The organism is Streptomyces diversicolor (genome assembly GCF_057537855.1).
On the sequence record NZ_BAAJXA010000061.1, the window covers coordinates 1 to 47032 of the forward strand.

General features: G+C 73.1%; 36 protein-coding genes. 25 read left to right on the forward strand and 11 right to left on the reverse strand.

Annotated elements, in window-relative coordinates:
* Window positions 1–34: 34 nt before the first annotated feature.
* Window positions 35–1741 carry an MFS transporter gene (locus AC27LF_RS41535; RefSeq protein ID WP_479661738.1) on the forward strand — a complete coding sequence of 569 codons (1707 nt, stop codon included), beginning with the start codon at window positions 35–37 and terminating at the stop codon, window positions 1739–1741.
* A 250-nt stretch (window positions 1742–1991) separates the two neighbouring features.
* Here the strand turns inward: AC27LF_RS41535 and AC27LF_RS41540 are convergent, their stop codons facing one another.
* Complete coding sequence (locus AC27LF_RS41540) at window positions 1992–2411, reverse strand: DUF3151 domain-containing protein (RefSeq protein WP_479661734.1); 420 nt, start codon at window positions 2409–2411, stop codon at window positions 1992–1994.
* 293 nt (window positions 2412–2704) lie between these two features.
* Between AC27LF_RS41540 and AC27LF_RS41545 the strand changes: the two genes are divergently transcribed.
* The 10 genes from AC27LF_RS41545 (at window position 2705) to AC27LF_RS41590 (ending at window position 14537) form a co-directional block, all read left to right on the forward strand.
* Window positions 2705–3553, forward strand: coding sequence for a tryptophan 2,3-dioxygenase family protein (locus AC27LF_RS41545; protein WP_479661733.1), 849 nt, complete (start codon window positions 2705–2707; stop codon window positions 3551–3553).
* On the forward strand, window positions 3546–4766 hold the full coding sequence (gene kynU, locus AC27LF_RS41550) for a kynureninase (protein WP_479661732.1): 1221 nt from the start codon (window positions 3546–3548) through the stop codon (window positions 4764–4766). The genes AC27LF_RS41545 and kynU overlap by 8 nt, the downstream gene beginning before the upstream one ends.
* 281 nt (window positions 4767–5047) lie before the next feature.
* Window positions 5048–5959, forward strand: coding sequence for an alpha/beta hydrolase (locus AC27LF_RS41555; RefSeq protein WP_479661731.1), 912 nt, complete (start codon window positions 5048–5050; stop codon window positions 5957–5959).
* Window positions 5960–6517: 558 nt separating this feature from the next.
* Window positions 6518–7423, forward strand: coding sequence for an alpha/beta hydrolase (locus AC27LF_RS41560; protein ID WP_479661730.1), 906 nt, complete (start codon window positions 6518–6520; stop codon window positions 7421–7423).
* Complete coding sequence (locus AC27LF_RS41565) at window positions 7416–8630, forward strand: acyltransferase family protein (RefSeq protein ID WP_479661729.1); 1215 nt, start codon at window positions 7416–7418, stop codon at window positions 8628–8630. Before AC27LF_RS41560 ends, AC27LF_RS41565 begins: the two co-directional genes overlap by 8 nt.
* Before the next feature lie 175 nt (window positions 8631–8805).
* Window positions 8806–10221: a sensor histidine kinase gene (locus tag AC27LF_RS41570; RefSeq protein ID WP_479661737.1), complete on the forward strand. Its 1416-nt coding sequence runs from the start codon at window positions 8806–8808 to the stop codon at window positions 10219–10221.
* Complete coding sequence (locus AC27LF_RS41575) at window positions 10218–10898, forward strand: response regulator (RefSeq protein ID WP_479661728.1); 681 nt, start codon at window positions 10218–10220, stop codon at window positions 10896–10898. The genes AC27LF_RS41570 and AC27LF_RS41575 overlap by 4 nt, the downstream gene beginning before the upstream one ends.
* Before the next feature lie 262 nt (window positions 10899–11160).
* Window positions 11161–12507 (forward strand): sensor histidine kinase, encoded by a 1347-nt coding sequence (locus tag AC27LF_RS41580; RefSeq protein ID WP_479661727.1) that lies wholly within the window; start codon window positions 11161–11163, stop codon window positions 12505–12507.
* Window positions 12504–13169: a response regulator gene (locus tag AC27LF_RS41585; protein ID WP_404024924.1), complete on the forward strand. Its 666-nt coding sequence runs from the start codon at window positions 12504–12506 to the stop codon at window positions 13167–13169. The genes AC27LF_RS41580 and AC27LF_RS41585 overlap by 4 nt, the downstream gene beginning before the upstream one ends.
* Before the next feature lie 150 nt (window positions 13170–13319).
* Window positions 13320–14537 carry a cytochrome P450 gene (locus tag AC27LF_RS41590; RefSeq protein ID WP_479661726.1) on the forward strand — a complete coding sequence of 406 codons (1218 nt, stop codon included), beginning with the start codon at window positions 13320–13322 and terminating at the stop codon, window positions 14535–14537.
* Window positions 14538–15221: 684 nt separating this feature from the next.
* On the opposite strand, the gene AC27LF_RS41595 is transcribed toward AC27LF_RS41590, so the two are convergent.
* Together AC27LF_RS41595 and AC27LF_RS41600 are read right to left on the reverse strand one after the other, a co-directional pair.
* Window positions 15222–16727 carry an ABC transporter permease gene (locus AC27LF_RS41595; RefSeq protein ID WP_479661736.1) on the reverse strand — a complete coding sequence of 502 codons (1506 nt, stop codon included), beginning with the start codon at window positions 16725–16727 and terminating at the stop codon, window positions 15222–15224.
* Between the two features lie 107 nt (window positions 16728–16834).
* Complete coding sequence (locus tag AC27LF_RS41600) at window positions 16835–17800, reverse strand: ABC transporter ATP-binding protein (RefSeq protein WP_479661725.1); 966 nt, start codon at window positions 17798–17800, stop codon at window positions 16835–16837.
* 73 nt (window positions 17801–17873) lie between these two features.
* On the opposite strand from AC27LF_RS41600, the gene AC27LF_RS41605 reads away from it, so the two are divergent.
* Window positions 17874–18383, forward strand: coding sequence for a GbsR/MarR family transcriptional regulator (locus tag AC27LF_RS41605; RefSeq protein WP_479661724.1), 510 nt, complete (start codon window positions 17874–17876; stop codon window positions 18381–18383).
* 147 nt (window positions 18384–18530) lie between these two features.
* Here AC27LF_RS41605 and AC27LF_RS41610 read toward each other — a convergent pair whose 3' ends face one another.
* Complete coding sequence (locus AC27LF_RS41610; RefSeq protein WP_479661723.1) at window positions 18531–19382, reverse strand: diacylglycerol kinase catalytic domain-containing protein; 852 nt, start codon at window positions 19380–19382, stop codon at window positions 18531–18533.
* Window positions 19383–19579: 197 nt separating this feature from the next.
* Here AC27LF_RS41610 and AC27LF_RS41615 point away from each other — a divergent pair, with 197 nt between their 5' ends.
* The 3 genes from AC27LF_RS41615 (at window position 19580) to AC27LF_RS41625 (ending at window position 25981) form a co-directional block, all read left to right on the forward strand.
* On the forward strand, window positions 19580–20863 hold the full coding sequence (locus AC27LF_RS41615) for an adenylosuccinate synthase (protein WP_404024912.1): 1284 nt from the start codon (window positions 19580–19582) through the stop codon (window positions 20861–20863).
* A gap of 157 nt (window positions 20864–21020) precedes the next feature.
* The gene (locus tag AC27LF_RS41620) at window positions 21021–21437 is read left to right on the forward strand and encodes an effector-associated constant component EACC1 (RefSeq protein ID WP_479661722.1); all 417 of its coding nucleotides are present in this window, start codon (window positions 21021–21023) and stop codon (window positions 21435–21437) included.
* Window positions 21438–21439: 2 nt separating this feature from the next.
* Entirely contained in the window at window positions 21440–25981 is a 4542-nt protein-coding gene (locus AC27LF_RS41625; RefSeq protein WP_479661721.1) for a caspase, EACC1-associated type, read from the forward strand.
* Between the two features lie 82 nt (window positions 25982–26063).
* On the opposite strand, the gene AC27LF_RS41630 is transcribed toward AC27LF_RS41625, so the two are convergent.
* The 5 genes from AC27LF_RS41630 to AC27LF_RS41650 form a co-directional block, all read right to left on the reverse strand.
* A complete protein-coding gene (locus tag AC27LF_RS41630; protein WP_479661720.1) occupies window positions 26064–26912 on the reverse strand; it encodes a poly-gamma-glutamate hydrolase family protein in 849 nt (282 codons plus the stop codon).
* Between the two features lie 49 nt (window positions 26913–26961).
* Window positions 26962–27612, reverse strand: coding sequence for a phospholipase D-like domain-containing protein (locus tag AC27LF_RS41635; RefSeq protein WP_479661719.1), 651 nt, complete (start codon window positions 27610–27612; stop codon window positions 26962–26964).
* 80 nt (window positions 27613–27692) lie between these two features.
* A complete protein-coding gene (locus AC27LF_RS41640; RefSeq protein WP_479661718.1) occupies window positions 27693–30119 on the reverse strand; it encodes a dolichyl-phosphate beta-glucosyltransferase in 2427 nt (808 codons plus the stop codon).
* Window positions 30116–30808, reverse strand: coding sequence for a GntR family transcriptional regulator (locus AC27LF_RS41645; RefSeq protein ID WP_479661735.1), 693 nt, complete (start codon window positions 30806–30808; stop codon window positions 30116–30118). Before AC27LF_RS41645 ends, AC27LF_RS41640 begins: the two co-directional genes overlap by 4 nt.
* 110 nt (window positions 30809–30918) lie before the next feature.
* Entirely contained in the window at window positions 30919–32274 is a 1356-nt protein-coding gene (locus AC27LF_RS41650; RefSeq protein ID WP_479661717.1) for an aspartate aminotransferase family protein, read from the reverse strand.
* 243 nt (window positions 32275–32517) lie between these two features.
* Here AC27LF_RS41650 and AC27LF_RS41655 point away from each other — a divergent pair, with 243 nt between their 5' ends.
* Window positions 32518–34689, forward strand: coding sequence for a serine/threonine-protein kinase (locus tag AC27LF_RS41655; RefSeq protein WP_479661716.1), 2172 nt, complete (start codon window positions 32518–32520; stop codon window positions 34687–34689).
* Between the two features lie 176 nt (window positions 34690–34865).
* Window positions 34866–36395, forward strand: coding sequence for a substrate-binding domain-containing protein (locus AC27LF_RS41660; protein WP_479661715.1), 1530 nt, complete (start codon window positions 34866–34868; stop codon window positions 36393–36395).
* Window positions 36396–36495: 100 nt separating this feature from the next.
* Here AC27LF_RS41660 and AC27LF_RS41665 read toward each other — a convergent pair whose 3' ends face one another.
* Window positions 36496–37245 carry an SLATT domain-containing protein gene (locus AC27LF_RS41665; protein WP_479661714.1) on the reverse strand — a complete coding sequence of 250 codons (750 nt, stop codon included), beginning with the start codon at window positions 37243–37245 and terminating at the stop codon, window positions 36496–36498.
* 245 nt (window positions 37246–37490) lie between these two features.
* Here AC27LF_RS41665 and AC27LF_RS41670 point away from each other — a divergent pair, with 245 nt between their 5' ends.
* The 7 genes from AC27LF_RS41670 (at window position 37491) to AC27LF_RS41700 (ending at window position 44023) form a co-directional block, all read left to right on the forward strand.
* Window positions 37491–37835 carry a YbaB/EbfC family nucleoid-associated protein gene (locus AC27LF_RS41670; protein WP_479661713.1) on the forward strand — a complete coding sequence of 115 codons (345 nt, stop codon included), beginning with the start codon at window positions 37491–37493 and terminating at the stop codon, window positions 37833–37835.
* Window positions 37836–37930: 95 nt separating this feature from the next.
* On the forward strand, window positions 37931–38530 hold the full coding sequence (recR, locus tag AC27LF_RS41675; RefSeq protein ID WP_479661712.1) for a recombination mediator RecR: 600 nt from the start codon (window positions 37931–37933) through the stop codon (window positions 38528–38530).
* A complete protein-coding gene (locus tag AC27LF_RS41680; protein WP_479661711.1) occupies window positions 38523–39182 on the forward strand; it encodes a DUF5063 domain-containing protein in 660 nt (219 codons plus the stop codon). Before recR ends, AC27LF_RS41680 begins: the two co-directional genes overlap by 8 nt.
* 213 nt (window positions 39183–39395) lie before the next feature.
* The gene (locus AC27LF_RS41685; RefSeq protein WP_479661710.1) at window positions 39396–40673 is read left to right on the forward strand and encodes an aspartate kinase; all 1278 of its coding nucleotides are present in this window, start codon (window positions 39396–39398) and stop codon (window positions 40671–40673) included.
* On the forward strand, window positions 40670–41722 hold the full coding sequence (locus AC27LF_RS41690; protein ID WP_404024884.1) for an aspartate-semialdehyde dehydrogenase: 1053 nt from the start codon (window positions 40670–40672) through the stop codon (window positions 41720–41722). The genes AC27LF_RS41685 and AC27LF_RS41690 overlap by 4 nt, the downstream gene beginning before the upstream one ends.
* Window positions 41723–42146: 424 nt before the next feature.
* Window positions 42147–42824 (forward strand): SigE family RNA polymerase sigma factor, encoded by a 678-nt coding sequence (locus tag AC27LF_RS41695; protein WP_479661709.1) that lies wholly within the window; start codon window positions 42147–42149, stop codon window positions 42822–42824.
* 131 nt (window positions 42825–42955) lie between these two features.
* Entirely contained in the window at window positions 42956–44023 is a 1068-nt protein-coding gene (locus tag AC27LF_RS41700; RefSeq protein WP_479661708.1) for a hypothetical protein, read from the forward strand.
* Window positions 44024–44104: 81 nt separating this feature from the next.
* Here AC27LF_RS41700 and AC27LF_RS41705 read toward each other — a convergent pair whose 3' ends face one another.
* On the reverse strand, window positions 44105–44896 hold the full coding sequence (locus AC27LF_RS41705; RefSeq protein WP_479661707.1) for an SURF1 family protein: 792 nt from the start codon (window positions 44894–44896) through the stop codon (window positions 44105–44107).
* A gap of 151 nt (window positions 44897–45047) precedes the next feature.
* On the opposite strand from AC27LF_RS41705, the gene AC27LF_RS41710 reads away from it, so the two are divergent.
* Window positions 45048–46847 carry a S9 family peptidase gene (locus AC27LF_RS41710; RefSeq protein WP_479661706.1) on the forward strand — a complete coding sequence of 600 codons (1800 nt, stop codon included), beginning with the start codon at window positions 45048–45050 and terminating at the stop codon, window positions 46845–46847.
* Window positions 46848–47032 lie beyond the last annotated feature (185 nt).

The following is a 47032-nucleotide window of genomic DNA, read 5'->3' on the forward strand; positions in this document are numbered from 1 at the left end:
TCCGTGGGGGCCGGGCTCGCTGTATACCTGGGACATGCCCGACGTTCGGCTGTCCTCGCCCCAGGGCAAGTGGATCCTGCTCACCACGGTCCTCGGATCCAGCATGGCCATGCTGGACTCGACCGTCGTCAATGTGGCGCTGCCGCGCATCGGCCGCGACCTGAACGTGGGCCTTGCGGCCCTCCAGTGGACGGTCAACGCGTACATGGTGACGCTGGCCGGGCTGATCCTGCTCGGCGGGTCACTGGGCGACCGCTACGGCCGGCGCAGGATCTTCGTGATCGGGGTCGTCTGGTTCGCCACGGCCTCCCTGCTGTGCGGGCTCGCTCCGAGCGCCGGCGTCCTCGTCGGCGCCCGCGCCCTGCAGGGCATCGGCGGCGCCCTGCTGACCCCGGGCTCCCTCGCGCTGATCCAGGCGTCCTTCCATCCCGACGACCGGGCCAGGGCGGTCGGCCTGTGGTCCGGGTTCGGCGGCATCGGCGCGGCCGTCGGGCCCTTCCTCGGCGGCTGGCTGGTGGCCGGCCCCGGCTGGCGCTGGGTGTTCCTGCTCAACGTCCCGCTGGCGCTGCTGTGCGCCCCCATCGCCGTACGCCACGTCCCCGAGTCCGGGGGACGCGAGTTCCGACGGGCCGGCGCGGTGGCCGACGGCGCGGAGGCCGGTGGGGCGGGTGCGGGGGCCGCGGGGCGCGGCGCGGCGGGGGACGCCGTGGGCGTCGAGGCCGGCGGCTCCGGGAGTGGGCCGGGGGGCGGGCCGGGAGATGGTCCGGGAGGTGACTTCGGGAGCGCTCAGGGAAGTGCGCTCGGGAGTGGCCGGAGAGGTGACGTCGACGGTGCTCCCGGTCGTTTCGACGTGCTGGGCGCGGCCCTCGGCGCGCTCGCCCTGGCCCTGGTGACGTACGCCCTGATCGAGGCCCGCCAGGGCTCGCTCGTCGTCGCCCTCACGGCGGTGGCGGGGATCGCGGCCGGCGTCGCCTTCGTCTACGTCGAAAAACGCCACCCCGACCCGATGATGCCGCTGGACATCTTCGCGTCCCGGCAGTTCACGGTGGTCAACCTGGTCACCCTGTGCGTCTACGCGGCCTTCGGCGGCTTCTTCTTCCTGACCGCGCTGCAACTCCAGGTCGTGGCGGGCTATTCGCCGCTGCGGGCCGGTACGGCGCTGCTGCCGACCACCGTCCTGATGCTGCTGTTCTCGGCCCGCTCGGGCGCGCTGGCCGACCGCATCGGGCCGCGCATCCCGCTCACCGTCGGGCCGCTGCTCTGCGCGGTCGCGATGCTGCTGATGCTGCGGGTGGGCAAGGGCGCCGACTACCTCACGGACGTGCTGCCCGCGCTGCTGGTCATGGGCGCGGGCATGGTCACCCTGGTGGCGCCGCTCACCGCGACGGTGCTCGCCTCCGTCGACGCGACACGGGCGGGGCTGGCCAGCGGCATCAACAACGCGGCGGCCCGCGCGGCCGGGCTGATCGCGGTGGCCGCGCTGCCGCTGCTGGCCGGGATGGGGCCCGAGGCGTACCGCTCGGCGGACGCCTTCGACGCCTCGTTCCGGCGGGCGATGCCACTGTGCGCGGCGGTCCTGGTGGCCGGCGCGGCCCTCGCCTTCGCCGCGGTCCGCCGCCCACCCCCGGACTGCAACCGCCCGGAATGCCACACCCACGGCAACGTCACGACGCCACCCCTGGAAACGGGACGGATGCAGAGGGGCACGATTCGCTGGGGCAAGGGGCGGGGGAGGGGGTGAGATGGGCTTCTGGGGGTGCCGGTGAGATGGGGCTGTTGGGGGTGCCGGTGAGATGGGGCCGCTGGGGGTGCCGGTGAGGTTGAGGGCTTTGGGCGTTGTCGTGATGGCGGGGGCGATGGGACCGGCGGTGAGGCCGGGGCGCATCGGGCCTGTGGGGGCGGCGTTCCCAGGGTGTCGGTCGGGCGGGCTACCCCGGGGGCGTTGAGGGGGCGGGCCCGTCCGGGAGGGGCGGGCCCGGTTGGTGGTGCGGTCAGCCGAGGAGTTCCGCGTACGCCTCGGGGTCGCTGTCGCGCAGGAACTGGCGGCAGCGTTCGGCCTCGTCCTTCTCGTCGATCGCCTCGGCCGCCCGAGCGAGCACGGCCAGGCAGCGCAGGAAGCCCTGGTTGGCGCGGTGGCTCCAGGGGATCGGCCCGTGGCCCTTCCAGCCGTTGCGGCGCAGGGCGTCGAGTCCGCGGTGGTAACCGGTACGGGCGTAGGCGTACGACTCGATCACCCGGCCCGCCGAGAACGCCTCCTCGGCGAGCGCGGCCCACGCCGGCGAGAACGTCGGGTGCTGCGCGGCGACCTCGGCCGCCGGCACGGACTCCGCGTCCAGCAGCCGGAAGGCCGCCTCGTTCTCGGGGAGGTAGGTCGGGTCGGGTCCGCCGAGCAGGTTCGTGTGGGTCGTCATGGATGCAGTGTGCCACCGGCGCCCCGCCCCCGGCCGCCGAGGGCAACCCCACGGTTCGACAGCGCCCCGAAGGGGCGCGGGGAACTGCGCGACCAGCCACGACGGTGCCGCAGACAGCTCGGTACAGACAGGTCCGTACAGACAGCCCCGCGTACACGGTCCCGCGGGACGCCTCCGGGCCGGCCGGGCTTGCCGGGCGGTGGGGGATTGCGGAGGATGCGGGTGGGGACCGGGGCCCCCGTGCCGGCATCGGCAGGGGCGGACCGCTACCCGGAGTACAACAGGAGACAGCGATGTCCCAACCGGCTCACCCCCTTCCCGAGGCCGCTGAGCCCGAGACCCCGCATCTCGACTTCGCGGGCACGACGCCGTACGAGGACTACGTCAAGGCGGACGTGCTCACCCACCTCCAGCACACCCTCTCCGACGACCCCGGAGAGATGGTCTTCCTGGTCACCACCCAGGTGATGGAGCTGTGGTTCACGGTCGTCGTCCACGAGTGGGAGACGGCGGCCAAGGCGCTCCGCGAGGACCGCGTGCCGGTCGCGATCGACGCGCTGAAGCGTTCCGTACGCGAGCTGGCGGCGCTGAACGCCTCCTGGAAGCCCCTTGCAGCGCTGACCCCGGCCCAGTTCAACGCGTACCGCTCCGCCCTGGGCGAGGGCTCCGGCTTCCAGTCGGCGATGTACCGGCGCATGGAGTTCCTGCTCGGCGAGAAGTCCGCGTCGATGCTCGTCCCGCACCGGGGCGCGCCCCGCGTCCACGCCGAGCTGGAGAAGGCCCTGCACGAGCCGAGCCTGTACGACGAGGTGGTACGGCTCCTCGCGCGCCGCGGCCACGCCATCCCGCGGGAGGTGCTGCACCGGGACGTGTCCCTGCGCCACGAGCCGTCTCAGGCCGTCGAGGCGGCCTGGACGGCGGTCTACTCCGGCGACCAGGACGCCGAACTCGCCCGCCTGGGCGAGGCGTTGACGGACGTGGCCGAACTGGTCTGGCGCTGGCGCAACGACCACCTGGTCGCCACCCGCCGCGCGATGGGCGCCAAGCCGGGCACGGGCGGCTCCGCCGGGGTGGCCTGGCTGGAGAAGCGCGCGCAGAAGAACGTGTTCCCGGAGCTGTGGACGGCGAGGTCCCATGTCTGACACCACCGAACCGGCCGTCATCGCCAAGCGGTTGGACGCGGCGGACGAACTCGCCCCGCTGCGCTCGCGTTTCGTCCTCGACGACGTCGTGTACCTGGACGGCAACTCACTGGGCGCGCTGCCCGCGAACGTCCCCGACCGGGTCGCCGACGTGGTACGCAGGCAGTGGGGCGACCTGCGCATCCGTTCCTGGGAAGAGAGCGGCTGGTGGACGGCGCCCGAGCGGATCGGCGACCGGATCGCCCCGCTGGTCGGCGCGGCGCCCGGGCAGATCGTCGTGGGCGACTCGACAAGTGTCAACGTTTTCAAGGCACTTGTGGGTGCCGTCCGGCTGGCCGGTGAGGGGCGGGACGAGATCCTGGTCGACGCGACGACGTTCCCCACGGACGGCTATATCGCCGGGTCGGCGGCCCGGTTGACCGGCCGCACCCTGCGCCCGGTGACCCCGGCGGAGGTGCCGGCGGCGCTCGGCGACCGTACGGCCGCGGTGCTGCTCAACCACGTCGACTACCGCACCGGCCGGCTGCACGACCTGCCCTCGCTCACGGCGGCGGTGCACGCAGCGGGCGCGGTGGCAGTGTGGGACCTGTGCCACAGCGCGGGCGCGCTGCCGGTGGGCCTGGACGAGCACGGCGTCGACCTGGCGGTCGGCTGCACGTACAAGTATCTGAACGGCGGCCCGGGCGCACCGGCGTACCTGTATGTGCGCCGCTGTCTCCAGGACCGCTTCGACTCCCCGCTGCCGGGCTGGAACTCCCACGCCGAGCCGTTCGGCATGCGCCCGGACTACGTAGCCGCGCCGGGCGCGCCGCGCGGGCGGGTGGGCACCCCGGACATCCTGTCCATGCTGGCCCTGGAGGCCGCGCTGGACGTGTGGGAGGGGGTGTCGGTGGCGGCGGTACGGGCCAAGTCCCTGGCCCTGACCGACTTCTTCCTGGAGTGCGTGACGGCGCACGTGCCCGAGGGGCTGGTCGAGTCCCTGACGCCGGCGGCCCACGCGGAGCGGGGCAGCCAGGTGGCCCTGCGCTGCCCGGCCGCCGGTGACGTGATGAAACGGCTGATCGCGCGCGGGGTGGTGGGGGACTTCCGGCACCCTGATGTCCTCCGTTTCGGCTTCGCCCCGTTGTACGTGGGGTTCGCGGACGCGGAGCGGGCCGCCCGGGTGCTGGGGGACGTACTGCGGGAGACACCGGGGGAGGCGGCGTCCGGGTAGCGCCCGAGGGGTACGCCCATCGGCGTAGCGCCCGAGGGGTACGCCCATCGGCAGGGGCCCGCTCACCACGCGACCCGACCGGGCCTCGCCCACGGACGTTTCGGCTTTTCGGGCAACCGGTTCGCTCCGGTTGCCCGGTTCGCGCCGTACGGCACCGCTTTGCCCCTCACCGAGCGTGACATCCGCGTGTCCGCGCACGTCACTGGCCTGATACCGTCCCCGCCAACGGCTGCCAACTCCCCTGGTCCGCCAAATCCGTTACGTCGCTGAGAGGTTGGAGCATGCCGGACGACGCCGCCGCAGCCCGGGCCGCTGCCGAAGAGGAGTCGGCCTTCTCGCATCCGCCCGTCGATCCCGACGCCACGGCAGCGTACGGCGACCACCCCGACCAGGTGATCGACTTCTACGCCCCGCGCGGCACGGAGCCCTCGTCGCCGGGCGCCGGCGCCCCGCTGGTCGTCGTCCTGCACGGAGGGGCCTGGCGCGGGCCGTACGACCGGCGGCACGTCACGCCGTTCGCGGACTTCCTGGCCCGGCGCGGCTTCGCCGTCGCCAACGTGGAGTACCGGCGCGGCGGCCCCGCACTGGCCGGAGGGAGCGCCGCGCCGGCCGGGGGCGGCGCGGGCCCGGTCGCGGGTCGCTGGCCGGACACCTTCGACGACGTCGCCGCCGCGCTGGACGCCCTGCCCGAGCTGGCCCGCGGGGCGCTTCCGCAGGGCGACCTGCGCCGCACGGTGCTCACCGGCCACTCGGCGGGCGGCCACCTGGCCCTGTGGGCGGCGGCCCGCCATGTGCTGCCCGCGGATTCCCCCTGGCGCACGGACCGGCCCGCCGCGCTGCGCGGAGTGGTCGCCCTCGCCCCGATCGCGGACTTCGAGGTGGCGCGGAAGCTGGCCGTCTGCGACAACGCGGTGCTGCAACTGCTGGGCGGCCAGGACGAGTTCACGGTGCGCAGGCCGTACGCCGACCCGGCACTGCTGCTGCCCACGGGCATCGCGACGACGCTCGTCCAGGGCCGCGCGGACGTGGACGTGCCGCAGGCGGTGGCCGAGGCTTACGCGGAGGCGGCGGCCAAGGCGGGCGAGGTGGTGGGTCTGACGCTCCTGGAGGACGTGGGGCACTTCCCGCTGATCGACCCCTCGGCGGACGCGTGCGCGGTGGTGGCGGAGGAGATCGCGCAGCTGGCGTGGTGACATGGGCCCCGGTCCCTCAGGGGGTTCCCCGCCCCTACCCGTAATACCTGAGAGCTACGGCGGAGAAGAGCTCTCTGGCGGGACGCGAACGACGGGCCCCGATTTCTAACTTCCTTGTCAGAACGCCCGATGGCCGGGCGGACGGGGAGGAAGACGATGACGGGGCATGGGCCGGGACCGGCCGTGGACCAACGCGACCGAGCGGACCCGGCCGCCACCGTAACGGCCGCTGCGGTAGGGGCCCTTGCGGTGCCGGGCGCCGCTGTTCCTGACCTTGTCGTATCGGACGTCGCCGCGCAGGGTGCCGCGGCTTCGCGTGCCGCCCAGCCGGGCGCCGCGGGTGACGCCGGACCGTTTTCCGATGCGCCGGGCTCCCCTGGCGCGGGCTCCGCCGACCCTCGATCCGCGGGTTCCGTTGCCGTCGAGCGGAGCGTGGAGGCGTCGGGCGGTGCCGGGCAGGGCGCCGACAGGCCGGGCGCCGCCGGGTGGTGGAGAGCGCGGGGACATCGCGGGGCCAGGTGGGTACGCGCCCTGCTGGCGGCGCTGATCACCGCTGCCGTGGTGGTCCCGCTCTCCGCGGCCGCCCGACCGGAGGTCCCCGCGCCGGCCCCCGCCTCGCTCGCCCCGCCCACGGCGCGGACGCTGTCCGAGGCGTACGCGGCGAACCGGGCCAGCGCCGCGCAGGCCGCCCGCATGGCCGCCGCCCACGGCGACCACCGCCGTGCCGCCGCGGACCGCGCGATAGCCGCTCCCACCCGCCGGTTCCTCTTCTTCGACGGCCGCGGCTCCGGCCGGGCCACGGAGGTCTTCGGGGATCTCGCCCACGCCGACCGCGTGGCGGTCCTGGTCCCCGGCTCCGACACCTCGATAGACACCTACGACCGCTTCCACCGGGCCGCGGCGGCCCTGTACGGCGCGCTGACTCGCGGCGCACCTCCGGGCAGCCACCCGGCCGTGCTCGCCTGGCTGGGCTACGACACCCCGGGCACGGTCAGCACCACGGTCCTGACCACCGGCCGCGCGGAGAAGGCCGCACCCCGGCTGCGCGCGCTGGTCGAGGACGTGCGGCGGGTCACCGGAGGACGGGCGCACCTCACCGTGGTGTGCCACTCGTACGGCTCGGTGGTCTGCGGCCGGGCCGCCGCGGGCATGGACGTCGACGCGCTCGCGCTCGTCGGCAGCCCCGGCACGGGCGCCGACTCGGCCGCGGCGCTGCACACCCCCGCCCGGGTCTGGGCGGCACGCGGCTCCGGCGACTGGGTGGCCGACGTGCCGCACGTCAGGGCGGAACTGTTCGGCACCACCGTCGGCTTCGGCACCGATCCGGTCTCCCCGGGCTTCGGCGCCCGTGTCTTCGACGCCGCCGAAGCCGACCACAGCGGCTACTTCACACCGGGCTCGACCGCGCTGGCCAACCTGGCCCGGATCACCCTCGGCGAGACGCCGGAGGTGAGCCATGCGTGACGGCCGCCTGCCGACCGCGCTGAAGGGCCTGCGCGAGGGCGCCCTCCGCGTGGACGCGGCCACGCCCGCCACCCGGGACCGCGCGGTCGACGCCCTGCGGGCCTTCGCGATCCTCGGTGTCGTCCTCGGCCACTGGCTGGTCACGGCGCTGGTGTCGGACGGCGGCGCGCTGCACGCGGCGAGCCCGCTTCGGCACATGCCCTGGCTCGCCCCCATCTCCTGGGTCTTCCAGAGCCTCGCCGTCTTCTTCCTGGTGGGCGGCCATGTGGCGACCCGCAGCCACGCGCTGGCCCGGGCCCGCGGCACGACATACGGCCGGTGGCTGCGCGGCCGGCTGTCCCGGCTGTTCCGGCCGGTGATCGCCGTCGCGGTCCTCTGGGCGGTGGCGGCGACGGCCCTGCTCCTGCTGGACGCGCCGTTCGACACGGTCCGCACGCTGGTGAAGCTGGCCCTGTCCCCGCTGTGGTTCCTGCTGGTCTTCGCCGCCCTGACGGCGGCGACGCCGCTCGTGGCCCGGCTCAGCCCACTGTGGCCGCTGGCCGTCGTCCTCCATGTGGACCTGTTCCGCTTCGGCCCGGACGGCGCCCCGTCCTGGCTCGGCTGGGTGAACCTGGCGGCCGGCTGGCTGGTGCCCTACACCCTGGGCGCGGCCTGGACGCGCGGTGAGCTGGAGGGCCGCCGCCCGGGGCTGGTGCTGTTCGCCGGCGGCGCGGCGGCCACGGCCGCACTGGTCGCGTGGGCCGGATACCCGGCGTCGATGGTGGGCGTCCCCGGCGAGCCGGTCTCCAACCTGAACCCGCCGACCCTGGCGGCGGTCACCTTCGGCCTCGCCCAGTGCGGGCTCGCCCTGCTGCTGCGCGACCCGTTGCGCCGTGCGCTGCGCCGCCCCGTCGCCTGGGCGGCCGTGGCCCTGGTCAACCTCTCCGCGATGACGATCTTCCTCTGGCACCAGACGGCGCTCATGGCGACGACGGCCGTGCTGCTGTCGGCAGGCCGGCTGCCCGGTCTGCACACCGCCCCCGACGGCCTGGCCTGGGTCGCGGCCCGCCTCGGCTGGCTCCCGGTCTTCGCCCTGGCCCTCGCCGTGTGCTGGACGGCCTTCCGGTCCCGCGAACAGGGGAGTCGCCGATCCCCGCCGCGCCCCTCCCGGGTGATCCGCGGGCACCGCCCCCGCCGCTCCGAATCCGAGGCGGCGCGCGGTGCCTAGGGTGGGTCGGGTGAATCCCGCGGACGCCGACGGCGACAACGCCCCGCAGGGGCCACCCGCGGCCGGCGACAAGGACGGCGCCGGGACCGCGGGCGGTACCCCGTACCCGGAGGCGGGCCGTGTACCGCCCGCCGCCCCCGGACCCGGCACCCCGCCGCACGGGCCGCGGGCGCGGCTGCGCCGCCTCGGCGCCTGGCTGGGCGATGCCCCGTCGCCCCAGTCGCCGCCCTTCTCCCGGTACCGCTGGGGCCGACTGCTGACCTATCTGATCGCCGGCTATCTCGCCCTCGGCATCGCGCTGGGCGGCGGCCAGGAGATCGCCGACGACTACCGCCTCTCCACGGCGCAGGGGCTGCTCGCGGGATTCGTCCAGGGGGCCGCCGTGGTCCTTGCCCTGTGGCGTCCCGTACCCGCCTGGGGCCTCGCCCTGACCGGCATGGTGGCGACGGCGATGGCGGCGCGCCCCGGCCTTGTGACGGGCCCGCTCCCGGGCCCCAACTGGCCCTGGGGGCCGCCGGCGCTGCTGGCGCAGATGGCAGTGCTCCTGTTGTTGGCGCTGCGCGTGCGGGTCAGCGGCGCGCTCATGGCACTGGCGGGCACCGCCCTGACGACCTATCTCGTGCAGGGCGCGCTGGGGGCCCAGCGGTACACCTCCACGGGCTTCATGGCTGTGGCCCTGTTCGCCGTGGCGGTCCTGGTCGGCGCCGCCCTGCGCGGCCGGAGCGAGGCCCGCACCCAGCTCGTCCGGCAGACCACGATCACCGCAGAGGAACGCGCCCGCCGTACGCTCCTCGAAGAACGCAGCCGTATCGCGCGCGAACTGCACGACGTGGTCGCCCACCACATGTCAGTGATCTCCATCCAGGCGCAGGTCGCCCCGCACCTCGTGGAGAACCCCTCCGAGGAGCTGAAGGAGAACCTGGCCGGCATCCGGCAGAACGCGCTGGAGGCGCTGACCGAACTGCGCCGTGTCCTCGGCGTGCTGCGCTCCGAGAGCCCGGAGGACCTGGACGACCCGTACGGCCTCGGCAACCCCGGCACGGGCCATGCCCCCGACGCGCCCCAGCCCACCCTGGACCGACTCGACGTACTGATCGAGAACACACGGGCGGCGGGTCTGGACGTGGTCACCGACATCAAGGGCGAGTTCCGCGGCTACCCGCCCGGCGTGGAGCTGTCCGCCTACCGGATCGTCCAGGAAGCGCTCAGCAACGCCCTGCGGCACGCTCCGGGCTCCACGGTCCGTGTCGAGGTCAGCCACTTCCCCGGCGGCCTGCACCTGGGGATCATCAACTCCGCTCCCCGCCACCCGGTGCTGCCCTCGCCGGGTTCCGGCCACGGTCTTCTGGGCATGCGGGAGCGCGCCGCCATGCTGGGCGGCAGCGTCACCGCGACGCCCACGCTGCACGGCGGCTTCGTCGTGACGGCGTTCCTCCCCCGGGACGGGTCCACGGCACCACGGGTGCCCGCCGTCACCCACATCCCCGAACTCACCACCGGACCCGATCCCGCATTCGATCCCGCACCAGATCCCGCACCAGATCCCGCACCAGATCCCGCATTCGATCCCGAAAGAGGAAACGGACCATGACCCCCGGCGCCGGCCCCATCCGCGTACTGATCGCCGACGACCAGCAGATGGTCCGTCAGGGCTTCTCCGTGCTGCTCAACACCCAGCCGGACATCGAGGTGGTCGCGCAGGCCGTGGACGGCCTGGACGCGGTCGCCAAGGTCGGGGACATCGCCCCCGACGTGGTGCTGATGGACATCCGCATGCCGGGGCTTGGCGGCATCGAGGCCACCCGTCGCATCACCATGGACAACCCGGACATAAAGGTCATGGTGTTGACGACGTTCGACCTGGACGAGTATGTGTACGAGGCGCTGCGGGCCGGTGCCTCCGGCTTTCTGCTGAAGGACGCCTCCGCGGACAAGCTCGCCGAGGCGGTCCGGGTGGTGGCCGCCGGGGACGCGCTGCTCGCGCCCGGGATCACCCGCCGGCTGATCGCCGAGTTCTCCCGGCTGCGCGGCACCCGTCGTGCCCCGCTGAAACAGCGCGTGGGTGCGCTGACGGAACGGGAGACGGAGGTGTTGGCCCTGATCGCCCAGGGCCTGTCGAACGCGGAGATCGCCGAGCATCTGGTGGTGGCCGAGCAGACCGTGAAGACCCATGTGAGCCGGATCCTCGTGAAGCTGGGCCTGCGCGACCGCACCCAGGCGGCGGTGTTCGCCTACGAGACGGGCCTGGTCCGCCCCGGAACCCACTGAAGCGCTCCCGCTTCCCTGGAGTCCGCGGAAGCGGCTCTCGCCTGCCCGGTGCCTGCGGAAGAGGCTCCCGCCTGCCCGGTGCCTGCCCGGGGCGCTGCGCCTGGCGCTCCTCGGTGGCCGCGGTCACACGCCGGGCCCGCGGGCGGTGGGGCCTGCTCAGGTCCGTCGGTCGCAGGGGTGCCCGTAGTACCTGAGACGGATCCCGAATGACCCCTCTCACAGGTGACGCCCCCGACCCCCGGCCCGGCCTACGGTCTTGTACGTGACCGAGACGACGCACACGCAGACCACACCGGCGGACGGCCGGTACGACGCGTACAAGCCCCGCAGCCCGGAGGCCCGGGCGGCGATGGACGCCCTGCGCGGGCTGCGGCAGGACCTGTTCCACGACGCCTTCGCCTACCGCCCGCTGGCCCCCATGAGCGTCGACGGCCCGATCACCCGACGGCTCTCCGGCCGCATACGGGAGTACGCGTCCTGGACCCCGCACGCGGCGGTGGCCGCGGTGGGCGGACTGGCGATGCTCATCTCCCTCGGGTACCGCGGTTCCGGCTTCTCGGGCCTGCTGTGCGCCCTGCTCACCCTGGGCCCGGTCCTGCTGACACTGGTCCGGCCCGTCGGAGCGTTCTGGCTGTCGTTCCCGGCGTCCGCCGTGGTGGCCGTCCTCGGCCCGAACTGGGGCGAATGGCCCTGGCTGCCGGGCAGCTTCCTCGCCCATCTGACGGTGCTCACGGTGGTGGCGATCCGCACCCGCCCCCGCACCGCGGCCTGGATGTGGCTGACGACGGGGGGCTACGGCTTCGTGGCCGGCACCGTCCTCAGCGGCGGCTACAGCCCGAACATCGGCCCGATGATGCTTCTGTCCGCGCTGCTCCTGCTCGCCGTCACCGTCTGGCACATACGCCGCGACGCCGAGCAGGAGGTGACCGCCCAGCAGACGGTGACCGCGCACGAGCGTTCCCGCCGCACCCTGCTGGAGGAGCGCACCACCATCGCCCGCGAACTGCACGACGTGGTCGCCCACCACATGTCGGTGGTCGCCATCCAGGCGGAGGCCGCCCCCTACCGGGTGGAGAACCCGCCGCCCGAGCTGGAGAAGGCATTCGCCACGATCCGGGAGAACGCGGTGGCGGCGCTGACCGAGCTGCGCCGGGTCCTCGGAGTGGTCCGCGCGGAGGACTACGAGGCGCCCGAGACCCCGCAGCCCACGCTCGCCGACCTGGACGCGCTGCTGGCGAACGTGCGGGAGGCGGGGCTGGAGGTCGAGAAGGCGGTGACCGGCGCGGTGCGTGAACTCCCGCAGGGCGTGGAGCTGTCGGCTTACCGGATCGTCCAGGAGGCGCTGAGCAACACCCTGCGGCACGCGCCGGGGGCGAGCGCACGGGTCGAGATCGGCTATGTCCTCGGCGGGCTCGGCCTGCGCATAGTCAACGGACCGCCGCCCGCGACGGCTCTGGTGAAGCCCTCGCCCGGCGCCGGGCACGGCATCACCGGCATGCGGGAGCGGGTCTCGATGCTGGACGGCGAGATGACGGCGGGCCCGGTCGACGGGGGGTACGAGGTGACGGTGTTCCTGCCGGTCGCGACGGTGAGCGAAGGTGAGGCATGACGATCCGCGTACTGATCGCGGACGACCAGATGATGGTGCGTGAGGGCTTCTCGGTCCTGCTCAACGCGATGCCGGACATCGAGGTCGTCGGCGAGGCCGTCCATGGCCGCGAGGCGGTGGAGCGGGTGCGGGAACTCGCCCCGGACGTGGTGCTGATGGACATCCGGATGCCCGAGATGAACGGCATCGAGGCGACGCGCGAGATCGTCGCCGCGGACGGCACGGCGAAGGTGCTGGTGCTGACCACGTTCGACCTGGACGAGTATGTCTACGAGGCGTTGCGCGCGGGAGCCTCGGGCTTCCTGCTCAAGGACGCCTCCGCCCGGCAACTGGCGGACGGCGTACGGGTGGTGGCGGCCGGCGAGGCGCTGCTGGCCCCCTCCGTCACCAAGCGGCTGATCACGGAGTTCTCCAAGCTGTCCGACGGCCCGCGCCTGACCCCGACCGCGCAGGCGGCGTACGGCGATCTGACCGAACGGGAGACGGAGGTGCTGGTCCTCATAGCCCAGGGCCTGTCCAACGCGGAGATAGCCGAGCGTCTGGTGGTGGCCGAGTCGACGATCAAGACGCACGTCAGCAGGATCCTGGTGAAACTGGGCCTGCGCGACCGAACCCAGGCAGCGGTGTTCGCCTACGAGGCCCGCCTGGTGACGCCGGGCTGACGCGGCCCACCCATGGCCCCGGCCGGCCGCCGGGCCGCGCTCGCCGTCACCGGTCTCGCGCCCGTCGACGGTGGGGCCCACGCCTCCGGTCACCGGCCCTGCCTCCGCCACCCCTGGTCAGGGTGGTGGTGGGCGGGCTAGCGTCCGTTCATGGCTGCTGCTTCGGACCTCGCTTTCGATCCCTGGGACCAGGCGTTCGTCGCCGACCCCTATCCGGCCTATGCCGAGCTGCGGGAAAAGGGCCGGGTGCACTACTTCGAGCCCACGAACCAGTGGCTGGTTCCGCATCACGCGGACGTCTCGGCGCTGCTGCGGGACCGGCGGCTCGGCAGGACGTATCAGCACCGGTTCACCCACGAGGAGTTCGGGCGTACGGCCCCGCCGCCGGAGCGGGAGCCGTTCCACACGCTGAACGACCACGGGATGCTGGACCTTGAGCCGCCGGACCACACCCGGATCCGGCGGCTGGTGTCGAAGGCGTTCACACCGCGGACGGTGGAGCGGCTGAAGCCGTACGTGCACGCTCTGGCCGATGAACTGGTCGGGGCGCTGGTGGCGGCGGGCGGCGGCGATCTGCTGGCGGACGTCGCGGAGCCGCTGCCGGTCGCGGTGATCGCCGAGATGCTGGGCATCCCGGAGTCGGACCGTGCGCGGCTGCGGCCCTGGTCGGCGGACATCTGCGGCATGTACGAGCTGAACCCGTCCGAGGAGACGGCGGCGAGGGCGGTGCGGGCGTCGGTCGAGTTCTCGGAGTACCTGCGGGAGCTGATCGCCCACCGCCGCGAGGAGCCGGGCGAGGATTTGATCTCCGGGCTGATCGCGGCCCATGACGAGGGTGACCGGCTGACCGAGCAGGAGATGATCTCGACGGCGGTCCTGCTGCTGAACGCCGGTCACGAGGCGACGGTCAACGCCACGGTGAACGGCTGGTGGGCGCTGTTCCGCAACCCGGACCAGCTGGCCGCGCTCCGCGCCGACCGCTCCCTCGTGCCGTCCGCGGTGGAGGAGCTGATGCGCTACGACACCCCGCTCCAGCTCTTCGAGCGCTGGGTGCTGGACGAGATCGAGATCGACGGCACGACGATCCCGAGGGGCGCGGAGATCGCCCTGCTCTTCGGTTCCGCCAACCACGACCCGGCCGTCTTCGCGGCCCCCGACCGACTGGACCTCACCCGCGCCGACAACCCGCACATCTCCTTCAGCGCCGGCATCCACTACTGCATCGGCGCCCCGCTGGCCCGGATCGAACTGGCAGCCTCCATGACCGCACTACTGGAGCGGGCCCCGACCCTCACCCTGGCACAACCCCCCGAACAAAAACCAAACTTCGTGATCCGCGGCCTGAAGGCACTCCCCGTAACAACTTGACCCACGCCACCCGCCCGCCCTCCACGGAATGACACGGACCCGGACAGCCGCCCTGAAGGGCCGCGGGGATCTGCACGCTCAGCCACGACACGGCCGCACCCGGCGTCCGGCCTATACAAGTTGGCGCGGGGTCGTGCTGGCGCCCTGAAGGGGCGCGGGGAACTGCGCGCTCGGCCACGACGCGGCCGCACTCGGCATCCAGCGCACCGTGCCACGGCGGGTGTCCGGCCTATACATGTTGGCGCGGGGTCGTGCTGGCGCCCTGAAGGGGCGCGGGGAACTGCGCGCTCGGCCACGACATGGCCGCACCCGGCGTCCGGCGCACCGCGCGACGGTGGGTGTCCGGCCTATACATGTTGGCGCGGGGTCGTGCTGGCGCCCTGAAGGGGCGCGGGGAACTGCGCGCTCCGCCACGACGCGGCCGCACTCGGCGTCCGGCGCACCGCGCGACGGTGGGTGTCCGGCCTATACATGTTGGCGCGGGGTCGTGCTGGCGCCCTGAAGGGGCGCGGGGAACTGCGCGCTCGGCCACGACATGGCTGCACCCGGCGTCCGGCGCACCGCGCCATGGCGGGTGTCCGGCCTGAAGGGGCGCGGGGAACTGCGCGCTCAGACACAAGCCTGCCGCACCCGGCGTCCGGCGCACCGCGCCACGGCGAGCGTCCGGCCGAAGCAAGCGCAGCGCTACGTGAGGTCCCGTCGCCGCAGGCCCGCGAGCCCGGCGCCGACCAGGGCCGCGGCGAGCGCCGGCAGGACGAGCACGGGGCCCCACCGCATCGGGCCGCCCGGCAGCTTGGGCAGATGGCCGAACGGGGACAGGTCGAGTACCGCTTGTGGAACGTCCAGTGCGGGACCGACCCAGCCGATGAGCAGCACCGCACCGGCGACTCCCCAGGCCGCCATCGCGCCGCGCGGCAGCACGCCGTACAGGAGGACCGCCAGGCCGCCCACCACCCAGACGGCCGGCACCTGCACCAGGCACGCCCCGAGGATCGGGCCGACCTGCCTGCCGTATCCGGCGGCGAAGCCCAGTGCGGTCAGGAGCATGAGCAGCGCCACCCCGCCGAAGGCGATCGTCAGATGACCCGCGGCCCAGCGCAGCCGGCCCACCGCCCCGGCCAGCACGGGCTCCGCCCGGCCGGCGGTCTCCTCGCCGTACAGCCGCAGGACGGACGAGACGACGTACAGGGCGGCGACGAGACCCATGATCCCGACCATCGAGGCGAGGAACGCGTCGGTGATCCCGGACTGGCCGCCCATGCGCTCGAACAGGTCCCGGGCCTGCTTGTTGTCGCGGACCAGGTCGGCCGCGCCGTCGGTCATCCCGCCGTAGACCACGCCGGCCAGGAAGAAGCCGATCGACCAGCCGAGGACGCTGCCCCGCTGGAGCCGCCAGGCCAGCGCGCCGGCCGTGCCGAGCCGCCCGCGGGCCGGTCCCGGCAGGGTCGGCAGGAAGCTCATGCCGGTGTCGCGGCGGCCGGCGAGCACATAGGCGACGGCCGCCTGTGCGGCCACGGCCGCGGCGAACAGCAGCAGGGCCCACCAGCGTTCGTCGGCGAAGGCCCGCAGGTTCTCCAGCCAGCCGAGCGGGGACAGCCAGGTCAGGACGGAGGAGCCGTCGGAGGACGCCGAGTCGCCGGCCGCGCGCAGCACGAAGGCGGCGCCGAGCACGGCCGCGGTCAGGCCGCGGGCCAGCCGTGCGCTCTCCGTGAGCTGGACCACGATCGCCGCGGCCGTCGCGAAGACCATGCCGACGCCGGCGATGCCCAGGCCGAGGGCGAGCGCCCCGGAGCCGCCGTGCCCGGCCAGGCCGGCGACGAGCAGCAGCGCCAGTACCGCGTTGGCGACGGCCGCGGCCAGCAGGCCCGCGGTCAGCGGGGCGCGGCGGCCGACCATGCCGGACGAGACGAGTTCCTGCCGCCCGCTCTCCTCCTCGTCCCGGGTGTGCCGGACCACGACGAGCAGGCTCGTCACTGCGGCGAGCGCGCCCGCGTAGATGCCGATGCGCCAGGCCGTCAGGGCGCCCAGCGAGTCGTCGAAGACCGGGCCGATGAGCGCGCGCAGGGAGGGGTTGGTGTCCATCTGGCGGAGCAGGTCGGCGCGTGCGGCGGCGGTGCCGTACAGGCTCGTCAGCGACTTCGGCATGGACAGGACCATCAGCGCGTTCACCGCGACCCACACCGGGATCATCACGCGGTCGCGGCGCAGCGCGAAGCGCAGCAGCACGCCGGTGCCGGCCAGGTGACGGGAGCCGCCGGTCCGGGCGTCGCGGGCGTGCGGGGAGAAAGTGGCGGCGCTCACCGTGCCACCTCGTCGCTCTCGGCGGTCTCGGCGGTGGCCGCGGTCGCGGCATTCTCGGGGGGCCTGCCGGTGTCGTCGGTCTCGGTTTCGTAGTGCCGCAGGAACAGCTCCTCCAGCGTCGGCGGCGTCGAGGTCAGCGAGCGCACGCCGGACTCGCTCAGCGAGCGCAGGACCTCGTTCAGCTTGTCCGTGTCCACCTGGAGGCGGACGCGGCGGCCCTGGACGTCGAGGTCGTGGACGCCGGGCAGGCGCGCGAGCCCGTTCGGCGGGCCCGCGAGCTCGGCGCTGACGCTGGTCCGGGTCAGATGGCGCAGGTCGGCCAGGGAGCCGGTCTCGACCGTGCGGCCCTTGCGGATGATGCTCACCCGGTCGCACAGCTCCTCCACCTCGCTGAGGATGTGCGAGGACAGCAGGATCGTGCGGCCCCGGTCGCGTTCCTCCTCGACACAGCGCTGGAAGACCGCCTCCATCAGCGGGTCGAGGCCGGACGTCGGTTCGTCCAGGATCAGCAGGTCGACGTCCGAGGCGAAGGCGGCGACCAGGGCGACCTTCTGCCGGTTGCCCTTGGAGTAGGTGCGGCCCTTCTTGGTGGGGTCCAGTTCGAAGCGTTCGATCAGTTCCGTGCGGCGCCGTGCGTCGAGCCCTCCGCGGAGGCGGCCGTAGAGGTCGATGACCTCGCCGCCGGAGAGGTTGCGCCACAGGGTGACGTCTCCGGGTACGTAGGCGATGCGCCGGTGCACCTCGACGGCGTCCGTCCACGGGTCGCGGCCGAGTACCTGTGCGGCGCCCGAGTCGGCCCGCAGCAGGCCGAGCAGGACCCTGATGGTGGTCGACTTGCCGGCGCCGTTGGGGCCGAGGAAGCCATGCACCTCGCCGGTCTCGACCTCCAGGTCGAGGCCGTCCAGCGCGTGCGTGCGGCCGAAGGACTTGTGGAGCCCCGAGACCGTGATTGCCTTCGTCATGGTTCGGAACGTACGCTTCTTTCAGAAAATTGTGAAGTTAAGGAAGCGTATAAACCGCGGGTAGGGTGACGGTATGGCGGAGTCAGGGGCGGTGGGGCGGGACCCGGAGGCGGTCTCGCGGTTCGTGGAGTCCTTCGCGGCGCAACTCGTCGAGGCGGGCGTGCCGCGCATGCCGTCCCGGGTGTTCGCCGCGCTGCTCGCCTCCGACACCGGCACGCTGACCTCCGCGGAGCTGGGGGAACAGCTCAGGATCAGCCCCGCGGCCGTCTCCGGCGCGGTGCGCTATCTGGCCCAGGTGCACCTGGTCTCCCGCGAACGGGAGCCCGGCTCGCGGCGGGAGCGGTACCGGGTGCACAACGACCAGTGGTACCAGGCGCTCACCAGCCGCGACGCGATCATCAAGCGCTGGGAGGACGCCCTGCGGGACGGCGTGGCCGGCCTGGGCGCCACGACCCCGGCGGGCCGCCGGCTGGCGGAGACCCTTGCCTTCTTCGAGTTCGTCGAACAGGACGTGGCGGGCATGATGGAACGCTGGCGACTGCACCGCGAGCGCCTGTACCCGAGGGCCCGCTCCGCCGACTGACCGGGCCGGGTGACCGTTGCTCCACTGGACCGGTCGTGGTGCGTTGTCGTTTGTGTGCGGTCGCGTGGTGGCCGGGCGCGCAGTTCCCCGCGCCCCTTCGGGGCGCATCCAGGGTGCGGCGGATGCGCCGGTGCCGCGGGGCCTGGGCTACGGGAGGGTCAAGGCCCAGGCCCGTTCTCGGAGGGTCCAGGTGCGGCGGTGGACCGGGCCGGTCACGCCCGCGTCCGTGTGGTAGCGGAAGTCCGTTCCGGTCACGGTCACCGTGCGCCCCGACACCCGCAGCGCGGACGCCTCCGCGCCCACCGACACCGGCCGCACCTCGACGTCGGCCCGCCCGGCGGCGCCCGGCGTCACCGACACCGCCTCCACCGGCTGGTCCAGGTCGACGAGCGTGGTCCCGTCGACCTCCACCCGCAGCCGGGCGGGGCCGGGCGGTGCCGGGGCGAGCCGGGACGGCCGGGGCGCCAGGGTCCGCACCAGCGACCGGTACGTCGAGCGCAGCCACGGACGCCCCGAGACGGCGGTCGCGCCCACCGGCTCCGCCGGCCGGTCCTCGCGCGGCGCGAGCGGCGGAATCCGCAGGGCGCCCAGCACCACCCCGTCGCTGTCGTCCACCAGCAGGTCCAGACGGCGCTCCGTGCCGTCGAGCACCGCACGGGCGGCGGCCACCGCACCGGTCGGCACCCCCAGCGTCTCCGCCAGCGCCAGCGCGCCCCCCACCGGCACCATGGACAGCACGCATCCGGCCAGCTCCCGCTGCCGGTGCAGCAGGGACACCGCCCGCACCAGCGCGCGGTCGTCGCCGACCACGACCGGCCGCCGCGACCCGCGGCGCGTCAGCGCCCGGGCGAACTCCTCCGGGCCGTCCGGCAGGCACACCTTCGTGGTCGCACCCGCGCTGAGCACGTCTTTCGCGATGCGAACGGATTCTCCGTCGGTCCGCCGGGCAACCGGATCGATGATCACCAGCAGCTGATCGGGCGTCGCGAAAGTCGCCACCTCGGTCCTGCCTCGCTTCCTCGGGTAGCATCTTTGTGCAAGAGCCCCTTGCGCTATTGCGCCAGGGGCTTCGTCTATTCCGGGGCATCCGGTCCGACGGTTGTGCGGCCAACGGCGGTCGCGGTGGTACGTGGCGGTGAACCCTACGCGTACGCCCCTGACCTTGGACATGCCCCGCCCGGAAGGGGTGTACGCGCGTGCCCGCACTTGTGCTGCTCGGTGCTCAGTGGGGTGACGAGGGCAAGGGGAAGGCCACCGACCTGCTCGGCGGCTCGGTGGATTACGTCGTCCGGTACCAGGGCGGCAACAACGCCGGCCACACCGTGGTCGTCGGTGACCAGAAGTATGCCCTCCACCTCCTTCCTTCCGGAATCCTCTCGCCCGGTTGTACGCCGGTCATCGGCAACGGCGTCGTCGTCGACCCGTCGGTCCTGCTCTCCGAGCTGAGCGGTCTGAACGAGCGCGGAGTCGACACCTCCAAGCTGCTGATCAGCGGCAACGCGCACATCATCACTCCGTACAACGTCACCGTCGACAAGGTGACGGAACGCTTCCTCGGGAAGCGGAAGATCGGCACGACCGGGCGCGGCATCGGCCCGACCTACGCCGACAAGATCAACCGCGTCGGCATCCGGGTGCAGGACCTGTACGACGAGTCGATCCTGCAGCAGAAGGTCGAGGCGGCGCTCGACGTCAAGAACCAGATGCTGACCAAGCTCTACAACCGGCGTGCCATCACCGCCGACCAGGTGGTCGAGGAGCTGCTGGGCTACGCGGCCCAGCTCAAGCCGTACGTCGCTGACACGGTACTGGTCCTCAACCAGGCGCTGGAGCAGGACAAGGTCGTCCTCTTCGAGGGCGGGCAGGGCACCCTGCTGGACATCGACCATGGCACGTATCCGTTCGTCACCTCCAGCAACCCCACCGCGGGCGGGGCCTGCACGGGTGCCGGCGTCGGCCCGACGAAGATCAGCCGGGTCATCGGCATCCTCAAGGCGTACACGACCCGCGTCGGGGCCGGGCCCTTCCCGACGGAGCTGTTCGACGAGGACGGCGAGGCGCTGCGCCGGATCGGCGGCGAGCGGGGCGTCACCACCGGCCGGGACCGGCGCTGCGGCTGGTTCGACGCGGTGATCGCGCGGTACGCGACCCGGGTCAACGGACTGACCGACTTCTTCCTCACCAAGCTGGACGTGCTCACCGGCTGGGAGCGGATCCCGGTCTGCGTGGGTTACGAGATCGACGGCCGCCGGGTCGATGAACTCCCGTACTCCCAGACGGACTTCCACCACGCCAAGCCCGTCTACGAGACGCTGCCCGGCTGGTCCGAGGACATCACCAAGGCCAAGTCGTTCTCCGACCTGCCGAAGAACGCGCAGAACTACGTCAAGGCGCTGGAGGAGATGTCCGGCGCCCCGATCTCCGCGATCGGCGTGGGCCCGGGCCGCGACGAGACGATCCAGATCAACTCGTTCCTCTGAGGTGCGAGCCGGATTTCCCCGCGTCCCGCTGCGCCGCGTCATGATTCGGTCTCATGTGCACAACATCCCCAACTATCCCGTTTGCAAGGGTAGTTGGGGATGTTAGTTTCATAGCGACAGGTGCGATCGGGTACTGGGGTTCTCCAGAAGGAGCAAGGTGCGCATCACACTGGCCGTTGACATGGCGACCGGCGACCGCGCGGGCGCCACGGACGATCTGTACGACTGGCTGCGTCAGGACCCCGAGTTGCGGGGTCTGGTCCGGCGGGAGGCCCCGGCCGACGCCCCGGCGGGGGCCATGGGGGCCTGGAGCGAGGTGCTGACGCTTGTCCTCGCCCCGGGCGGGCCGACGGCGGCCGTCGGAGCGGCGGTCGTGGTCTGGTTGCAGAACCGCCGGGGCAACCAGACGGTCACCATCAACCAGCCGGACGGCACTGAGGTCATCGTTTCCTCCGAGAAGGTCCGCGGGCTGACGGCGCAGGGCGCGGGCGAACTGGCCCAGCGGGTCGCCGAGGCCCTCCGGCAGCCGCCGGCCACCGACCAAACGCACGTCCCGCCCGAGCAGGGAGACTGACCATGCCGTTACGGGGGAGGCCGGACCTGCACGGGCCCGGCTGCCGGGCGGTGGTGGTCGGCACCGGACGCCACCCCGGCGAGGGGCTGGCGCCGCTGCCGTCCGCCGTGCCGTCCGCGCGGGCCCTGGCCGAGGTGCTGGCCACGGAGTGCGGCATGGGCGACCGGATCCGGCTGCTGTGCGATCCCGAGTCGCCGAGCGAGGTCCTCGCCGCACTCGCCGAGGCCGTGGACCTCGCCGGTCCCACGCAGGGGCGGTACGAGAGCGGAACCGTCGTCTTCTGCCATGTCGGCCACGGACTGCGCGGGCCGGGCGGACGGTTGTATCTGGCGACCGCGGCGACCGGCTCCCTCACCGACACGGCGCACTCCGTCCCGTACGACGAGATCGAGCGCTATCTCAGCGACGGGCCGGCGGACCCGCTCGTCGTCCTCGACTGCTGCTTCGCCGGAAACGCGCGGGAACCGAGCCGCCCGCCGGCCTCGGACCCGTTCGGCGGCAGCCGTCCCCAGGGCAGCTATCTGCTCGCCTCCGCCCTGCGCGACTCGCTGGCCTACGCCCCCGACGGAGCCGAGTACACCCTGTTCACCGGCGAGCTGCTGAACCTGCTGCGGCAGGGCGACGCGGGCGGCCCCCGGTGGCTGACGCCGGGCAGCCTCTACCGGCTCCTCGACCAGCGGCTCCAGGGCGGCCCCGCCCGGCCGTACGGCGGCGGCACGGCCCGTATGGCGGAGCTGGTGCTCACGGCCAACCGCCGTTACACCCCCAGCCCCAGGGTCGCTCCCACTCCCGGTGACCCGGACGCGGTCAGCCCGTATCCGGGCATCGTGCCCTTCCTCCCCGAGCAGCATCACCTCTTCTTCGGCCGCCAGAAGGTGACCCGCGAGCTGCTGCGGCGCGTCGAGCGGACCCGGCCCGGCGAGCCGCTGGTGGTGCTCGGCACGTCGGGCGTCGGCAAGTCCTCGCTGCTGCGGGCCGGGCTGAGCGTGGCGGCCGAGGACGCCGGCCTGGGAGCCGTGCGGATCGTGCCCGCGCCGGGCGCGCAGCCGTTCCGGGCGCTGGCGGAGGCCTGGGCGGCGGCCGTGGACCGACCGCTCGGCGAGGTCGTGCGGGACCTGGCGGAGGGCCGGTTCAGCCGCCCCGCCCCCGGCCCCGAGGCCGTCAGGGCGCCCGGAGTCCTGATCGTCGACCAGCTGGAGCAGTACTTCACGCACGGCGCGGACGGCACCGAGCGGGAGCGCTTCGCCGCCGCGCTCGCGGCCGTACCCGGCCCCCGCATCGTGCTGGCCCTGCGCGCCGACTACCACGACGACGCCCTGCGCGACCGTCATCTGGCCCCGCTCGTGGCGCGGGACCACTTCACCGTGCCCGCCCTCGACGACGCCGAGGTCGAGGCGGCCATCGTGGGACCGGCCCGCTACGAGGGGCTTCAGTGGGAGGAGGGCGTGCCGCGCATCCTCAGGCGGGAGGTGACCGAGGAGCGGGCGGGCGGCGGGCCGGGCGACGCGGCGGCGCTGCCGTTCCTGGCCCACGCGCTGCGGGAGATATGGCTGCGGCGGGACGGTACGACGCTCACCTACGCCGCCTACCAGGACACCGGTGGCATCCGCGACGCCGTCGCCCGGACCGCCGAAGGGATCTACGCCGCCCTCGACGACCCGGGCCGGACCCGTCTGCGCCGGCTGATGCTGGCCATGGTCCAGGTCGCCGACGGCGAGGGACGGCTGGTGCGCCGCCGCGTCCCACGGGAGGAACTGGCCGGCTCCGAGGACCTGCTGCGCCGTCTCGCCGACGCCCGCCTCGTCGTCGTGGACGAGCAGGGCGGGGCACAGCTCGGCCACGATTCGCTGCTCTACGCCTGGCAGCGGCTGCGGGACTGGATCGACGAGGTGCGCGGTGACCTGCTGCGGCTGCGGCGGCTGACGGAGGCGGCGGAGTCCTGGTCCGACCACGGCAGCGGGCTGTGGACGGGCACCGGCCTGGACGAGGCGAAGGCACTCGTCGACGAGGAGTCCTCCGAGGAGTCCGCCCGCCTGCCGGTCCGGCAGGTGGTACGGGACTTCGTCAGCGCGGCCGACCACGCGCAGCGGCGTCGGCGACGGATCACCCGGGCCTGGATCGCCGGGCTGTCCGCCCTCGCCCTGGTGGCGGCGTCGCTGGCGGGCTGGGCGTTCTACGAGAACGGCCAGGCGGCCGACCGGGAACGCAGCCTGATCGCGAGGGAACTGGCCGCGCAGGCCGACGTCATGCGCGAGCGCGACCCACAGACGGCCCTGCGCCTGAGCCTCGCCGCGTACCGCACGGCGCAGACCTCGGAGACCCGGTCGAGCCTGTACGCGGCGGCGACGACGGTGACGCCGACGCACCTCACCCCCGCCGGTGCGGAGCGCAAGCCGGTCCTCAACCTGGCCTACAGCCCGGACGGTGACGTGCTGGCCGCCAGCCACAGAGGCGGGAAGGTGCGGCTGTGGGACGTCTCGAAGCCGTCGGTGCCGGTGGAGGCGGGGCAGTTCCGGGTGGACGGCAACGCGGTCATCGCCTACCACCCGCGTCAGCGGCTGCTGGCCGCACAGACGGCGACGTCGCTGACGCTGTGGCGGACCACGGATGTGCGGCACCCCGAGCGGGTGGCGCGGCTGTCGATCGCCAAAGGCCAGACGTACTCCCTGGCGTTCAGCGGGGACGGCAGGACGCTCGCGGCGGGCAGCGCGGCGGGACGGCTCCGGCTGTGGGACGTGAGCGACCCGGGGCACCCCGCGCTTCGGCTGGAGCGGACGATCGCCGGGGCGGCGGTGATCTCACTGGCGTTCACGCGCGACGGACGTCACCTGATCACCGGTAACGGCGGAGGGGAAGGCCGGAGCACGGCGCCCGCTCAGGTGCGGCTGTGGGACCTGACCGATCCGGACCGGCCCGTGCTGCGGGACACCGAGCGGGCCGAGACGGTCACGGCGGTCGCCGCCCATCCGAAGCGCGACCTGGTCGTCGCGACCGGGGCCAGTGGGAAGGTCGCCTGGTGGGAGCTGGTGGGCGGACGGGACCTGCGGCGCGTCCGGGTGGAGGAGTACCGGGACTACTGGGGCACGGACCCGGACGGCATTCCCTCGCTCAGTTTCAGCCCGGACGGCAGACTCCTCGCGGGTGCGGACCGGGACAACGGCGTGCACCGGGGCGACGTGACCCGAGAGGTGTCGGACGTGGAGAACTGGCCGTCCCTCTCCGAGCTGCCGACGGGCGAGCCCGCCCAGTCGGTCGCCTACAGCCCGGACAGCCGGTATCTCGCGGCCGGTGACGTGGCCGGCGAGATACGGCTGTGGCCCGGCCGGGCCTGGGCGTCCTCGATCGAGGGCACGGTGCCGTCCATCGCCGAGGCGGGCACCAGTGCCTTCAGCGGCGACGGCGGACTGGTCCTCGCCCAGACCGACAACGCCGACTACACGAGCACGACGCGCGTGTGGGACATCGGTGACCCGCACGCGCCGAAGGTCCGCTACACCCTGCCGAAGGGCTGGCAGGCGAACTACTTCCTGAAAGTCCCCAAGACGCCCGTCCTCCTCGCTCATTACTGGACGAAGGGACTGGAGCACACCTTCCAGTTCTGGGAGTTCGGCTCCGACGGCGGGCCGGTGAGGGGCGGCAGCATCCGCCTCGCCGCCGACGTCCCGCACGTCGTGGTGAGCCCGGACGGCCGGCTGCTGGCCGCGGGCTCGGCGGAGGAACGCGGCATCGCCCTGTACGACATCGAGGACCCGGCGAAACCGGTACGCGTCGGCACGGTCGACGCACCGGTCAGCCAGGGCCTCTTCAGCTCGGGAGAACTCTGGTTCGCGGGGAACCACTCACTGGCGACCGTCGAGCGCGGAGAGGACCTCCGGTTGTGGGACCTCTCCGACCCGGCCCGGCCCCGCAAAGGCGGTCGCATCAAGGGCGTGGCGCAGATGAAGAGCGCGATGTACGACGCCGTGTCCGGGTATCTCGTCACCGAGGACGTCGGGGACAACATCCACGTGTGGGACCTGTCCCGCCCCGCGCACCCGGTCGGGGGCACCCTGCTTCCGGGAGCCCCCGGCGACTACTTCCCCACCGACAAGGGAGAGCTGGCGACCGCGCTCAGCGACGGCACCGTCGAGTTCTGGGACGTCACCGACCCCATCCATCCGAGGAAGAAGCGCGACCTGCTCTTCGACCGTGAGATCTCCTCCATCTCCATGACTCCGGACGGCCGCCATGCGGTGACGGGCGACCCGTACCGCATCTGGACCGTCGGCCCGGACGGCAGGTGGGACACCCCGGAGTTCGTCGAGCTGACGAACGCGAAGGACGTTCAGGTACCCCGCTCGGACTCACCCGAGGGCCCTCGCTGGCTGGCGGTGAGCGTGGAGCGGACCTGGGGCAGCTCCCTCGCCGGCAGAAACACCTACGTGTTGGACTTCGACACCGACCACCTCTACCGGCAGATGTGCGAGGCGTACCCCTTGAGCGTCCCGCAGGACCAGTGGGAGCGGCTGTTCCCGCACCTGTCCGCGCGCAAGTCCTGCGGCTGACCGCCCGGGACCGCTCCGTCGTTCCGCCGTTCCGCCGTTCCGCCGTTCCGCCGTTCCGCCGTTCCGCCGTTCCGCCGTTCCGTCAGAGGATGACCTGGGACGGGCCCGCCTCCATGCGGGCCACCGCCGCCCGTACCGCGTCCGCGAACCTCCAGAACTCCGCGTTGACCGAACCGGCCCTGCCCTTGAGGGTGTTGGTGCCGAACATGGCCGCCCGCAGCTCGGTCGTCAGCTCCAGCTGCGCGCCCATGCCGAGCAGCGTCCGGTTGCAGATGTTGTCCGGTGAGACCCCGGCGATGTCGTCGTCGGCGGACGCGTCGATCGTCTGGACGCCCGCCGCGTCCAGCGCCTCGCCGAGGTACCGGCGCAGGGCGGTGTTGCGGCCACCGATCACCACCGCCTCGGGACGGGATGCGGGGGCGCCCGCCTGGGCGGCCGTACAGCCGTGCACGCTCACCACGTTGAGGGCGCCGGCCGCGAGCGCGAGGGCCACCCGGTCGTCGCAGTGGGTGGATGTGACGTGGAGTTCGGAGTTGCCGCTGGATCTGATGCCCTCGAACATCCAGTAGTCGAACAGCGGCGCCCCCGGCCCGTAGCGGGGGGTGAGGTCCTTCGGGTCGTAACCCGCTATGCCCAGGCACAGTTCGGAGGTGCCGCCCTCGATGCCGCCGCCGTGCGGGGCGAGGACCGCGGTTCTGCCGTACGAGCCCGGCGCGCCCGCCTGGTCGTCGTCGGTGTACGCGTGCCGCCGGTAGCGGCGGGCGAAGTCGATGCCCTCGCGCCCGGCGAGCCCGCGGTACAGGTCCGTGTTGGAGGCGTACAGGTCGCTCGCGGCGGACGCGGGCGCGGCACCGAGCGCGGTGGGCAGCGCGGTGCCGAGTCCGGCGGCGGCGAGGACGGTCAGGACGGAGCGTCGGGAAGCCGTGATCACCTTGCCGATGATGACAGAGGGCGCGACCGCGCTCCCCGGGATCGGACCGTCAGCTGAAGACGATCATCGAGCCCTGGGCCAGGCTCCGGGTGGCCGCGGCGTGCAGCCCGAGCCAGACGTGCCGTTCGCGGGCGAACGGGCTCGGGTCGTACGGCGCGGGCACGGCCGGCTCCTCCAGTTCCGTGGGCGCGCTCGGCGGTTCGGGGGCGGCCGGCGGGTTGGCCGGGTCGATGCCGATCGCCGGTGCCACCTGCTCCAGCTCCCGCAGCAGCGCCTGCGAGGAGCCCAACGGGCCGCCGCCCGCGAGCAGTTCGTCGTTGGACAGCGGCTGCGGGAAGTCGACCGGGACATAGGCGCCGGCGTGGTCGTAGTGCCAGACCAGGTGCGACTGCTGGGCCGTCGACTCGAACATCTCCAGCAACTGCTCGTAGTCACCGCCCAGTTCGTCCACCGGGGTCACCGGCAGCCCGCACACCTGGAGCAGATGGGCCCGGCGCAGGAAGTGCAGCGCGTCGTAGTCGAAGCCGGCCACCGGGGCGACGTCCCCGGACAGGCCCGGCATGTACTGGTACACCGGCACCGGCGGCAGTCCGGACTCGGCGAGCACCTTGTTGTATTGCGCGAGTTCCTCGGCGAACGGGTTGTCGGGGGTGTGGCACAACACGTCGACGAGCGGCACCAGCCACAGGTCACAGGCCAAAGAGGGCTCCTCGCATCGGCACGCGGCGCGCAGGCGCGCACAGCAGGTGGTCAGGGAAGGGTAGTCGGTGCGGCGCGGGGTCAGCTCCCCTCGTGCAGGTCCCATACCCACACGCCGCCGGTCCACTTGCCCGGCCTGCCGGTCAGCTTCGCCACGGCCTCGCGCAGCGGACCGTCGTTGGTCTGCGGGGCGAGCACCAGGACGCCCGCCTTCCAGTACGCGAAGTCCCGCCGGGCCTGCGCCCGCCAGTTCGTGCCGATCTCCGGTACGAGGCCGCTGTAGCGCACCTCGCGCAGCATGGTGGAGGTGTAGCGGGGGGACGCGCCGTAGATGCCGATGCGGTCCTCGCCGTAGGGGCCGTTGAAGTAGCCGCCGGGCAGCTTGAAGCCGAGGCCGGCCGCTGTCTGCCAGTGCAGCGCCTCCGCGGCGCCTGGATCGGGCAGCGGCACCGGGACCAGCGACTCACCCGGGCGGACGTACGGCTTCCACATCCCGTCCGCGATGAACGCCGGCACCGGCGCCCGTGGCACGGACTTCAGCGGCGCCGGGACCAGCGGCAGCAGCGCCAGGGCGACGCCGAGCAGCCCGACGTACTGGCTCGCCGCGGCGCGGGTCGCGGCCAGCCGGTCCACGGCGATCGCGAGCAGGATGCCCAGCGCGGGCGCGCAGATCATCGCGACGCGGCCCTCGATGACCGACTCGAACAGCGGCCGGTGGGCGAGCGCCGCCCATGGGCCGGTCACGACGGTGTCGGTGAGCGGGATGCGGATCTTCGGGCCGAGCGACAGCAGTGCGGCGGCCACCGCCGTGAACGCCAGCGCCTTGACCAGGGCCCGCTCCCACAGCCGTACGACGATCGCGAAGGCGAGGGCGACCAGCGGCCAGCCGTAGAAGGCGTTCTGCTCCGTGGGGTTGAGTGAGAGGGACCCCGCGACCTGCGCGTCACCGGCGAACAGGGAACGCTCGGCGAAGGCGAGCAGCGCGAGGGGGCTGTTGCCCGCGTTCTCGCCGTGCAGGACGCTGTGGTAGCTCTGCGGTCCTGCGAACTGCCAGTACAGCGGGAAGGCGACCAGCGGCAGACACACCGCCGCGCCGATCAGCAGCCCCTTGGCCAGGGGCCGCCAGGACCGCCGTGCCACGTCCGGGCGGACGACGCCGTAGCCGGCGGCGAACAGCAGCATGCCGACCGAGGCGAGCAGCAGCGGCTCCTCGCCGAGGAAGACCTGGTACGCCGCCATCAGGCCCAGCACGATCCCGTCCCGCACCACCCGGGTGCCCGCGCACAGCCGCAGGGCCCGGTCGATGATCAGCGGGATCATGAACAGGACGACGAAGTTGGGGTGCGCGTTGGCGTGGCTGACCATCGGCGGGGCGAAGGCCGCAAGCGACGCGCCGAGGAACGCGGCGGCCCGCTGCCGCACCACCCGCTTCACGATCAGCCAGTACCAGGCGGCGGCGGTCGCGGCCAGCCCCAGCGCCATGCACACGCTCAGCGAGACCGCCGGTCCGGCCAGCAGGGTGAGCGGCGCGAACGGCACGGACAGGCCCAGCATGACCGTGTTGGCCATCAGGTTGACGCCGTCGGGGAAGCCCTGAAGGTCGGTGAAGAGCGGGTTGCGCAGATGGGCGACGTTGTCGGCCGTCACCGCGAAGAACCACTCCCACTGGTTCTGGTCCTGCAGCGAGTCCGGGAGGTAGCGGTGGGCCGGGTCGAAGAGGCGGCCCGAGTACAGGAGGACCGCCATCAGCAGGAACAGGACGGCCGCCAGCAGATCGGCGGGGCGCAGCGCGCGGGCCCGCAGCCGGGCCAGGTCGGCCAGCACGCGCGCGTAGTCGAGCGGGCCGATCTTCGAACCGGGCTGGTGGCTCCAGCGCACCGGGACCTCGGCGATCGGCCAGCCCGAGCGGTGGAAACGCTGGAGCACTTCGACGTCGATGCCCCAGCCGTCGAGCCGGGAGTCCGCGAACGCCGTGCGCGCCCGCTCGCCGTCGAACAGTTTGAAACCGCATTGGGTGTCCCGTATGCCGGGCACCGCGGTCGCGCGTATCAGCAGGTTGCCGGCCCGGCCGAGCCATTCGCGGACGCGGTGCTGCCGGTGGGCGATGTCCGCGCCCGGCACGGAACGCGAACCGATCGCCACCGCGTTCCCCTCGCTGAGCGCCTTGTCCAGCCGCTCCAGCTCCTCGATGGGGGCGGCCAGGTCGGCGTCGGTGACCAGCACCCGCCGGCCGCGGGAGTCGGCGACCCCGAGCCGCAGCGCGTGGCCCTTGCCGCGGTTGCGCGGGGCGCTGACCAGCCGGATCCGTGGATCCCCGAGCCGGGTGACGACGTCACGGGTGCCGTCGGTCGAGCCGTCGTCGGCGACGACGACCTCCCACTCGCCCCAGCGGCCCTCGCTCTCGCCCAGGTAGCCGGTGATGGCGGCGAGGGTGGGACCGAGGCGCGCCTCCTCGTTGTAGGCGGGCACGACCACGGTGAGGTCGACCGCCCCGCTACGGACGCTCACCGGGCCGCCAGCCGCTCGATGACGGCGAGGGAGTGCGTGTTGTAGCCGGTGACGACCGCGCGGGCCGCGGCGGCGTCCCGCCGCGTCAGCGCGTCGACGAGTTCGGTGTGGCCGGACCACAGCAGACCGCGCAGGTCCGGCAGGCGGCGCAGGTGCTGCACCGCGCACACCCAGGACAGCAGGCGCAGCCGGTGCAGGAAGTCGGCGAGGTAGGGGTTGCCGAACAGGGCGCTCAGCTCCCGCCAGAAACGCAGGTCGTAACCGATGAGCACGCTCAGATCGCCGGCGCCCGCCGCGCGCCGTGCCTCCTCGCCGCGCCGCCGGACCGTGGCCAGGGCCGCCGTGGTCCGCTGGTCGGCCGGGTCCTGGAAGGCGCCGTGGCCGTCGGCGAGGGCCTGGAACATGCCGTCGGTGACCAGGCTGCGGGCCTCGACCATGCCCCGGTAGTCGGTCAGCGAGTACTCGGGGACGTGGAAGCCGCGATGCTGGTCGGCCTCCAGGATGCCCTGCGCGGACAGGTCGACCAGCGCCTCACGGACCGGGGTCGCCGACACGCCGTACTGTTCGGCGATCTCCTTCACCGTGAACTCCCGCCCCGGCTGGAGCCGGCCGGCGAGCACTTCGTCACGCAGCGCGTCCGCGATCTGCTGGCGCAGGGTGCTGCGCGTCACGGCGCCGTTGCCGGGCATGGTCGGCGACCTCTCCTCACACGTGCGGGTGACGTACTCGCTTATGTCTACGAGCACGCCACCTTACGCGTTCGGGTTGCGCCCGGTGGGAATCGGTGCTGCGGGGACCCTCACTCCGTGTAGGTGTCGGCCACGCTGAGGGCCGCGTCCAGGGCCGCGAACCCCTCCTTCAGTTCGGCCTCGGAGACATTGCAGGGCGGCACGACATGGGTGCGGTTCATGTTGATGAAGGGCCACAGGCCGTGCCGCTTGGCGGCGGCGCCGAACGCGGCCATCGGGGCGTTCGCCTCGCCCGTCGCGTTGTACGGCACCAGCGGCTCCCGGGTCTCGCGGTTCTTGACCAGGTCGAGCGCCCAGAACATGCCGACGCCGCGCACCTCGCCCACGCTGGGGTGCCGCTCGGCCAGTGCGCGCAGCCCCGGTTCCACCACGGTCGCGCCCAGCCGCCTCGCGTTGGCGACGACGCCCTCCTCCTCCATCACCGTGAGGGTGGCGACGGCGGCGGCGCAGGCCAGCGGATGGCCGGAGTACGTCAGACCGCCCGGATAGGCGCGCTTGCCGAAGGTCTCGGCGATCTCTTCGGAGATGGCGACGCCGCCGAGCGGCACATAGCCGGAGTTCACGCCCTTGGCGAAGGTCATCAGGTCCGGTACGACGCCGGACAGATCGGCCGCGAACCACTCACCGGTCCGTCCGAACCCGGCCATGACCTCGTCCAGGACGAAGACGATCCCGTACGTGTCGCACAGCTCCCGCACGCCCGCGAGATAGCCCGGCGGCGGCACCATGACGCCCGCCGTGCCCGGGATGGTCTCCAGGACGATCGCGGCGACGGTGTCCGGGCCCTCGAAGGCGATCGTGGTCTCCAGGTGCTCCAGCGCCCGGGCGCACTCCTGCTCCTCGGTCTCGGCGTAGAAGCGGGAGCGGTAGAGGAACGGAGCCCAGAAGTGGACGACCCCGGCCGACCCGCTGTCGGAGGGCCAGCGGCGCGGGTCGCCGGTGACGTTGATCGCCTGCTGGGTGCCGCCGTGGTAGGAGCGGTACGCCGACAGCACCTTCGGGCGGCCCGTGTGCAGCCGGGCCATGCGGACGGCGTGCTCGATCGCGTCGGCGCCGCCGTTGGTGAAGAAGATCTTGTCGAGGTCGCCGGGTGTCCGCTCGGCGATCAGCCGGGCCGCCTCGGAGCGGGCCTCCACCGCGAACGCGGGCGCGAACGTGGCCAGGGAGGCGGCCTGCTCCTGGATCGCGGCGACCACCTTCGGGTGCTGGTAGCCGATGTTGGTGAAGACGAGCCCGCTGGTGAAGTCCAGGTACCGCGTGCCGTCGTAGTCCCAGAAGTACGACCCTTCCGCGCCGGCCACGGCGAGCGGGTCGATGAGGTCCTGAGCGGACCAGGAGTGGAACACATGCGCGCGGTCCGCGGCCTTCACGGCGGCGCCGGCGTCGGGGCGGGGCTGAGGGGTCATGCTCGCGAGCGTAGAGGCCCGCGGCGCGGAGCGGACATCGGCGTCCTGTTCCGTGGCCGGGGGGTTTATGCGACAGGTTGTCGACGCCGGCGGCCTCGTCGCGCCCGGGACCGGGCCCGGCGGCGGGCCGCCCGCCGCCCGGACCGGGGGGTGCCGGAACCGTGCGGACCACCCTGGGCGACTCCTTCCAGGGCCGCACTATTCTCGGTCCGAGGCTGACGTACGGGGGGAGGCGGCGGTTCCGTGGAGAAGCTGGGACCCGGGGATCCGCGCGGGATCGGGGCGTACCGGCTGCTGGCGCGGCTCGGCGCGGGCGGGATGGGGCATGTGTACCTGGCCCGGTCGGAGCGGGGCCGTACCGTCGCGGTGAAACTGGTGCGCGAGGAACTGGCCGCGCAGGAGGAGTTCCGGGCACGGTTCCGGCAGGAGGTGCGGGCCGCCCGGCGGGTCGGCGGCCACTGGACGGCGCCGGTCCTGGACGCGGACACCGAGGCGGCCGTGCCGTGGGTGGCCACCGGGTACGTCGCCGGGCCCAGCCTGGAGCAGGTCGTCGGGCGCGAGCACGGTGCGCTGCCCGAGCGCACGGTGCGCATCCTCGCCGCCGGGCTCGCGCACGCGCTCCAGGACATCCACGCCGCCGGGATCGTCCACCGCGACCTCAAACCGTCCAATGTGCTGGTGACCATCGACGGGCCGCGGGTCATCGACTTCGGGATCGCGCGGGCGCTGGAGGCGCCGGCCGGGGACGGGCTCACCCGCACCGGCTCGCTGGTCGGCTCGCCCGGGTTCATGGCGCCCGAGCAGGTGCGCGGCGACCGGATCACGCCCGCCTGCGACGTCTTCTGCCTCGGTTCGGTGCTCGCCTACGCGGCGACCGGCGCGCTTCCCTTCGGCGGCCCCGGCAGCGGGGTGCACGCCCTGATGTTCCGCATCGCCCAGGAGGAACCCGACCTCGCGGGCGTCCCCGAGGGCATCGCCGACCTCGTCCGCGACTGCCTGCGCAAGGACCCGGCCGCACGGCCGACGCTGGACTCGATCCTGGAACGCACCGGCGCGGAGGACACGGTGTCCGACGGCCGCTCCCGCGACCCCTGGCTCCCCGCCACCCTGGTAGCCCAACTCGGCCGCCACGCGGTCCGCTTGCTGGAAACAGAAAACCCAGAAACCGAGCCCTCGCCGGGGGCACCGACACCGGGTCCGGCGGACGCCGGGGGCGTGAACCCGGCGGGCGCGCTGGGTGCGGCGGGGGTTCGGTGCGCGGACGGGGCTGAGGGCTCGGATCGGGCGGGCGTCCAGGGCGCGGGCGGCGCGGGGGCGTCCGGCGGACATCCGGCGGGGGGTGGTGATGCGCCCGCCCGGGACGGCAGCACGGCGGTCCAGACCCGCATGCCGTTCATTCCCAAACCAAGTGCTCCCGGCCCATCCGCTCCCGCTTCGGGAGTTCCTGATCCCGCGGCTCCCCATCCCGCCGCTTCCGCTTCGGCCGCTGCCGGTTCCGCCGCTGGGGCGGGGGGTGGTGCTTCGGGGGCTCCGGAGCATGCCGCTGTCACCGACGGCGCCGCTCCGTCGGTGTCGGAGGGCTCGGCTGGGGGGCCGGCGGGCGGCCGGCCTCCGGCGGTGGCCGTCGGCCGTACGCCCGGGCCCGGCGCGGCCCCGCACTCCGGGTACGGCGTCCCCGGCGGGTTCGGGTCCGCGGGGGTTGCGGGTCCGTACGGCCACGGGCACCCGCAGCAGCACCCCCAGCCGGCCGGGTACGGCTACCCGCACCAGCCGTACGCCGGCGGCCCCGGCCCCACTCCGCCGTACGGCCCCCCGCCGGTCGGCCCGTACGGACCGGGCGGGCAGGAGCCCGAGCGGCGCAGCGGCCGGTCCACGGCGCTGCTCGTCGTGATCGCGCTGGTCGTCGCGCTCGCCGCGGGCGGCTCGGTGTACGCGCTGCTGAACGGGGGCGGCACCACCGACGACAAGGGCGGCCGCGGCACCGCCACCTCCGCCCCGCCGACCGGCGGCGGACCCACCGGCGGGACGCCGTCGCCCACGGACACGGCGCCCGCGGACGGCGTGGTCCCGGCCGCGTACCTGGGCACGTGGGAGACGTCGATCGAGAACGCCGCCGGGCACAACACCCGCGAACTCACCATCACCCAGGGGAGAGTGGGCGACACCGTGCTGACCCTGGTCGCCGACGGGCCCGCCGAGGGCGGCGGCACCTACCACTGCGTGTTCGAGGCGAAGCTGGCTGAACAGCCCAGCGGTGACGGCCCGTTGCGGATCGGCCCGTCCACCGTCGCCTCCGGCGAACCGCTGTCGTCGTGCAGCCCCGGCGAGGCCACCGTGGTCACGCTGCTGCCGGACGGCCGGCTGCGGCGCACGAAGCCGGACGGCGGGGAGAGCCTGACGTACACCCGGCGGTGAGCGCGGCGGCGCCGTGGCCGCCCGGCCGGCCCCGTGCCGGCCACCGTGCGCCGAACTCCCCTGCTGCGCAGGCCGGTTGAACGTCCGGCGAACTTCTGCGGACCAGACCGGATTGTCCGCTCCCGTGCGCGTACGGTGACCCCACCTTGACTCCGGGGAGTGGCGGGGGCACCCACATGGAGTGGCTGAGCACGGAGAACGTCGTAGCCGTCGGGACGGCGCTGCTGGGCATCGTCGCGTCGGCGGGCATGGTCTGGTACGAGCGCCGGGTGCCGCGCCGCAAACGGATCGGCTACCGCGTCCAGATGGACAACCCCATAGGGGACGACGAGCGGTCGGGCCGTCTCAACCGGCGGCTGGGCCTGTTCGACGAGGCACCGGACATGGCGGACGCCACGCTCGTGCTGCTGCGCGTGGAGAACGACGGCTCGCAGGGCATCGACCGGGACGACTACACGGGGCCCGAACAGCACGGTCTGACCGCGGTGTTCACCGACCGGACGGTGCGCGGCGTGTCGGTCACCCAGCCGACCCACACCGACCACCTGATGGACCACTTCACCGCGGACCGCGGCTTCTCCTACTCCGGCAACAGCCTGCGCATCCCGCGGGTCCCGCTCAACAGGGGGGACCACTTCAAGCTGCTGGTGCTGCTGTCGGGCGGCGACGTCGGGCGGCCGATACGCATCACGGGCGGCCTCCGCGAGGGCGAGGTCCACCCCAACCGCTCCGCCACGCCGGACGACAAGCCGCCGCTGTTCAGCCGGGCCTCCCGGCTCATCACCATCATGCTCACCGTCTGCGTCGTCACGCTCGCCACCATCGTCGTGGCCCGGGACGACACGCCCCCGCCGATCGGCTGCGCCGGCGGCTCGCTGACCGTCACCGGCTCCACGGCGTTCGCGCCCGTCCTACGGGAGGTGGCGGACAAGTACGAGGCGGACTGCGCGGACTCGGCCATCACCGTGGACCCGCACGGATCGACGGCGGGCATCCGGGAACTGGACGCCACCGGGGCCCAGTGGCACAAGAAGGGCTCGCCGCCGCTGGTGGCACTCTCCGACGGCCCCAAGCCGAACGACATGCCCGAACTGCGCGAGAACCGGATCGCGGTGTCGGTCTTCGCGCTGGTGGTGAACGACAAGGTGGGCCTGGAGAACCTCACCACGGCCCAGGTGCGGCGGCTGTACCGCGGCGACATCACCAACTGGCGGCAGCTGGACGGCCCGGACCTCAAGGTCCACCTCGTCAGCCGGGACGCCAACTCCGGTACCCGGCAGGTCTTCCAGCGGCGGGTGCTCGGCCGGGGCGAGACGGCCAACTCGTCCGTGGACTGCGTCACCGTGGACGACCCGACGGCGACGGTGCCGCGCTGCGAACTGGACTCCACGGAGCAGGTGCTCACCCAGGTGGCGAAGCTGCCGGGCGCCATCGGCTACAGCGAGCTGAACCTCGCGGACTCCACGGCGGGCCTGCACGTCCTGAGCCTCGACGGCGACGCCCCGTCGGTGGACGACATCGAACACGGCGGCAGCCCGTACCCGTACCGGGAGATCGAGTATGCCTACACCTACGGCCAGCCGCCCGCCGACTCCCTGGTCTCCAGCTTCCTGACCTATCTGTCCCGCGGAAACGGCCAGGACATCATCCGCACCCACGGCCATGTCCCCTGCTGGACCCCCGAGGGAATGAAGCTCTGCGCCTGACCGGAACGCCCTGGGGGTGCCTGGGCCGTCGTCGGCGCGGGCTCTCCGGGACCACTGGGGTCGCCGGGTCGCCGGGTCGCCGGGTCGCCGGGTCGCCGGGTCACCGGGGCTCCGGGGGGCGTTGGCGGGGCATGTTGGGGCGGGTGGGGGTGCCGGGCGGGGCGGGGAAGCGGCTCGGCGTGCCGGGGGTGTCGGGGCGCGGGCCGCTGGGCAGGGCCGCCTGGAGTCCGAGGGGAGCCGTTCCGGTGCGGAACTCCACCATCCAGTCCGCCGTCTCTGTGCGCACCAGTTCGGTCACGTCCTCCGAGAAGCGCCGCAGCACCCCGAGGCACCGGTCGGCGGCCTCCGCCGCCGTGCCCTCCGCTGGCCCCAGCACCTCGCGCACGCTCTCCGACGCCCAGTCGAACTGCAGCGCCTGAAGCCGCCGCTGCACGGCCTGCGCGGTCGCCACGTCCCGCATCCACCCGGACGTCACCCCGAAGAACCGGTCGACCCCCAGGCAGGCCACCGCGAGCACCAGGGCCAGATACCCCCAGGGCGCCGCCCCGGCGATCACCCCGGTCAGATCCAGCAGGGGCAGCGCGGCCCCGCCCACCGCGCCCGCCGCCGCCCCGGCCCGCAGCCCCCGCGCGGCCCGCCGCTTCCACACCCGGTCCGCGAGATACCACGCCGCCGTCTCCAGAGCACCCCGTTCCACCCACCGGTACAGCTCGTCGAGCCGTTCGATCGGTTCCGCCCAGTCCCCGAGCGGAAAGGCCCGGCCGGCCAGGTCGCCGGGACGCAGCCCGGCCGCGCCCTCGCCCCGCCCGTCCTGAGGCGGACCCTCGGGCTGCATCTCCGGCTGACCCACCCGGCACTCCCTACTGATCACGACCGGTCACGTTGTGTGACATCGGATGCTGACGCGCGGCGTCCTTCCTACCGCCCAATGGGTGGCGAAGGTGGCGCTTTCGCTGCTTTTCCGCCCGGAAGGGGGCCTTGATCAGGTATAGGAGTCAGCACGTTCTCACCCGAAAGAGTGGCGGGGCGAGGGCCGCGTGGACCACGTAGGCTCGTGCTCAACGGAGGAAGACGAGATCGAACCAGGAGCTGATCGTGATTCCCGGTGGTGGCCAGCCCAATATGCAGCAGCTGCTCCAGCAGGCCCAGAAGATGCAGGAGGAACTGGCGAAGGCCCAGGAGGAACTGGCGAACACGGAGATCGCCGGGCAGGCGGGCGGCGGCCTGGTGACGGCCACCGTGACCGGCGCCGGCGAACTGCGGGCGCTGAAGATCGACCCCAAGGCGGTCGACCCGGAGGACACCGAGACCCTCGCCGACCTGATCGTCGCCGCCGTGCACGCGGCCAACGAGAACGCGCAGGCGCTCCAGCAGCAGAAACTCGGCCCGCTCGCGCAGGGCCTGGGCGGCGGCAGCGGCATCCCGGGTCTGCCGTTCTGACGTTCGCCACCGGCAGGACACCCGTACCGCCTTCCTAGGACGGGCGGCAGCCATCTACCGTACGTACCGGGAAAGACTCCAGGAAGGGCAGTCCGTTGTACGAAGGCGTGGTCCAGGACCTCATCGACGAACTGGGGCGGCTGCCCGGCGTCGGTCCCAAGAGCGCGCAGCGGATCGCCTTCCACGTGCTGCAGGCCGAGCCGACGGACGTACGGCGGCTGGCCCAGGCGCTCCTGGAGGTGAAGGCGAAGGTCCGCTTCTGCGCGGCGTGCGGGAACGTGGCGCAGGAAGAGCTGTGCGCGGTGTGCCGGGACACCCGCCGGGACCCCTCGGTCATCTGCGTGGTCGAGGAACCGAAGGACGTGGTGGCGATCGAGCGGACGCGTGAGTTCCGTGGCAGGTACCACGTGCTCGGCGGCGCCATCAGCCCGATCGAGGGCGTGGGCCCGGACGATCTGCGCATCCGGGAGCTCCTGGCCCGCCTGGCCGACGGCACGGTCACCGAGCTGATCCTGGCCACGGACCCCAACCTTGAGGGCGAGGCGACGGCCACGTACCTCGCCCGCATGATCAAACCCATGGGCCTGAAGGTCACCCGCCTGGCCAGCGGCCTCCCGGTGGGTGGCGACCTGGAATACGCGGACGAGGTCACCCTCGGCCGCGCCTTCGAGGGGAGACGACTCCTAGATGTCTGACGCCACGCTGCACGCCACGACGCAGAACCCGGACGACTTCGCGGTCCAGATCGCGGACCAGGTGGAGAGCTTCCTGGTGGCCGTCACGGAGGTGGCCAAGGGCGACGAGCCGGACTCGGCGGTCCCCTTCCTGCTCCTGGAGGTCTCCCAGCTCCTGCTGGCCGGCGGGCGCCTCGGCGCGCACGAGGACATCGTCCCGGACGAGCGCTACGAGACCGACACGGGCCCGGACCCGGACGTGGACGGGCTGCGCGAGAACCTGGCCCGGCTGCTGGAGCCGGTCGACGTCTACTCGGAGGTCTTCGACCCCTACGAGCCGCGTACCGCGCCGGTGCCCGCCCGTATCTCCGACGACCTCGCGGACGTCATCACCGATCTGCGCCACGGCATGGCGCACTACCGCGCGGGCCGCACCACGGAAGCGCTGTGGTGGTGGCAGTTCTCCTACTTCTCCAACTGGGGCTCCACCGCCTCCGCGACCCTGCGCGCCCTGCACTCGGTCCTCGCGCATGTCCGGCTGGACCAGCCCCTGGAGGAGCTGGACGGCCTCGACACCGACCAGGGCATGGGCGACGACACCCTGGAGATCGAGGCGGGCCGCGTGATGCAGCAGGAGATCGCCACCCCGCTCGGACTGCGCTCGCGCCGGTAGCGGTCCGGTCCGGCCCGGCCCCGAAGGGACGCAGCCCCGCGGAACGGGGGGAAAAAATCAACGCGCTGTCTTCAGCGGCGCGATAGTGGGCAGGGACTCACCGGACAGCGCTCGGCGCGGCGACCGGACATCTCACCATGCGGTACTCGGGAGGGGAATTTCGGACGCTCGTTAGACTGGGCGGGCAATCGACGAAATGAGCGAGGAGCGCACGTGGGCCTTGTCGTGCAGAAGTACGGAGGCTCCTCCGTAGCCGATGCCGAGGGCATCAAGCGCGTCGCCAAGCGGATCGTGGAAGCGAAGAAGAACGGCAACCAGGTGGTTGTGGTCGTTTCCGCGATGGGCGACACGACGGACGAGTTGATCGATCTCGCCGAGCAGGTATCCCCGATGCCTGCGGGGCGTGAGTTCGACATGCTGCTGACCGCCGGAGAGCGTATCTCCATGGCCCTGCTGGCCATGGCGATCAAGAACCTGGGTCACGAGGCCCAGTCCTTCACCGGCAGCCAGGCGGGCGTCATCACCGACTCGGTCCACAACAAAGCCCGGATCATCGACGTCACCCCGGGCCGCATCCGTACGGCGCTGGACGAGGGCAACATCGCCATCGTCGCCGGTTTCCAGGGCGTCAGCGCCGACAAGAAGGACATCACCACCCTCGGCCGTGGTGGGTCCGACACGACGGCCGTGGCGCTCGCCGCCGCGCTCGACGCCGAGGTCTGCGAGATCTACACCGACGTGGACGGCGTGTTCACCGCCGACCCGCGGGTGGTGAAGAAGGCCCGGAAGATCGACTGGATCTCCTTCGAGGACATGCTGGAGCTGGCCTCGTCCGGGTCGAAGGTGCTGCTCCACCGCTGCGTGGAGTACGCACGCCGGTACAACATCCCGATCCACGTCCGTTCCTCCTTCAGCGGGCTCAAGGGCACGTGGGTCAGCAGCGAGCCCATCGAGCAAGGGGAAAAGAAGGTGGAGCAGGCCATCATCTCGGGTGTCGCGCACGACACCTCCGAGGCCAAGATCACGGTCGTCGGCGTGCCCGACAAGCCCGGTGAGGCGGCCTCCATCTTCCGTACGATCGCCGACGCCGAGATCAACATCGACATGGTCGTGCAGAACGTGTCCGCCGCGGCCACGGGCCTGACGGACATCTCCTTCACACTGCCGAAGACCGAGGGCCGCAAGGCCATCGACGCCCTGGAGAAGAACCGCCCGGGCATCGGCTTCGACTCCCTGCGCTACGACGACCAGATCGGCAAGATCTCCCTGGTCGGCGCCGGCATGAAGACCAACCCCGGGGTCACCGCGGCGTTCTTCGAGGCGCTGTCCGACGCGGGCGTGAACATCGAGCTGATCTCGACATCCGAGATCCGTATCTCGGTGGTCACCCGGGCCGACGACGTGCCCGAGGCCGTCCGCGCGGTGCACAGCGCCTTCGGTCTCGACTCCGACAGCGACGAGGCCGTCGTCTACGGGGGCACCGGCCGATGACCGTACGCCCGACGCTCGCGGTCGTGGGAGCGACCGGAGCCGTCGGCACGGTGATGCTCCAGATCCTGTCCCAGCGCGCGGACGTCTGGGGCGAGATCCGTCTGATCGCCTCGGCGCGCTCGGCCGGCCGCAAGCTGGCCGTGCGCGGCGAGGAGGTCGAGGTGGTGGCCCTGTCCGAGGCGGCCTTCGACGGCGTCGACGTCGCCATGTTCGACGTACCGGACGAGGTCTCCGCGCAGTGGGCGCCGATCGCCGCGGCCAAGGGCGTGGTGGTGGTCGACAACTCCGGCGCCTTCCGGATGCACCCGGACGTGCCCCTGGTGGTGCCCGAGGTCAATCCGCACACGGCCCGGGTCCGGCCGCGCGGCATCGTCGCCAATCCCAACTGCACGACCCTGTCGATGATCGTCGCCCTGGGCGCGCTGCACGCCGAGTTCGGGCTGCGCGAGCTGGTGGTGTCGTCGTACCAGGCGGTGAGCGGCGCGGGCCGGGCCGGCGTGGAGACGCTGCGGGCCCAGCTGTCCCTGGTCGCGGGCACGGAGCTGGGGACGAGCCCCGGTGATGTGCGGCGGGCCGTGGGGGACAGCACCGGGCCGTTCCCCGAGCCGGTCGCGCTGAACGTGGTGCCCTGGGCCGGATCGCTGCGGGAGGACGGCTGGTCGTCGGAGGAGATGAAGGTGCGGGACGAGTCCCGCAAGATCCTCGGACTGCCGAAGCTGCCGGTCGCCGTGACCTGTGTGCGGGTGCCGGTGGTCACCACGCACTCGCTGACCGTGCACGCCCGTTTCCAGGGCGAGGTCACCGTGGACGGCGCCCGGGAGATCCTGGCCACGGCGCCGGGCGTCGTGCTGTTCGACAATCCGGCCGCCGGTGAGTTCCCCACCCCCGCCGATGTGGTGGGCACCGACCCGACCTGGGTGGGCCGGGTGCGGCGCGCGCTGGACGACCCGACGGCCCTCGAACTCTTCGTGTGCGGCGACAATCTGCGCAAGGGGGCGGCGCTCAACACCGCGCAGATCGCGGAGTTGGTGGCGGCGGAGTTCTCGTGAGGGTGCGGCGGCACAGGAAATGCCCCGGCCGTCGGCGGATCGATTTGTAGGATCTGCGCAGGGATGTGGCCGGAAGCATGGTCCGGACCACTTGAACTGGATGCCCCGGGCGTCCGAAGATTTTCCTCCCCGCCTTCGCGCAACCGCGTGCAGGGCGGGGAGCGTCTTTGCTCTCGCTCCTTCGGGGCGTTGAGCTCGCCCCGCCGGGGCGTCGGGGCGCGATGATCCAGGCGTGGGGACGCCGTGATCAGGGCGTGGGGACGCCCGTTCATATGGGACACAGGGGAAGAACGGGGCGCATGGCGACATATAAGGCACTGTCGGGCGTGCTGCCCGCTGCGAAGAGAGCATCGGCCAGGCCGCCCGACGCGAAAGTGACGTCCGGCACGTACAACCCCTTCGGGGGTGAGCGTGTCCAACTGGCGTGGCAGAGGTACTCGACTTCAGCAGCGCGGTGCGCGGCACGACCCTGCGGCCCCGCCCCGCGGCGCTGCGTCCCCGCATACCCGGCGCGCCCGGCGGCATGCCGGTGATCGCGCCGATGCCCGCAGCGCGGCCCGCCCGCATCCCCAGCCAGCGCGACGGAGCCGAGGAGACCGCTGCGGCGGTCGGCACCACCGTCGACCACCTCACCGAGACCTATCGGACGCACTACCGCTCGCTGCTCGGCCTCGCCGCGCTCCTCCTCGACGACACCGCCTCCTGCGAGGACGTCGTCCAGGAGGCGTTCATCCGCGTCCACTCGGCCCGCAAACGCGTCCGTGACCCGGACAAGACCCTCGCCTATCTGCGCCAGACGGTCGTCAACCTGTCCCGCTCCGCGCTGCGCCGCCGCATCCTCGGTCTGAAGCTGCTCTCCAAGCCGATGCCCGACATGGCGAGCGCGGAGGAGGGCGCGTACGACCAGCTGGAGCGCGACTCCCTGATCAAGGCGATGAAGGGACTCCAGCGCCGCCAGCGCGAGGTCCTGGTGCTGCGTTACTTCGCGGACATGACCGAGGCGCAGGTCGCCGACTCGCTCGGCATCTCGCTGGGTTCGGTGAAGGCGTACGGCTCCCGCGGCATCGCGGCGCTGCGGCTGGCCATGGAGGCGACCGCATGAGCGAACGTCCCGAGGGTCCCGAGGGTCTCGAACCGGGCGACTCCCACGGCCGTCAGGAGCCCCACGGCAGGCACGAGCCGCCGCCGCGGCACGAGCAAGAGCACACGCCATCGCACGCTGGGAACGCAACTGTGAACCACGGCCCCGACGACAAGGGCCCCGAGAGGCTCGACGGGCTCGACGGGCTCGACGGGCTGGACCACGACGAACTGGGCCTGCGCAGGCTGCTGCACGCGGCGGTCGAGGACCTGGAGCCGCGCGACGGCACACTGGACCATCTGCGGCGCGCGGTGCCCGCCCGGCGGGCCCGCAAGCGGCACGCGGCGGTCGGCATGGCGGCCGCGGCCCTGTTCGTCGGCACCGCCGTCCCGGCCCTCGTCCACGTCTCCAACTCCGGCGGCACCGACCCCAACACCTCCATCGCCGGCCAGGCGTCGCAGGCCCAGGGCGGTGCTGGCCAGGGCAAGGAGCCGGACGGCGGCGAGCGCGCCACCGGCGGCGAGAGCGGCAGGACCACCGACCGGCCGACGGGCGGCGCGAAGGACGAGGAACGCGACAAGGGGCACGCCACCGGCGGCGGCTCGACCGGCGGCACCGGCCCCTCGGCCCCCGAACGCGCCGGCGCCCCGCTGTGCACGGCGACCCAGCTGGGCCAGGGCGCCGGCACCGTGGCCGCGCCCGACTCCACGGGCGTCGTCTACGGCTCCTTCCGGCTCACCAACGTCTCCGGCACCAGTTGCCAGGTCGGCGGCGCGGGCACCGTGAGCGTCCTCGCCCAGGGCGCGGCGGACCCGGCCAAGATCAGCGCCGTCCGGCATGTCGCCGGTGACGCCGCGGCCGGCCTGCCCGACCCGTCCCAGGAGAGCACCGGCCTGCTCCTCGCGCCCGGCAGCGCCTACGAGGAGAAGTTCGCCTTCGTGCCCTCGGAGACCTGTCCCACCGGCGGCGGCACCGGTGGCTCGGAGACCGGCGGGCCCAGCGCCGACCCGAGCCCCAGCTCGGACCCGGGCACCACCGGCGGCACCTCCACCGGCGGCACGTCCGGCACCAGCACGCAGCTGCTCACCGAGGACGGCACGACCGACGGCAGCATCCAGGTGCTGCACACCGCCCAGGCGGGCGGGCCGAGCGTCGCCACGACGGTGCCCAACGCGTGCGCGGGAACGGTCTACTGGACCGGAGTGCTGGCCGGGTCATGATCTCGCCGCGCCGCCGCGCGCGGGCGTCCGGCACCAGCGCACCGGCACCGGCGGCGGACGGCGCGGCGCGCTTCCGGCCGATCACACCCCGGACGGGCTCGGGACCTTCTCCTCGTCCGGCACCAGGCCCAGCTCGGCGTCCCGGGCGAACTCCGCCTCACGGCGCAGCAGCCGGAACCACATGAAGACCACGAAACCCGCGAAGACGAACCACTCGCCGGTGTAGCCGAGGTTCTGGAACGCCTTCAGGTCCAGGCCCGAGCCGCCGGGCGCCGTCGCCGGCACCGCAGTCATCCCCGAATCGGCCTTGTCGAGCGTGATCCACGCGTCGTACAGCCGGTAGGGCACCAGGTTCACCAGGGACGCCGAACTGATCGCCGCCGTCTGCCCCGACGGCAGCCCGCTCGCGGCGCTGACCCCGTTGTCGCCCGGCGTCTCGGACGCCTGGAGCGCACCGGTCACGGTGACCTCGCCGGCCGGCGGGGCGGGCGCCTTGGCCGGGTCCGCGGCGCCGGGCAGCCAGCCGCGCACCACGGGCAGCGCCGTGCCGGAGTCGGTGCGCAGCAGCGTCAGCACGTAGTAGCCGCTCCTGCCGTCCAGCTCCCGGTCGGGTACGAGAAGCTGCTCGCCGTACCGGCCGGTCGCGGTGGCACGCTTGCCGGACGTGGCCTTGTCGACGGGCAGCAGATCGGCCAGCGGGCGGGCCGGCTGCGTGCTGCCCGCCGCGGCCTGCTCGGTCGCGTCACGGTGGTCCTGCACCCGGTCCTCGAACCGGCTCAGCTGCCACGATCCCATGAAGACGCAGAACGGGATGGCGAGCAGCACGAAGACGTTGATGCCCCACCAGCGGGGTGTCAGCAGAAACCGGTACACGCCACCACGGTACGGGCTGCCGCCGCGGCTTCGGCCGCCGGGGCCGCGACCGCCGGGGCCGCGACCGCCGGGGAAGTTGTCCACAGGCTGTTGTCCACAGGCTGGGAGCACTCGGCAGCGGACGGTCGGTGGGAACAGGCACTATGGGGCCATGACTGGGGCCAAGAACGAGAGCAGCATGCCGGACTGGGAGAAGCGCTTCCGCGCGCCGCGGGTGTCGCTGCCGGACTGGGCGGAGGACGCGCCCGACCGCTCCCTGTTCGTGTCGAACGCGACGGGGACGTACGAGCTGTACGCGTGGGACCGCGCCACGGGAGCGCAGCGCCAGGCGACGGCCCGGCCGAACGGCACGACGGACGGGCTGCTCTCCCCGGACGGCGCGTGGATCTGGTGGTTCGACGACAAGGACGGCGACGAGTTCGGCGTGTGGCGCAGGCAGCCCTTCACGGGCGGCGCCGACGAGCCCGCCACGCCGGGCCTCGCACCCTCCTACCCGGCCGGCCTCGCCCTCTCCCGGGACGGCCGCACGGCGATCGTCGGCCGCTCGACGGACGAGGAGGGTACGACGATCCATGTGGCCCGCGGCGGCGAGGAGCCGGTCGAGTTGTACCGCCACCGCGAGTCGGCGGGCGTCGGCGACCTCTCCCACGACGGTTCGCTGATCGCGATCGAGCACACGGAGCACGGCGACGCGATGCACTCCGCGCTGCGCGTCCTGCGCCCGGACGGCACGACGGTCGCCGAACTCGACGACAGCATGGGCGGCACCCGGGAGCTGGGCCTTGAGGTGCTGGGTTTCGCCCCGGTCGACGGCGACACCCGGCTGCTCATCGGCCACCAGAGAAGGGGCCGCTGGGAGCCCCTGGTCTGGGACGTGGCCTCGGGCGAGGAGACCGATCTGGCCCTGGACCTCCCCGGTGACGTGAGCGCGGACTGGTATCCGGACGGCAGCGCGCTGCTCATCGCGCACAGCTTCGAGGCGCGCAGCGAACTGTTCCGCTACGACCTGGCGAGCCGCGAGCTGACCGGCATTCCGACCCCGCCCGGCTCGGTCTCCGGCGCGACGGCCCGGCCCGACGGCAGCGTGGAGTTCCTGTGGTCCTCGGCCGCCGAGCCGCCCGCGGTGCGTTCGACGACGGGCCGGGTGGTCCTTGACCCGCCCGGGATGCCCTGCCCGCCCTCGGTCGCGGTGGAGGACGCCTGGGTGACCGGACCGGGCGGCCGCATCCACGCGTTGATCCAGAAACCGGCCGGGGCCAGCGGCCCCCTCCCCACGGTCTTCGACCTGCACGGCGGCCCGACCTGGCACGACAGCGACTCGTTCGCCGCGGGCCCGGCGGCCTGGGTGGACCACGGCTACGCGGTGGTGCGGATCAACTACCGCGGCTCGACGGGCTACGGCCGGGCCTGGACGGACGCCCTGAAGCACCGGGTCGGCCTGATCGAACTGGAGGACGTGGCCGCGGTCCGCGACTGGGCGGTGTCCTCGGGCCTGGCCGACCCCGAACGGCTCGTCCTCACCGGCGCCTCCTGGGGCGGCTATCTCACCCTCCTCGGCCTCGGCACCCAGCCGGACGCCTGGACGGTCGGCATCGCCGTGGTCCCGGTCGCCGACTATGTGACGGCGTACCAGGACGAGATGGAGGCGCTGAAGGCCATGGACCGCACGCTGCTCGGCGGCACGCCCGAGGAGGTCCCCGACCGCTTCCGCGCCTCGTCCCCGCTCACCTACGTCGACGACGTCAAGGCCCCCGTCTACATCTCCGCCGGGGTCAACGACCCACGCTGCCCCATCCGCCAGATCGACAACTACGTCAAGCGACTCGAATCCCGAGGCGCGATCCACGAGGTCTACCGCTACGACGCGGGCCACGGCTCCCTGGTAGTAGACGAACGCATCAAACAGTTCCGCCTGGAACTAGCCTTCGCCCACCACCACCTCCCGGCGTAACCGCCCTGACCGACGGGGGCAACCGGGGGCGGCTAGGTCGCTGATGGCTCACCCCGACCGACGGGGGCCGGCCTGCCCGACGGGGGCCGGCCTGTTCGTCGAGGGCGGGACGACTCGGCCGACTGGGGCCGGGCGGTAGGGCCGACTGGGTTGGGCCGGGCGGTGCGGTTGGTCGACGCGAGACG

Excerpts from the sequence above, each read along its gene's own strand:
- AC27LF_RS41710 (WP_479661706.1), top strand. The coding sequence starts at position 45,048 with ATGACTGGGGCCAAGAACGAGAGCAGCATGCCGGACTGGGAGAAGCGC.
- AC27LF_RS41625 (WP_479661721.1), top strand. The coding sequence starts at position 21,440 with ATGCCGTTACGGGGGAGGCCGGACCTGCACGGGCCCGGCTGCCGGGCG.
- kynU (WP_479661732.1), top strand. The coding sequence starts at position 3,546 with ATGTCTGACACCACCGAACCGGCCGTCATCGCCAAGCGGTTGGACGCG.
- AC27LF_RS41660 (WP_479661715.1), top strand. The coding sequence starts at position 34,866 with ATGGAGTGGCTGAGCACGGAGAACGTCGTAGCCGTCGGGACGGCGCTG.
- AC27LF_RS41590 (WP_479661726.1), top strand. The coding sequence starts at position 13,320 with ATGGCTGCTGCTTCGGACCTCGCTTTCGATCCCTGGGACCAGGCGTTC.
- AC27LF_RS41585 (WP_404024924.1), top strand. The coding sequence starts at position 12,504 with ATGACGATCCGCGTACTGATCGCGGACGACCAGATGATGGTGCGTGAG.
- AC27LF_RS41600 (WP_479661725.1), bottom strand. The coding sequence starts at position 17,800 with ATGACGAAGGCAATCACGGTCTCGGGGCTCCACAAGTCCTTCGGCCGC.
- AC27LF_RS41595 (WP_479661736.1), bottom strand. The coding sequence starts at position 16,727 with ATGATCCCGGTGTGGGTCGCGGTGAACGCGCTGATGGTCCTGTCCATG.
- AC27LF_RS41545 (WP_479661733.1), top strand. The coding sequence starts at position 2,705 with ATGTCCCAACCGGCTCACCCCCTTCCCGAGGCCGCTGAGCCCGAGACC.
- AC27LF_RS41575 (WP_479661728.1), top strand. The coding sequence starts at position 10,218 with ATGACCCCCGGCGCCGGCCCCATCCGCGTACTGATCGCCGACGACCAG.
- AC27LF_RS41680 (WP_479661711.1), top strand. The coding sequence starts at position 38,523 with ATGTCTGACGCCACGCTGCACGCCACGACGCAGAACCCGGACGACTTC.
- AC27LF_RS41565 (WP_479661729.1), top strand. The coding sequence starts at position 7,416 with ATGCGTGACGGCCGCCTGCCGACCGCGCTGAAGGGCCTGCGCGAGGGC.
- AC27LF_RS41650 (WP_479661717.1), bottom strand. The coding sequence starts at position 32,274 with ATGACCCCTCAGCCCCGCCCCGACGCCGGCGCCGCCGTGAAGGCCGCG.
- AC27LF_RS41535 (WP_479661738.1), top strand. The coding sequence starts at position 35 with ATGCCCGACGTTCGGCTGTCCTCGCCCCAGGGCAAGTGGATCCTGCTC.
- AC27LF_RS41540 (WP_479661734.1), bottom strand. The coding sequence starts at position 2,411 with ATGACGACCCACACGAACCTGCTCGGCGGACCCGACCCGACCTACCTC.
- AC27LF_RS41605 (WP_479661724.1), top strand. The coding sequence starts at position 17,874 with ATGGCGGAGTCAGGGGCGGTGGGGCGGGACCCGGAGGCGGTCTCGCGG.
- AC27LF_RS41645 (WP_479661735.1), bottom strand. The coding sequence starts at position 30,808 with ATGCCCGGCAACGGCGCCGTGACGCGCAGCACCCTGCGCCAGCAGATC.
- AC27LF_RS41555 (WP_479661731.1), top strand. The coding sequence starts at position 5,048 with ATGCCGGACGACGCCGCCGCAGCCCGGGCCGCTGCCGAAGAGGAGTCG.
- AC27LF_RS41690 (WP_404024884.1), top strand. The coding sequence starts at position 40,670 with ATGACCGTACGCCCGACGCTCGCGGTCGTGGGAGCGACCGGAGCCGTC.